51 protein-coding genes, 1 other RNA gene and 1 pseudogene (2 of these 53 only partly in view) are annotated in these 57479 nt (G+C 59.4%); 26 read left to right on the top strand and 27 right to left on the bottom strand.

What is annotated here, in order from left to right; translation table 11 throughout:
* The 6 genes from DESPIGER_RS03285 to DESPIGER_RS03260 all read left to right on the top strand — a co-directional run.
* Window positions 1-3266: the 3' portion of a PEP/pyruvate-binding domain-containing protein gene (locus DESPIGER_RS03285; protein WP_072333026.1), read on the top strand. The gene continues 292 nt to the left of window position 1, outside the view; only the last 3266 of its 3558 coding nucleotides appear in the window; the start codon falls outside the window, past its left edge; the stop codon is at window positions 3264-3266.
* A gap of 433 nt (window positions 3267-3699) precedes the next feature.
* Window positions 3700-4806 (top strand): ABC transporter substrate-binding protein, encoded by a 1107-nt coding sequence (locus DESPIGER_RS03280; RefSeq protein WP_072333023.1) that lies wholly within the window; start codon window positions 3700-3702, stop codon window positions 4804-4806.
* Window positions 4807-4893: 87 nt separating this feature from the next.
* Window positions 4894-5730: an ABC transporter permease gene (locus DESPIGER_RS03275; protein ID WP_072333020.1), complete on the top strand. Its 837-nt coding sequence runs from the start codon at window positions 4894-4896 to the stop codon at window positions 5728-5730.
* 6 nt (window positions 5731-5736) lie between these two features.
* Entirely contained in the window at window positions 5737-6540 is an 804-nt protein-coding gene (locus DESPIGER_RS03270; protein WP_072333017.1) for an ABC transporter ATP-binding protein, read from the top strand.
* A complete protein-coding gene (locus tag DESPIGER_RS03265) occupies window positions 6531-7295 on the top strand; it encodes an acyl-CoA dehydratase activase (RefSeq protein WP_072333014.1) in 765 nt (254 codons plus the stop codon). The genes DESPIGER_RS03270 and DESPIGER_RS03265 overlap by 10 nt, the downstream gene beginning before the upstream one ends.
* 51 nt (window positions 7296-7346) lie before the next feature.
* On the top strand, window positions 7347-8477 hold the full coding sequence (locus DESPIGER_RS03260) for a double-cubane-cluster-containing anaerobic reductase (protein WP_072333011.1): 1131 nt from the start codon (window positions 7347-7349) through the stop codon (window positions 8475-8477).
* Between the two features lie 155 nt (window positions 8478-8632).
* Here DESPIGER_RS03260 and DESPIGER_RS03255 read toward each other — a convergent pair whose 3' ends face one another.
* The gene (locus tag DESPIGER_RS03255) at window positions 8633-8821 is read right to left on the bottom strand and encodes a hypothetical protein (RefSeq protein ID WP_072333009.1); all 189 of its coding nucleotides are present in this window, start codon (window positions 8819-8821) and stop codon (window positions 8633-8635) included.
* Window positions 8822-9188: 367 nt separating this feature from the next.
* On the opposite strand from DESPIGER_RS03255, the gene DESPIGER_RS03250 reads away from it, so the two are divergent.
* Both DESPIGER_RS03250 and tnpA (DESPIGER_RS03245) read left to right on the top strand, forming a co-directional pair.
* Window positions 9189-9881, top strand: a complete 693-nt coding sequence (locus DESPIGER_RS03250; protein WP_072333007.1) for a tellurite resistance TerB family protein — start codon at window positions 9189-9191, stop codon at window positions 9879-9881.
* Between the two features lie 208 nt (window positions 9882-10089).
* On the top strand, window positions 10090-10545 hold the full coding sequence (gene tnpA, locus DESPIGER_RS03245; RefSeq protein WP_072333004.1) for an IS200/IS605 family transposase: 456 nt from the start codon (window positions 10090-10092) through the stop codon (window positions 10543-10545).
* Window positions 10546-10906: 361 nt separating this feature from the next.
* On the opposite strand, the gene DESPIGER_RS03240 is transcribed toward tnpA (DESPIGER_RS03245), so the two are convergent.
* Entirely contained in the window at window positions 10907-11419 is a 513-nt protein-coding gene (locus DESPIGER_RS03240) for a hypothetical protein (protein WP_156831624.1), read from the bottom strand.
* Window positions 11420-11606: 187 nt separating this feature from the next.
* On the opposite strand from DESPIGER_RS03240, the gene aspA reads away from it, so the two are divergent.
* On the top strand, window positions 11607-13010 hold the full coding sequence (gene aspA / locus DESPIGER_RS03235; RefSeq protein WP_072332998.1) for an aspartate ammonia-lyase: 1404 nt from the start codon (window positions 11607-11609) through the stop codon (window positions 13008-13010).
* 229 nt (window positions 13011-13239) lie between these two features.
* On the opposite strand, the gene DESPIGER_RS03230 is transcribed toward aspA, so the two are convergent.
* A complete protein-coding gene (locus tag DESPIGER_RS03230; protein WP_072332995.1) occupies window positions 13240-14577 on the bottom strand; it encodes a sodium-dependent transporter in 1338 nt (445 codons plus the stop codon).
* A 149-nt stretch (window positions 14578-14726) separates the two neighbouring features.
* Here DESPIGER_RS03230 and ssrA point away from each other — a divergent pair.
* Window positions 14727-15107, top strand: a transfer-messenger RNA (tmRNA) gene (gene ssrA / locus DESPIGER_RS03225).
* A gap of 434 nt (window positions 15108-15541) precedes the next feature.
* Here ssrA and tnpA (DESPIGER_RS03220) read toward each other — a convergent pair.
* From tnpA (DESPIGER_RS03220) to DESPIGER_RS13255, 8 genes and pseudogenes are all read right to left on the bottom strand, one after another.
* Window positions 15542-15885 (bottom strand): annotated as a pseudogene (gene tnpA, locus DESPIGER_RS03220) (IS200/IS605 family transposase).
* Window positions 15886-16065: 180 nt separating this feature from the next.
* A complete protein-coding gene (locus DESPIGER_RS13150) occupies window positions 16066-16317 on the bottom strand; it encodes a hypothetical protein (RefSeq protein WP_156831623.1) in 252 nt (83 codons plus the stop codon).
* A complete protein-coding gene (gene hxsC, locus DESPIGER_RS03215) occupies window positions 16314-17450 on the bottom strand; it encodes a His-Xaa-Ser system radical SAM maturase HxsC (protein WP_083575267.1) in 1137 nt (378 codons plus the stop codon). Before hxsC ends, DESPIGER_RS13150 begins: the two co-directional genes overlap by 4 nt.
* Window positions 17437-18891 (bottom strand): His-Xaa-Ser system radical SAM maturase HxsB, encoded by a 1455-nt coding sequence (hxsB, locus tag DESPIGER_RS03210; protein ID WP_162273848.1) that lies wholly within the window; start codon window positions 18889-18891, stop codon window positions 17437-17439. The genes hxsC and hxsB overlap by 14 nt, the downstream gene beginning before the upstream one ends.
* Window positions 18884-19213, bottom strand: a complete 330-nt coding sequence (locus DESPIGER_RS12800) for a hypothetical protein (RefSeq protein ID WP_156831622.1) — start codon at window positions 19211-19213, stop codon at window positions 18884-18886. Before DESPIGER_RS12800 ends, hxsB begins: the two co-directional genes overlap by 8 nt.
* A gap of 243 nt (window positions 19214-19456) precedes the next feature.
* Entirely contained in the window at window positions 19457-19717 is a 261-nt protein-coding gene (locus DESPIGER_RS03205; protein ID WP_072332989.1) for a Txe/YoeB family addiction module toxin, read from the bottom strand.
* Window positions 19718-19719: 2 nt separating this feature from the next.
* Window positions 19720-19974, bottom strand: coding sequence for a type II toxin-antitoxin system Phd/YefM family antitoxin (locus DESPIGER_RS03200; RefSeq protein WP_006005864.1), 255 nt, complete (start codon window positions 19972-19974; stop codon window positions 19720-19722).
* Between the two features lie 47 nt (window positions 19975-20021).
* Window positions 20022-20162, bottom strand: coding sequence for a hypothetical protein (locus DESPIGER_RS13255; RefSeq protein WP_231927624.1), 141 nt, complete (start codon window positions 20160-20162; stop codon window positions 20022-20024).
* A gap of 513 nt (window positions 20163-20675) precedes the next feature.
* On the opposite strand from DESPIGER_RS13255, the gene DESPIGER_RS03195 reads away from it, so the two are divergent.
* From DESPIGER_RS03195 to phnN, 15 genes are all read left to right on the top strand, one after another.
* The gene (locus DESPIGER_RS03195; RefSeq protein ID WP_072332986.1) at window positions 20676-20975 is read left to right on the top strand and encodes a hypothetical protein; all 300 of its coding nucleotides are present in this window, start codon (window positions 20676-20678) and stop codon (window positions 20973-20975) included.
* A gap of 182 nt (window positions 20976-21157) precedes the next feature.
* A complete protein-coding gene (gene pap / locus DESPIGER_RS03190; protein WP_072332983.1) occupies window positions 21158-22651 on the top strand; it encodes a polyphosphate:AMP phosphotransferase in 1494 nt (497 codons plus the stop codon).
* A gap of 588 nt (window positions 22652-23239) precedes the next feature.
* Entirely contained in the window at window positions 23240-23443 is a 204-nt protein-coding gene (locus DESPIGER_RS03185; protein ID WP_231927623.1) for a hypothetical protein, read from the top strand.
* A 456-nt stretch (window positions 23444-23899) separates the two neighbouring features.
* Window positions 23900-24730 carry a phosphonate ABC transporter ATP-binding protein gene (gene phnC, locus DESPIGER_RS03175; protein WP_072332974.1) on the top strand — a complete coding sequence of 277 codons (831 nt, stop codon included), beginning with the start codon at window positions 23900-23902 and terminating at the stop codon, window positions 24728-24730.
* A 68-nt stretch (window positions 24731-24798) separates the two neighbouring features.
* A complete protein-coding gene (phnD, locus tag DESPIGER_RS03170; RefSeq protein ID WP_072332972.1) occupies window positions 24799-25767 on the top strand; it encodes a phosphonate ABC transporter substrate-binding protein in 969 nt (322 codons plus the stop codon).
* A gap of 29 nt (window positions 25768-25796) precedes the next feature.
* Window positions 25797-26594 carry a phosphonate ABC transporter, permease protein PhnE gene (gene phnE / locus DESPIGER_RS03165; protein WP_173783284.1) on the top strand — a complete coding sequence of 266 codons (798 nt, stop codon included), beginning with the start codon at window positions 25797-25799 and terminating at the stop codon, window positions 26592-26594.
* A gap of 1 nt (window position 26595) precedes the next feature.
* Window positions 26596-27342, top strand: coding sequence for a DUF1045 domain-containing protein (locus tag DESPIGER_RS03160; RefSeq protein WP_072332969.1), 747 nt, complete (start codon window positions 26596-26598; stop codon window positions 27340-27342).
* Between the two features lie 22 nt (window positions 27343-27364).
* Window positions 27365-27808 carry a phosphonate C-P lyase system protein PhnG gene (phnG, locus tag DESPIGER_RS03155; RefSeq protein ID WP_173783283.1) on the top strand — a complete coding sequence of 148 codons (444 nt, stop codon included), beginning with the start codon at window positions 27365-27367 and terminating at the stop codon, window positions 27806-27808.
* Complete coding sequence (phnH, locus tag DESPIGER_RS03150) at window positions 27805-28443, top strand: phosphonate C-P lyase system protein PhnH (RefSeq protein WP_083575265.1); 639 nt, start codon at window positions 27805-27807, stop codon at window positions 28441-28443. Before phnG ends, phnH begins: the two co-directional genes overlap by 4 nt.
* Complete coding sequence (locus DESPIGER_RS03145; RefSeq protein ID WP_072332966.1) at window positions 28434-29606, top strand: carbon-phosphorus lyase complex subunit PhnI; 1173 nt, start codon at window positions 28434-28436, stop codon at window positions 29604-29606. Before phnH ends, DESPIGER_RS03145 begins: the two co-directional genes overlap by 10 nt.
* Window positions 29599-30498 carry an alpha-D-ribose 1-methylphosphonate 5-phosphate C-P-lyase PhnJ gene (locus DESPIGER_RS03140; RefSeq protein ID WP_072332963.1) on the top strand — a complete coding sequence of 300 codons (900 nt, stop codon included), beginning with the start codon at window positions 29599-29601 and terminating at the stop codon, window positions 30496-30498. The genes DESPIGER_RS03145 and DESPIGER_RS03140 overlap by 8 nt, the downstream gene beginning before the upstream one ends.
* 2 nt (window positions 30499-30500) lie before the next feature.
* Window positions 30501-31292, top strand: a complete 792-nt coding sequence (gene phnK, locus DESPIGER_RS03135; RefSeq protein WP_072332961.1) for a phosphonate C-P lyase system protein PhnK — start codon at window positions 30501-30503, stop codon at window positions 31290-31292.
* 14 nt (window positions 31293-31306) lie between these two features.
* The gene (gene phnL, locus DESPIGER_RS03130; RefSeq protein WP_072332958.1) at window positions 31307-32020 is read left to right on the top strand and encodes a phosphonate C-P lyase system protein PhnL; all 714 of its coding nucleotides are present in this window, start codon (window positions 31307-31309) and stop codon (window positions 32018-32020) included.
* 55 nt (window positions 32021-32075) lie between these two features.
* Window positions 32076-33224: an alpha-D-ribose 1-methylphosphonate 5-triphosphate diphosphatase gene (locus tag DESPIGER_RS03125; RefSeq protein ID WP_072332955.1), complete on the top strand. Its 1149-nt coding sequence runs from the start codon at window positions 32076-32078 to the stop codon at window positions 33222-33224.
* Window positions 33224-33823, top strand: coding sequence for a phosphonate metabolism protein/1,5-bisphosphokinase (PRPP-forming) PhnN (gene phnN / locus DESPIGER_RS03120; RefSeq protein WP_072332952.1), 600 nt, complete (start codon window positions 33224-33226; stop codon window positions 33821-33823). Before DESPIGER_RS03125 ends, phnN begins: the two co-directional genes overlap by 1 nt.
* Window positions 33824-34032: 209 nt before the next feature.
* Here the strand turns inward: phnN and DESPIGER_RS03115 are convergent, their stop codons facing one another.
* The 5 genes from DESPIGER_RS03115 to rdgC are packed head-to-tail and all read right to left on the bottom strand — an operon-like array spanning window position 34033 to window position 38711.
* Entirely contained in the window at window positions 34033-35652 is a 1620-nt protein-coding gene (locus tag DESPIGER_RS03115) for a DNA repair protein RecN (protein ID WP_072332949.1), read from the bottom strand.
* 9 nt (window positions 35653-35661) lie between these two features.
* On the bottom strand, window positions 35662-36498 hold the full coding sequence (locus DESPIGER_RS03110; protein ID WP_072332946.1) for an ABC transporter permease: 837 nt from the start codon (window positions 36496-36498) through the stop codon (window positions 35662-35664).
* 1 nt (window position 36499) lies between these two features.
* Window positions 36500-37528, bottom strand: a complete 1029-nt coding sequence (locus DESPIGER_RS03105) for an ABC transporter permease (RefSeq protein WP_173783282.1) — start codon at window positions 37526-37528, stop codon at window positions 36500-36502.
* 15 nt (window positions 37529-37543) lie between these two features.
* On the bottom strand, window positions 37544-38071 hold the full coding sequence (locus tag DESPIGER_RS03100; RefSeq protein ID WP_072332943.1) for a hypothetical protein: 528 nt from the start codon (window positions 38069-38071) through the stop codon (window positions 37544-37546).
* Between the two features lie 16 nt (window positions 38072-38087).
* On the bottom strand, window positions 38088-38711 hold the full coding sequence (gene rdgC, locus DESPIGER_RS03095) for a recombination-associated protein RdgC (protein ID WP_072332940.1): 624 nt from the start codon (window positions 38709-38711) through the stop codon (window positions 38088-38090).
* Between the two features lie 854 nt (window positions 38712-39565).
* Between rdgC and DESPIGER_RS03090 the strand changes: the two genes are divergently transcribed.
* A complete protein-coding gene (locus DESPIGER_RS03090) occupies window positions 39566-40297 on the top strand; it encodes a pseudouridine synthase (protein ID WP_072337511.1) in 732 nt (243 codons plus the stop codon).
* Between the two features lie 194 nt (window positions 40298-40491).
* Here DESPIGER_RS03090 and pgm read toward each other — a convergent pair whose 3' ends face one another.
* From pgm to clpA, 11 genes are all read right to left on the bottom strand, one after another.
* The gene (gene pgm, locus DESPIGER_RS03085) at window positions 40492-42132 is read right to left on the bottom strand and encodes a phosphoglucomutase (alpha-D-glucose-1,6-bisphosphate-dependent) (RefSeq protein WP_072332937.1); all 1641 of its coding nucleotides are present in this window, start codon (window positions 42130-42132) and stop codon (window positions 40492-40494) included.
* Between the two features lie 101 nt (window positions 42133-42233).
* Window positions 42234-43676, bottom strand: a complete 1443-nt coding sequence (locus tag DESPIGER_RS03080) for a DegQ family serine endoprotease (RefSeq protein ID WP_072332934.1) — start codon at window positions 43674-43676, stop codon at window positions 42234-42236.
* A gap of 14 nt (window positions 43677-43690) precedes the next feature.
* A complete protein-coding gene (locus DESPIGER_RS03075; RefSeq protein WP_072332930.1) occupies window positions 43691-45154 on the bottom strand; it encodes a 30S ribosomal protein S1 in 1464 nt (487 codons plus the stop codon).
* Window positions 45155-45589: 435 nt separating this feature from the next.
* On the bottom strand, window positions 45590-49282 hold the full coding sequence (locus tag DESPIGER_RS03070; protein ID WP_072332927.1) for an AAA family ATPase: 3693 nt from the start codon (window positions 49280-49282) through the stop codon (window positions 45590-45592).
* Window positions 49283-49290: 8 nt separating this feature from the next.
* The gene (locus DESPIGER_RS03065; RefSeq protein WP_072332924.1) at window positions 49291-50520 is read right to left on the bottom strand and encodes an exonuclease SbcCD subunit D C-terminal domain-containing protein; all 1230 of its coding nucleotides are present in this window, start codon (window positions 50518-50520) and stop codon (window positions 49291-49293) included.
* 160 nt (window positions 50521-50680) lie between these two features.
* Complete coding sequence (locus DESPIGER_RS03060) at window positions 50681-51103, bottom strand: hypothetical protein (RefSeq protein ID WP_072332921.1); 423 nt, start codon at window positions 51101-51103, stop codon at window positions 50681-50683.
* Window positions 51104-51190: 87 nt separating this feature from the next.
* On the bottom strand, window positions 51191-51973 hold the full coding sequence (dapB, locus tag DESPIGER_RS03055) for a 4-hydroxy-tetrahydrodipicolinate reductase (RefSeq protein WP_072332918.1): 783 nt from the start codon (window positions 51971-51973) through the stop codon (window positions 51191-51193).
* Between the two features lie 27 nt (window positions 51974-52000).
* Window positions 52001-54052: an NAD-dependent DNA ligase LigA gene (gene ligA / locus DESPIGER_RS03050; RefSeq protein WP_418741598.1), complete on the bottom strand. Its 2052-nt coding sequence runs from the start codon at window positions 54050-54052 to the stop codon at window positions 52001-52003.
* Window positions 54053-54171: 119 nt separating this feature from the next.
* Window positions 54172-56193, bottom strand: a complete 2022-nt coding sequence (gene uvrB, locus DESPIGER_RS03045) for an excinuclease ABC subunit UvrB (RefSeq protein WP_072332915.1) — start codon at window positions 56191-56193, stop codon at window positions 54172-54174.
* Window positions 56193-56936: a leucyl/phenylalanyl-tRNA--protein transferase gene (aat, locus tag DESPIGER_RS03040; protein ID WP_072332912.1), complete on the bottom strand. Its 744-nt coding sequence runs from the start codon at window positions 56934-56936 to the stop codon at window positions 56193-56195. Before aat ends, uvrB begins: the two co-directional genes overlap by 1 nt.
* Window positions 56929-57479, bottom strand: the 3' portion of a protein-coding gene (clpA, locus tag DESPIGER_RS03035; protein WP_072332910.1) for an ATP-dependent Clp protease ATP-binding subunit ClpA. It continues 1756 nt past the right edge of the window; only the last 551 of its 2307 coding nucleotides appear in the window; its start codon lies off the right edge, out of view; it ends in the stop codon at window positions 56929-56931. The genes aat and clpA overlap by 8 nt, the downstream gene beginning before the upstream one ends.

The raw sequence follows: 57479 nt of genomic DNA, 5'->3' as shown, positions 1-57479 counted from the left end.
AAATCAACCAGGACCCCGACTTCCTGCAGAAGTTCGTCCGCCAGCTCGGCAAGCAGATCCACGACGCTGCCGCTGCGGAAGGGGACCAGTCCCACACCAAGCTGCGGACCTTCATCAACACCATCGTGGAAGGTTTCGCCACTTCTCCTGAAGGTATCGACCAGCTGCGCAAACGCTCCGTCATGGTGCAGGCCGCCATCCTTTCCGTGGATCTTCCCCAGGATGTGGATGAGGCCGTGCGCGGCGCGTACCTTTCCATCTGCAACGAGAACGGCGACGACATGACCCCCGTGGCCGTGCGTTCTTCGGCTGCCGGTGAGGACTCCCGCAAAAAAGCTTTTGCCGGCCTGCAGGATACCTACCTCAACATGGTGGGCCCGGCCAGGGTCGTGGAAGCCTATCATTGGGACTGTGCTTCCGCGTACAACCTGCGCTCCATGACATACCGCCGCGAGGCCATCCTGGATGCCATCGCCCGCGCCGAAGAGACCGGTGATGAAGCCATTGCCGTCAATGCCAAGCAGGAATGGGCCATCGAGAACACCTCGCTTTCCGTCTGCATGATGCAGATGATCAACCCCGTGATCTCCGGTACGGCCTTCTCGGCCGATACGTCCACCGGCTGCCGCGGGACCTCCCGCAAGGATCTGGTCAGCATCGACACCAGCTATGGCCTGGGTGAGGCTGTGGTGGGCGGCAAGGTGACCCCCGACAAACTGTATGTCTTCCAGCGCGATGACGGCAGTGAAGTGGTCATCCGCCAGATGGGCTGCAAGGACATGAAGATCGTCTATGACGAGCGTGGCGGTACCCGGGAAGTGCCCGTGCCCGAGCTGGAAGCCCTGCGCTGGGCCCTGTCCCTGAGCCAGGCCGAGCGCGTGGCCAAGGGCGTGCGCGCCGTGAGCAAGGCGTATGGCGGCATGATCATGGATACGGAATTCTGCATCGACGCCAACGACAAGCTGTGGTTCGTGCAGGCCCGTCCCGAGACCCGCTGGAACGAAGAGCTGGAACTGCATCCCACCACCATCTTCATGCGCCGTCGCGAAGTGGATGCCAAGGCTGCTGCCACCGCCGAAGTGCTGGTGGAAGGCAATGGCGCCTCCCGCGGTGCCGGTCACGGTACCGTGCGTTTCCTGCGCTCGGCCCTGGAACTGAACAAGGTCGCCAAGGGCGACGTGCTGGCTGCCGAACGTACCGACCCCGACATGGTGCCCGGCATGCGCGTGGCTTCCGCCATCATGGCCGACGTGGGGGGCGATACCAGCCACGCCGCCATCACTTCGCGTGAACTGGGCATCGCCGCCGTCATCGGTATCCAGCGTCTGGACGTGCTGCGCGCCCTGGATGGCGTGGAAGTGACCGTCGACGGTACCCGTGGCCGGGTGTATCGCGGTTTGCTGCCCCTGCGCGAAGTGGGCGGCGAGATGGACGTGGCCCAGCTGCCCGTCACCAAGACCAAGGTCGGTCTGGTGCTGGCGGACGTGGGCCAGGCCCTGTTCCTCTCCCGCCTGCGCGAGTTCCCGCAGTTCGAAGTGGGCCTGCTGCGCGCCGAGTTCATGCTGGGCAACATCAGCATCCATCCCCAGGCGCTGGAAGCCTTCGACAACGGGGAGCTGGAAGATGTGGTGCAGGGCAAGCTCAGGGAACTGGAAGACAACCTTTCCAAGGTCCTGCGCGAGCAGATGGCTGCTGGTCTCATCGTGTTCAACTTCAACCTGCGTGAATATGTGGCGGAAGTGACCGGCCTGAGCGCGGAAGTGGCCGCCCTGGTGGATACCGACCGCAGCCTCAGCGCCGAAGAAGTGCTGCTGCAGCACCGCAAGATGCGTGAGCTCGACCACAAGATCGACCAGCACCTGGAAATGGCTTCCCGCCGTCTGGAGATCCTCAAGACTTCCGTGGATCTGGCCGACCATGTGCGCATCATCATGGGCTACGACGACGAGCTGGCCCTGCTTTCGCCTTCCGATCCCGAATCGGCCAAGCGTATCGCCGAGATCGAAGCTTCGGTGGAAGAGCACGTGAAGCGCATCAAGGACCTGCCTGTAGTGACGTCGCTGCTGGGCAATATCGCCCGTCTGCGTGAGGAAGTGAGCCTGCGCGGCGGGTTGAAGAAGGAAATGGACGATGTGCGTGATCTGCCCAACAAGATCCGGTCCATCATCAAGTCCCGCGGCTTCCGCACCGGCAAGGAACACTATGTGCAGACGCTGGCGCAGAACCTGGCCCTGTTTGCCATGGCCTTCTACGGCAAGACCATCGTGTACCGTACCACGGACTTCAAGAGCAACGAATACCGCAACCTGCTGGGCGGCAACCTTTTTGAGCACCACGAAGACAACCCCATGCTGGGATACCGCGGTGTGTCCCGCAATATCCACGACTGGGAGATCGAGGCCTTCAAGCTGGCCCGCGGCGTGTACGGCGGCTCCAACCTGCAGATGATGCTGCCCTTCGTGCGTACCCTGGAAGAGGCCCGCTCCATGCGGACTTACCTGAGCCAGGTGCACAAGCTGACCAGCGGTCAGGACGGCCTGCGCATCATCCAGATGTCGGAGATCCCCTCCAACGCCATCCTGGCCAAGGAGTTCATCCAGGAATTCGACGGATTCTCCATCGGTTCAAACGACATGACCCAGATGGTCCTGGCTACGGACCGCGACAATGCCCGTCTGGGACACATCTATGATGAAGAAGACCCCGCCGTGGTCTGGGCCATTCTGGTCAGCATCTTCACCGGGCAGAAATACGGCAAGAAGGTGGGCTTCTGCGGCCAGGGCATCTCCAACAGTGTGATCCTGCGCGGCCTGGTGGCCATCGCCGGTATCGTTTCCGCTTCTGTGGTGCCGGATACCTACTTCCAGACCGTGTTCGACATCGCCGCTGTGGAAGCCGAGAACATCCCCACGTCCAAGCTGGGCGAATGGCTGGGCAAGCAGCATCACCAGCGCCTGGCCAAGCTGATGGAGGAGGCCGGTTACGGCCACATCCTGAAGAAGTACACGCTGCCCCAGGATATCCAGGAATGGTACGAAGGCGAGCTGCAGCGTCGTCATGAACAGCTGCGCGAACATCTGGATACGCCCAAGGAATCCTTCTACCGCACCGAGCTGGAAAGCTTCCGCTCCATGTTCCACAAGCCCGTCATCTACGCGACCTGGGACTGGAGCAGCACGGTGGAGGATGCGCTGCATCAGGCCGGTTTCGCTTCCTTCGAGGAGCAGGCCGCAGCTCTGGAAGAATACCGCAAGATCAAGTTCTGATCTGTACCGGCTTGCGGATACACCGACACAAGGGGGGCGCTTTGGGGCGCCTCCCTTTTTTTCTGCAGGCCCTCCGGCCTTGCAGGCTCGATAAAGCCCTTTGGCAGTCTGTGACGTGCAAAAATTCAAAGGGCAGGGAAGGGTACTTTACTTTCTGTTCTTTCCTCCGTATGCTCATCATATATCTGGAGAGAATATGGATAGTTGGCGTACGCTTTCGTCTGGTCTGACCTGACGCTGTCTGTGGTGGGGCTGTATGTCCTTGTCACCGCAGATGGTTTGCTGACGCCTGTTTTCGTCGCCTTTCTCCGGGCAAGCTCGCAACACCCCATCACTTCCGCGCAGTCTCGCGCGGTTTTTTTGTGCCCGACGGCAGCATGGCCTGCCGTTTCGTGACCGTGGTGGTCACATCATCACAAAAAGGGGGTTGCCCATGTTCGTTTCGTCCATCCTGAGCAGGCTGGCCGTGGCCGGCATCGCTGTGCTGGGACTGTGTTCCGTGTCCGTTGCCGGTGAACTGCCGGCTTTCAAGACCGGTTTCATCTTCACCACCCACCATTCCCCATTTCAGGTAGCGGCATCACGGGGCGAGGCCTTCCGTGACCTGGGCGTCTATTTGAAACCCCTTGTGGAACGTGAGAGCTATGAGCTCGTCAAGGACGGCAAACCCATTGCCATCCTCGATCTGGTCGTGGCCAAGAGCGGTTCCGAGACCGCCACGCTTTTTGCCCAGAAGCATCTGGACATGGGCATCGCCTCCATCACGGCCATCATGGCCGGTATCGACAAGGGAACGCCCATGAAGATCGTCTGCCCTCTGCAGACGGAAGGTATGGCGCTGGTGGTGCCCAGGGATTCTTCCCTGACCAGCTGGGAAAGCCTGCTGCAGCGCGTGAAAGAAAGCAAGGAACCTGTCAAAATCGGCTTCCATTCGCCTACCAGCGCCCCCAAGATCGTGCTGGAAGGCGCGCTGGTCAAAGCCGGGCTCAAGGTGACGCTTGATCCTTCGGACAGCAAGGCCGACGTCCTGCTGGTGGACCTGAAGGAGACCAGCAACCTGCTGGCTTCTCTGACCGCCGGGCAGGTGGAAGCTGTTGTCGGTCCTTCTCCTTTTCCTGAAGTGGCCCAGACCCGCGGCATCGGCAAGGTGCTGGTCAATCTGGGCGAACTGCCCCCCGCCGGGCAGTGGGCCAACTTCCCCTGCTGTGTGGGGGTGGCTTCTGAAGAGATGATCGCCAAGCATCCCGAAGTCGTCCGGGCCTTCGTGGCCCTGATCTCCCGCGTGGGGGCCTGGTGCAATGCCCATCCCCAGCAGGCCGGTGAGATCGCCGCCCAGTGGATCGGTCTGCCGCCCGAAGCCGGGCGCAAGTCCAGCCTTGTGTTCCTGGGCAGCTTCAGTGACAGCTGGCTGCGCGGCGCGGATACCTATCTGCGTATCCTGGACAGCATGAACAAGTTCAGCGGCAGCCTGCGTCACAAGACCATGGAACAGGCCCGGCCCCTGCTGCTCGACGAATCCTTCCTTGATAGCGGAAAATAGCTGGGACTGTCCGTAATTGCCGTTTCTTTTCCTGCGGCAGGGGGGAGGATCCTCTGCCGCAGGTCATCCATCGCTTGCAGGTCGACTATGCCGGGACGCATCATCTTCTGGGCGGCGCCTCTTCTGGTGCCTGTGCTCTTCTTTCTCATATGGGAATTCATGGCGACACTGGTGGGCAACAGCCTTATCCTTCCCCCGCTGGAGGAGATCGGGGCCCTGCTGGCGCACCCTTTGGACAATGTCATCGCCATGGGCACGCTGGCAGGCAACATCGGCATCAGCCTGGTGCGTGTCCTCTGCGGCTATGCGGCAGCCGTGCTGCTGGGGGTGCCCCTGGGCGTGGCCATGGGCTATTATGCCGGTCTGCATCGCCTACTCAATCTTTTTCTGGGCATGTTCCGCCCCATCCCGCCCCTGGCCTGGGTACCGCTGGTGCTGGCCTGGTTCGGCGTCAGCAGCCTGGCGACGGTCATGGGCCTGCCGCGGAGCGAATTATACTATTATCTGAATAATCTGAAGATTTCCATGCTGTTCATCATATTCATCGGTGCGCTGTTCCCCATCCTGACCAGCGCCGTACATGGTGTGCAGACGGTCAACCGTACGCTGGTTGATTCGGCCCGGGTGCTGGGGGCGTCCGAGCGGGACATCTTCACCAAGATCCTGCTGCCCGCCGCGGCGCCATCCATCGTCAACGGCCTGCGTATAGGCCTTGGGGTGGCGTGGATGTGCCTGGTTTCTGCGGAGATGCTGCCCGGCAGTCTTTCCGGGGTGGGGTACCTGATCACCCATGCCTATACCGTGGGGCGTACGGACGTGGTCATTGCCGGCATGATCAGCATCAGCGTGGTGGGGGCCCTGCTGGATATGGCCTTCCAGTGGATTGAACGGCGCAAGTACGCCTGGAAACAGTTTTCCCGGTAGGCACGTATGACGGAGACTGTGCTTTCTGCCCGAGGGGTGCGCAAACGCTTTCGTTTGCGTGAAGGTGAGATACTGGCCCTGAAGGAATTGGATCTGGATGTGCAGGAGAATGAGTTCATCTGCATCGTGGGGCCCAGCGGTTGCGGCAAATCGACGTTTTTGCGCATGGCTGCCGGACTTGAGCCTGTCAGTGAGGGCGAGATCCTGTACCGGGGCCAGCCGGTGAAGGTACCGCGCCGTGAAGTGGGCATGGTGTTCCAGGAATATTCCCTGCTGCCCTGGCGTACGGTGGAAGACAATGTGGCGCTGGGACTTGAATTTGCAGGGACAGGCCGTGAGGAGCGCCGCAAGGTGGCGCGTGAATACCTGGAGCTGGTGGATCTTGCCGCATTTGCCCGTGCCATGCCCCATGAGCTTTCCGGCGGCATGCGGCAACGTGTGGCCATCGCGCGGGCCCTGGCCAACAGGCCCGATGTGCTGCTGATGGACGAACCCTTCGGCGCGCTGGATGCGCATACCCGCATCCTGCTGCAACGGGAACTGCTGCGCATCTGGCAACATCACAAGACCACCATCCTTTTCGTGACCCACGGGGTGGACGAGGCCGTGTATCTGGCCGACAGGGTCGTCGTCATGTCGGCGCGTCCGGGGACGATCCGTACTGTCATACCGGTGGACATCCCCCGGCCCCGCCACCGTGGTGATCCGGCCTATGCGCGTTTGACGGCGTCCATCCTGGAAATGCTGGATTCGGGTGCTGGCATGCGCAGTGAACAGAAAAGCGAGGCAGGAGGCTGTCCATGCCGGTAGCTGGTATAGACGTGGGCTCTGTGGCCGCCAAGGCCGTAGTGCTGGACGAGGAAAAAAAGATCGTTCTTGGACGGGCCGTCCTGCCCACCGGCTGGAACAGCCGTGAAGCCGGGGAACAGGTGATGCAGGCCGCCTGCCGCGCTGCGGGAGTGGAAACGGCGGCCCTGCGGCGTGTGGTCGGCACAGGTTACGGCCGTGTGGCCTTGCCCTTTGCCGACAAGGTCGTGACCGAGATCTCCTGCCATGCGCGCGGTGCCTCCTGGCTTTTTCCCGCCACAGGGGTGGTACTGGACATCGGCGGACAGGACAGCAAGGTCATCGCCGTGGAAGACGGCGCCGTGCAGGATTTTGTCATGAACGACAAATGCGCGGCCGGGACAGGACGTTTCTTGCAGGTCGTGTCCGGTATCCTGGGCATGGAGCTGCCGGAACTGGGACTGGCCGCCGCCGCGGGCAAGCCCGTATCCATCTCCAGCATGTGCGCTGTGTTTGCCGAGACCGAGATCATCGGGCTGCTGGCGCAGGGAACAGCACCGGCCGATATCGCTGCGGGGGTGTTCCTGTCCATAGCACGCCGTATGCGGGGGCTGGCCGCGCGTGTCCCGCTGAGGCGGGAATGCACCTTTACCGGAGGCCTGGCCACAAGTCCGGCATTCAGCCGGCTGCTTGCGGCAGAACTGGGCGTTCCGGTCAATGTACCTGACGATCCCCAGACCGTGGGGGCTTTGGGAGCGGCCCTTGTGGCGGCCCGCTGACAACGTAACGGCGTACACCGGCAAGGCGCCGGGGCGCATGGGAGAATCACGATGACATATGCCAGTCTTGAACATTTTCGGGATGTGACCAGCCGTAATGTGCTGGCCCTGCAGGAAGCCAGGGAAAAAGGCCGCAAGGTCGTGGGGCAGTTCTGCATCTATTCACCGCTGGAGATCGCCCTTGCGGCGGATGCCGTGCCGGTCTCTTTGTGCGGCACGAAGCAGGACTCCATCCCTGTGGCGGAAGAGGTCCTGCCGCGTTGTCTGTGCCCCCTGATCAAGAGCAGCTTCGGCTTTGCCCTGCAGGACAGCTGCCCCTATCTGGCAGCTTCGGACATCGTGGTGGCGGATGCCACCTGTGATGGCAAAAAAAAGATGTATGAGTTGCTGGCTGCCTACAAGCCCGTGATGGTCCTGCAGCTGCCGCAGATCCAGGACGAGCGCGCCCATGCCTACTGGCGTGAGCAGTACGCCCTGCTGGTGGCGCGCCTGGAAGAGGACTTTGGCGTCCGTATAACGGAAGAAAAGCTGCGGGCTGCCATGGATCTGACCTCCCGCCTGCGGCAGGCCCTGAAAAAGGTGCTGGATCTGGCCCGCCGCCGTCCGTCGCCCTTGCGGGGGCTTGATCTGCTGGATATTTGCTTCCGGGCCTCATTCATGCCGGACTATGAGCAGGCCATCCGGCTGCTGGAGGCTATCCATGCGGAATTGCAGGATGCCCCGGCGGCCGTGGCTGCTGATGCGCCCCGCATCCTGCTGACAGGCGTCCCCACAGGCATGGGATCGCACAAGGTGGTGCAATTGCTGGAAGAATGCGGCGCCAGCGTGGTCTGTATCGACAACTGCACCTGTTACAAGAAAGTCCTGCTGGACATGGCAGAGGAGGGGGATGCCCTGGATGTCCTGGCCCGCCGCTATCTGGACATGCATTGTGCCGTCATGTCGCCCAACCCCCACCGCTACAGTGTCCTGCGGGACCTGGCCCGGGACTTTGCCGTGGATGCCGTGGTCGATCTGACATGGCAGGGGTGTCAGCCGTACGATGTCGAATCCTGGAGCGTCAAAAAATTCGTGCGCGAAGAGCTGGGCTTGCCCTTCCTGCAGGTGGTGACGGATTATTCCGGTGCGGATACGGAACAGCTCAAGGTCCGGCTGGAAGCCTTTCTGGAGATGCTGTCCTGAGGCGGCCTGTCAGGGGTATATATATGGCAACATGTCGTAATTATCGAATTTAGTATGGATTTGTGCGACATGGATGAAAGACGCCGTGACAGTATTTGTCATGGCGTCTTTCCTGCTGGGGGAAGGAAGGGATTGGGGAGTTCCAACAGTGTCGGCTACCAGTTTTCAGGGTCGGCGTATTTTTCCTTGCCGAAGCTGCACGCCCCGCACATGGCCGTGCTGTTTACGAAATGGCCATCTCGCGTATAGACATCAACCACCGGGCCGTGTCCGCAGGCGATGCATTTTTTCGTATAGTTGGGGCGCAAGCGGCATTCGATGGGAGGCTGTTTTCTCTTGGTCATGATCTTTCTCCTTGGAGTGAAAGAAAGCCTTGCCTTTACAGAAGCCACACTAGACAAAAAAAGGAACGTGAGCGTGTCTGTTGTGTGACGATTGTATGTAACTCCAATAGTATGAAAGCAGGAGAAAAAATACGGATACGGCGTGGCTCGGTCGCTGGCCCACGGCTTTCATGCCTGTCACGGTATTGTGCCTGGCAAGGAAGGTTTGGCTGCATGGAGAAAGGAAAAGACCACCGGCAAGCAGGGCAGGGGCCATCCCTCTTGACTTCTTGCTGCCTGACCTTATCTGTACTCCGACACACGCTGTTCACGCACAGGGAATATCGGGAAAATACCCCTGTGCCGGATACCAACATGAGAGGTATATATGTCCCTTTTCGACATCTTCAATAAAAAGAATATTGGTGAGACGCTTGGTTCTCTTATGGATACGGCCAAAGAACAGGCTTCCGGTCTGAGCAAGGCCGCGCCCGGTGGTGTTGGTGGCCTGATGGGTGCTGGTGCCCTGGGGGCGCTGCTGGGATCCTTCATGTCCAAGGGAGCATTGCAGAACGCCGCCCTGGTCGGTGCGGGTGCGGTAGCCTGGAATTTTTACCAGAAGTGGTCGCAGGCCCAGAAAGAAAACCAGCCTGCGGCATCGGCTCCTGTCCAGCAGCCGGTGGCGGCTGTGGCTTCTGCGGAGCTTGATCCTACGGCCCGGCTCCTGCTGCGCGCCATGGTGTTCGCCGCACGGGCGGACGGGCACATCGATGCGACGGAACAGGACCGTATCAGCAAGGTCGTCGCGCAGATGGCCCCCGGCCAGGATACCAATGCCCTGCTGGGGCAGCTGCTGAATGCCCCCATCGATCCTGCTGCTCTGGCTGCGGAGATCCGGTCCGCAGAGCAGGGGGAAGACCTGTACCGCCTGTCATGCATGATCGTGGACATCGACCATTTCATGGAGCGCAGTTACCTTGATGCCCTTGCCGCGGCCCTGAAGATCTCCGAGGCCCGCAAGGGACAGCTGGAGGAAGAGGCCCGTCAGGCCAAGGCCCAGCTGGCCGCGCATGCCGGCTAGCTTCTTCAGTGGGGGATGACCCAAGGCCACCTTTGCGGGTGGCCTTTTTTGCTTTATGGGCTTTAGCCTGTTGAGCGCCTGACAGGCGCGAAACAAAAAACCACCCGCTATGCGGGTGGAGACAATACGTTATACACACAAAAACACCTTTCCGATACGATGAAGTTGTTCAAGCCCATCGCAACTTTAACGGAAAGGTGTTTTTGTTATGAAAACTCAGGCTCATAGTTTAGCACATACGAAGTTGTTGTGCAAGTATCATATCGTCTTTACTCCAAAATATAGAAGGAAAATAATCTTCGCACAGCTTCGTGAAAGTATAAAAGAAATTTTGCAATGTCTCTGCAAATATAAAGGGGTTGAGATTCTGGAAGGGCATCTGATGCCGGATCATGTCCACATGCTGGTGTCCATACCTCCTAAAATCAGTGTGGCAAATTTCATGGGCTACCTGAAAGGGAAAAGTTCGTTGATGATATTCGATAAACACGCAAACCTTAAGTATAAGTTCGGCAACAGAAAATTTTGGGCCGAAGGATATTATGTCAGTACGGTGGGGCTTAATGAGGCAACGATTAAAAAGTATATCCAGGATCAGGAACGCCACGATATTATAAGAGACAAGCTGACATCACGCGAATATCAAGACCCCTTTAAGGGGTAGTCAAGGCGGCAAGGGCACTGGGCTTGAACAACGTGAAAGCCAGCGTCTTTAGGCGCAGCCGGTAATAGGCCCTTATAGGGCCAGAGCAAACCACCCGCTTTGCGGGTGGTTCTGATTCATGGGCCCTGGTGCGTCCCTGTGGTCTGTCAGCGCAGGAGCGGGCGGGTCTGGAAAAGGGTCAGGAGCGCCCACAACAGAAAAAGGCGCGTATTTCCTCTGAGAGCAAAAGAACGCTTTTTGTGAGTCAAGGGTCGGAAAAAATTTTTTAGCGTCTTAAATCGAAATTTGACGCGGTGTATTTTTTGTCGATGAATAAAAAAAGGGCACACCATCGGTGTGCCCTTTTGCATAGAGGAAAGGATCAGTTCAGACGTTGCGGCGTTGCAGGCATGACCGGCTGCACCCGGGCAGAGATCTCCGTCTTGAGGCTGTGGAGGACACGGCTTTGCTGATGCAGGGTCTGGGCCAGTTTCTCCAGCCCGGGGATGGCCCCCAATTCCTGGAAGCTTTCATTCCAGATGGCCGTGAAGGCTTCGCTGTGATAGCTGGCCGTATCGTGCAGCAGCGCACGAATGCGCTGATTGTATGCTTCCAGGACCTTCTGGATATCCTGCCAGTGGTTTTCCAGCAGACCCCGCTCCTGCTGGAGTTTTTCGCTCCAGATGAAGTCCAGGCGGAACTGGAATTCACGCCAGGCATCAAGGCTGGCCAGATGGCGGTCTTCTTCATTGCTTTCCAGATGACGGATGAAATTGTCCGCCAGGGATTCCGAGTAGAACCAGGCGATGGTGGTGAATCCCATCAGGGTCGGTACGCACACGGACCAGCGTGTCCTGCCGTCGGCTGTGGAGGTCTTTCTGCAAAAGAATATCATGCTGCTTTCTCCTGTATCTTCCGAGATTTTCTTCTCTGGCGAACCTACAGCGCGTTGCTGCCGCTGGCAAGAGCTGCGCGGAGGGGAGCAGTGGACTTTGCTCCGGCATCCCGGTAGGCTTTGAATCAGGATCCCGGTATCCGCGCTGCGTGGCGTGGTCTTTTTCGGTATAGCCACAGGAGGTCCCATGAGCCGGCTGGAGCATGATTTTCTGGGAGAATTGACCATAGACGATTCGGTGTACTATGGCGTGCAGACCCTGCGGGCCATGAACAATTTCCATATCTCCGGGACGCCGCTTTCCCAGTTTCCGGAAATGATCTGGGCCCTGGCCTGTGTCAAGAAAGCCTGTGCCCTGGCCAATATGGAATTGCAGGTATTGCCCCGGGATATCGGCATCGCCATCTGTGCCGCCTGTGATCACATCCTGGCCGGGAACATGCTCGACCAGTTCCCTGTGGACTGCATCCAGGGCGGGGCCGGCACGTCCACGAACATGAATGCCAACGAAGTCATCGCCAATCTGGCACTGGAGATCATGGGGCATCCCAAGGGGGCCTACGAGTATTGCCATCCCAACAATCACGTCAACTGCTCGCAGTCGACCAACGATGTCTATCCTACAGCCTTGCGGCTGGCCCTGTTCCGGCTGCTGGATTACCTTGTGGAGCATATGCTTCCCCTGCAAAAGGGCTTTGCGGCCAAGAGCGTGGAGTTTTCCCACATCGTCAAGATGGGACGCACACAGCTCCAGGATGCTGTGCCCATGACCCTGGGACAGGAATTCGGCAGTTATGCCACGACCATAGGAGAAGATATCCAGCGCATCCATGACGCGCAGAAGCTGCTGCTGGAGGTCAATCTGGGTGCCACAGCCATCGGGACAGGCATCAATTCGCCCCAGGGCTATGCGCAGCTTGCGGTCGTCCGCCTGGCCGAGACCAGTGATATCCCTGTCAGGCTCTCCACCAACCTGGTGGAGGCAACGTGGGATACCGGCGCCTATGTGCAGACATCCGGTGTCCTGAAAAGGGTAGCCATAAAAATCTCAAAAATTTGCAATGATTTGCGCTTGCTGTCTTCTGGTCCTCGCACAGGCTTCCACGAGATCAACCTGCCGCGGATGCAGCCTGGTTCTTCCATCATGCCGGGCAAGGTCAACCCTGTGATCCCCGAGGTCGTCAATCAGGTGGCTTTCGACATCATCGGCAAGGACGTGACCATCACCCTGGCCGCCGAGGCCGGGCAGCTGGAACTGAATGTGATGGAGCCCATCATCGCCTTCACGCTTTTTACAGGGATCCGCAGGCTGGCCAGGGCATTCAGCACCCTGCAGGAACGCTGTGTCGCGGGGATCACGGCCAATGCTGACCGCTGTCGTCAGCTGGTGGAGAACAGTATCGGGATCGTTACGGCCCTGAATACCCGCCTCGGGTATGAGACGTCGGCCGGCATCGCCAGAGAAGCCTTGGAAAGCGGGCGTTCCATCATGGATCTTGTTCTGGAAAAGCAGTTGCTTACACGGAAAGAACTGGATGAGCTGCTGCTGCCGGAAAATATGATCCATCCTTTTTTTGAAGTGATGCTTTAATAATAAGAATAAACAGTCTGCCGGGCCGTCCTGTCTGACAGCTGACGCGACAGTGGAAGCCGGAAACCAGAAAGCAGGAAAGCCCGGCCCATGCCGGGCTTTTTGCGTGGCGCTGTGGTGAGGGAGCGGCTGGAGCCGGGCATGCAGGGAAACACTCCCTGGGGGCGATGACCAGAGCGATCCTCAGCGATCAGTGCTGAAACAAACGGCAGAGGATTGATCCGTCACCTCAGATGATGTTCAGACCGTGCAGCAGCACCAGCGTGATGAGCACCGGCGTCACCGTACGGCACAGGGTCCGCACCAGTCTGGCCGGCATCCCGCCCCCCAGGGCGGCGAGCATCTGCTCTTTTTCCCAGAAATAGCCCACGAACAGGCTCGTCACGATGCCGCTCAACGGCATCAGGATGGTGGACGACAGGGCATCGTACAGGTCGAAGAACGTCAGGCCGAACAGTTTCACATCCTGAAGCGCAGGACCGGTGGAGAGGGTCGCCGGCAGGCCCAGCAGGACGAGCCCGGCCAGCAGAATGGGCACTGCCTTGCTCCGCGGCAGGGAAAAGCGCTCGGAGAGCCAGGCCACAGGGACTTCCAGCAGGGAAAGTATGGCGCCCGTGGCGGCGATGGCGGACAGGATAAAGAAAAGCGTTGCAAAGAAGGTTCCGCCCGGCATGGACGAGAAAACGGCCGGTATGGTCAGAAAGAGCAGGGCAGGTCCTTCGGCAGGCTGGAAGCCGAAACTGAAGACGGCGGGAAAGATGGCGATGCCGGCCAGCAGGGAGACCAGCAGGTCGCAGATCATGACGCGGGTGGCCATGAGCGGGATATTGACGTCTTCCTTGAAGTAGCTGCCGTAGGTCAGCATGCAGCCCATGCCGAGGGACATCTTGAAAAACGCCAGTCCCATGGCCATCATGATGACGGAAGCGTCCACCCGTTCCCACTGGGGCATGAACAGGAAGCGCAAGCCTTCCGAGGCTCCCGGCAGGGTCAGGCTGCGGATGCAGACGCCTACCAGCAGGAGGAAGAGGACGGGCATCAGGACACGTGTCACTTTTTCGATGCCAGCCGAGGCGCCGCGCATGATGATGGCCCCCGTCAGCAGCAGGACGAGCCATTGCCAGAACAGCGACACAGGCCCGTCGTTCAGCAAAGAGGAAAAGCTGGCCTGGGCCGCGGCCGGATCCGTCGATGAGACGGTGCCTGTGGCGGATTTGAGGATATAGGCAAAGACCCAGCCGGCCACATCGGAATAAAAGCCCAGGATCAGCAGGCAGCTGATGATGGCTGAAAGGCCTATCAGCCACCAGCCGGTGCGGGGGGCCAGCTTCTGGAAGATGCTGATGACGTTGCTGCGCCCGGCGCGGCCGAGGCTGAGGTCCGATATCATCAGCGGCAGCCCGATGCAGAGTGATGCCAGCAGATAGACCACAAGAAATGAGGCCCCGCCGTTCTGGCCGACCAGTGAGGGGAATTTCCAGATATTGCCGAGCCCGACGGCGGAGCCCAGCGTCGCCGCCAGGACGCCCAGTCGTGAAGAAAAGAGATCTCGAGTGGCAGGAGCCATGCATCCTCCGTGCGGGTTGAAGAACCTTCTAGGAGGGCTGGTTGTAGCGTCTGGAGTTTTTTTGTGCAACCTTTTCACCTGTCGTGCACAGACCATAAAAAACAGCTTGTCAAAGCGGGGGCTGTAACCTATAGTAGTACTTCCCAATTGGGGGCGCATTGGTTTCGACGGGGATGTGGAAACCAAAGTTGCAGGTCGAGGCGCCGCTGGCCTCGTAAAAAGCGGCACAAAAGTAATTGCCAACAACGATTACGACTACGCTTACGCTGCCTAAAAACAGCGAGGCACCTGACCACATTGATGGTCACGTCAGACGGGCCGACGCCTGATACGTCCGGCTGGCGACATCGCATCAGGCTGGTGGAGCTTGGCGCCTGCCGGGAGTTTCCACGAGATCTGTACCGGCGGGATTGCTGCCCTGTGCCCGGTCAGGGGCGAGCAGGGTGGTGAAATCTGTTCCTGACCTAAACCTGTAGACGCTTTGCGTGGAATGTTCTCGGACGGGGGTTCGACTCCCCCCGCCTCCACCATCAGCGCATGTCCCAGAGGCCCACGGTGTACCAAAATGCACCGTGGGCCTTTTCTTTTCGCGGGGTTACAGTCCCTTGCTGTCCCGGTTTGTCCCTGTTTGTGTCATAGCAGCACACTTTATCTGGGGGTACATTTGGGGGTATATTTATCAATCCCCAAACAGGTACCCCCAGATGTACCCCAAAGATATCCCCGGGAGGCAAGCATGACGCAGGCTGGCCGCTTCGGCGGGCAGGCCATCGCCGCTCGCCAATCTCTGGTATACACGCTCTGTCCTGGACGACATGTTTTTCACCACATGCGGGAGCGGTGGCTTCATGTAGGCCAAAGCACGCCGCACGTAAAAAGAGACCCACCGGCAAAGAGCGATCTGACATCTGCATACCTGTTACTTGCTGCCCGTAAACGGGCTACCCGCATACGGAAGACTGAGCTATGTTCCCAGCTTGTCTTCGTCTAACTGCTTACGGATGTATTCACGAATTTTTGTTGCATTTTTGCCTACTGTATCCACATAAGACTACTTTTACCCTTCAAATATCCCATAAATCCAGAGACACTCATTTTGGGCGGAATTTCAAGCAGCATGTGGATATGGTCAGGACAACACTCGGCCTCGATGACGTTTACTCCTTTCCATTCACACAGTTTACGCAAAATTTCGCCTATGGATCTCTTTTTCTCACCATAGAAAACTTGGCGACGATATTTAGGTGCAAATACAACATGATATTTGCAGTTCCATTTTGTATGAGCTAAACTTCTTGTGTCACTCATAGTGACCTCCTTTTGATTTGCTTCATTGTTGCAGTTGCCAGACCGCAACGAGATGTTAGCAAATCAAAAGGAGTTTTTATAACATATGCAAAGCTTTAAGCTTTTTTGAACCTCCCGCCTAGCGGGAGGTTTTCTTTCATACAAAAAAGCCCCCGTTCCGTGATGGAACGGGGGGGATAGTTAGTAGCGGCTAGAGTAGTGGCTACGATGGCTGCTATGACTGCGATGGCTGCTATGGCTGTAATGTCCAGCAATCAAGGTTTCTTCTTGATTATTTAACACATCAGAAAAAACTAAACCATCAGCACAAGCATGATTAATTACAGGTTCGACGGTTTGAGTTGGAGACGCTTGGACTTCCTGCTTCCCCAGCCCGAGGCCGGAGGCGATGAAGCCTACCAGTAGAAAAAGACCATAAATGATTTTCCTCATAACGCTCCCTTTATTGGTTTTATATGGTTAATGGGTAGTGATACTGAAGTTGAAAAAAATCCTGCGCAGTCTTTTTTTAAATCGCAGTTATCACATTCTTTGGCATATAAATTTTTCCAACTTGATATTGACTGTCGAGCGAATTCGCGCACTTCCTTCTTACATAAGCAAAGTGGTATATTATATATAGAAATAGGAAGGCCTCGTCGTTTTAGATATAAAATGGCGTCACTTAATTCATCACTATAATCTAAAGGTGATATATCAACTTCTTCTTTATTAGATGCAGCATTTCCGTATAGTTCCATTCCCATGAAAGCATAATGGATACAAAATGGGAAATAATTATATATATGTTCTGCAAAGTTTATGAGTCGGTGGTAATTATATTTGTTAATAACATGACGTATTTCTATTTTACAACCATATTCAGCTAAATTATATAAGCCGATGGATGTTTTTGAAAAACTACCATTAGCTCCGACTATGTTATCATGTAGTGTATCGATATCAGAATGGAGAGAAACACAAAAACAAACATTGTTAGTCGCAACTTGAGCTACATTTCGGGTAAATTCTCTGTCGCTAAAGTTTTTTCCATTTGTTAGGATATCAATATTGGCTGTAGGATGCTCATTGATACAGCGATGAAGAAACTCTATGAAATTATTACCTAATAAAGTTGGCTCACCTCCTGTTATGCATATTTGTTTTATATATTTATTTTTTAATAAACTAAGCGTGTATTGTGCTTCTTGCAAAAGTTGAGGCGAGTGTTGGCGTGGAGGCTGTGGGCACATTATGCATTTACAGTTGCATGCCTCTGTAATCATAAATGCATTTTGATGTGATTTTACTTCCCAGAGAACTGATACACATCCAGTTGCGTCTATACGTACAATATCGCCGTCGTGAAGAATTTCTATATCTTTGCAATTATATATATGGTCTGGATGGAAAAAATATCCTTTTCTTCCAGAGGATATGCAAGCCTTATAGCCAATGCTTGATTTATCTAATTTATCTGTTACGAATATTGTATTTTTTCGAGCAAAAAGAGGGTGATGACTTTTAGCTACTACACCTATAATGGGATGAAAAGAACGAGAGGCTTTCCCGCTAATACATATCATGACGTTGCACCAATCCAGGATTATGGGTTATCCAACTCCAAAGAATATCTTTTGTTTCGTTATTTGCATAATAAAGTCTCTTGAAAATTCCATCAAAAATATATCTATGTTTAATACAAAAAGGTGTATTTTCCATAATTCTTAATTCTTTTCCACTTTCAAGATAATTTCGTATAGGGTCTGATCCACAATATGCTTGGTATACACACCAAGAACAAGGTGGGGTTACCTCAACACATGACCGCTTAGTTAGTTCTTGAAGCTTGTTTCCTGCAAAAATATCATAATATGTATCTGTTAAGACATTTCCAAGGCAAAAATGCCTATCTCCCATTCTAGCAAGCATCCGAGCTTCATCTGCTGGGAATACAGAACCATCATAGTCATAGATTACGCCACTGATACCTGCACCTGATGGCGATTGTAAGTCTACGAAACCTGTTGAGAATGGCGTCAATATTCGTGAAAGTAAAAGCGTCGCAAAGTGCTCTGGGAAAAATATCTTTTTATTAATATTTATAATAAAATCTAATGTTTTTAAGTATTGTTTGGCAAATTCTTTTGCTGTATAGCCAAGTTTTTCAGATTGTTCAGCTGCAAAGCCATAGGGATTGAGTGACCGAATAAATATTCCACTCATGCCTTGTCTAATATATTCTTTGACTATGTCCTCTAGGTGTTGAAGAGAGACAGAGGATGTTGTCATGAGTGCATCTACACCATCATGGCCAACTATACTGCGTGCTAGAGCTAGCTTTTCTAAAAATAAATTGTAAGTACCTCCACCAGCTTTTGTTTTACGGCACGCATCATGAAGATATTCAGGACCATCGAGAGATGTTGATATCGCTATATTATGGTCTCTACAAAAATAGAGTTGCTCTTTTGTAATCAGTGTGAGATTCGTACAAATAACAAATTCAACTTTTTTCCTTTTTTCTTCAGCAAGCTTTTCAGCATAGAAAACAACATCTTTGATAACAGGCCAATTTAATAAAGGTTCTCCACCTTGAAATTCAATTTTAGGATTCTTTGTTGGCGCAGAAAAAATAGTATCTACGATGCGGCGTGCTACATCTATCTTCATGTCATAATTTTGTGCGTCTTCTTCAGCACATGACACTTGGCAATATTCACATCGCTGATTGCAGCGTAGAGTAATGACCATCATATGAAGCGTTGTAAAGTCACGTAAAAAAGATTTTTTTGTTCTATATCTGACGGAAATTTTTTGTAGCGACGATTCGATTTCGTCTTGAGCAACAAACAAATGAGATTTTAATCTTAAAAAATTTTCGTCTTTATTGGAGAGAATATGTCGTATAAACTTATCAAATATATCGCTTTTGAGAAATATAAAATCTCCACATTCGTTTACTAGTAGTACAACATCATCAAAAATATGTTTAAATTGAAATGGTAAAATCTTATAGCTAGACACGGGTTTTCTCCACAGATAAAAAAGCATAGTCTACAATTCGTTGTCTGAGTTTACCAAATTCCTTTTCCAGGTCTATACGAATTTGCATATCAATGCAGTTATTGAAAAACTCCTTTAATAAAACTTCATCTATATCACCATTATCTTTAGCTATTATACTGATTTCTATTAAATATTCTGAGTTTGGATAAAAAGAAATGAAATATTTGTGAGTATATTCACTAACTACACGCAGGATACAGTCACGTTCAAAATATTCTTTTTCAGCTATAATAATACCACGTTTACCACCATCAGTAATTCTAAATGGCAATACTTCCATTTTTCCCCCTTTTTACCAAAGCCCCGCCTGCTGGCAGGCGCTTCATTTGCCGACAGTCAATGAGTAGTCTGTATATAATAGATTATTCTATATACTATCATACAACCGTTGGCGAGGCAACGGGGATGCTAAACAAGGGAGGGGGAAAGATGATGGAGGAGGAAAGAAGAAGGCGGCCCCGAAGAGCCGCCTCTCGTAGACAAAAGAGCTTGTCAACGCAGGTAGACAGCGAAGGCGAAACCTTCAGTAGTGGTAGCGGCACTGGAGGACGATCAGGGCCGCCCCCTGCTCGTCAAGGCGATACACGAGGCGGTCCTCCTGATTGATGCGGCGGGACCAGCATCCCGCAAGGTCAAAGCGGAGCGGCTCCGGCTTGCCAAGGCCTTCAAACGGATTGCGGAGCGCATCACGCAGCAGCTCATTGATGCGCTTCACCGTCCGTTTGTCGGTAGCCTGCCAGTACAGATAATCTTCCCACGCTTGGGGCGTCCAGGTCAGCAGCATGGTCAGTCCTCAAGGTCATGCTGTACCGTCTTGCCCGCGTCAGCGGCGTGCAATGCTTCCCGCAACCGGGCGGCATTGGCCGGGGAACGCAGCAGGTAGGCTGTTTCCATGATGGCGTTGTAGTCCTCCAGGGACATCAATACCACGGAGGGAGACTTCTGGCGCGTGATGATGACGGGTTCGTGGTGGTCACAGACCCGGTTCATGGTTTCCGCAAGGTTCTGCCGTGCCTCGGTGTAGGTGATGGCCTGCGACATATGCGCCTCCTTTTGTACAGATATAAGTACATATTTTGCCTATTCTGTCAACATGCCATGGGGAGTCTGTGCTTAAGGCGCTTTTGACCCGCAGAAGTCTCTTTTGGGAAATTTCCAGAACTAAAAAAAGCCCATTTCGCCACAGCGTTCCATATTTTCGTTCTAGGGAGTTTTTCGTTTTTTTCCATACCACGTGCAGAAAAATTTTTTTATGGGCTTAAAATCAAAATTTGAGCGTTGAAAAAATTTTTTCGCTCATTTCAAATCACGGTTTCTTCCTTCGAGGGGGGCAGGGGAGTTGAACCCGTATAGCGGGTAAAGAGACGGGGTACATTCGGGGGTATCGAATCCGAGCTATTTCTTATATACTCTTGTATTATGCATAGTTAAACATGATGTTCTATGTCCCCCGCCTCCACCATCAGCGCATGTCCCAGAGGCCCACGGTGTACCAAAATGCACCGTGGGCCTTTTTGTTTCCAGCAGTATTTGTGGTGCCCATACGGCTGACAGGCCTGGCGACAGGAAGACACGTCTGATGCGGGATGCCTCCGGGATCTTTGCTTTTCCTCTGCCATGCTGACAGCAGGCGCGGTTTCCCCTTGTGTGCTTTTGGCCCGTTTGGGGTATGAGCAGGCGATTCCGTCCTATGGAACGATCCTTGGGCAGATTGTTTGCGAAGAACGCATGGAGGTGATCTCATGACTATGACTGCAACGGAGGAAAACGTGAAGCACGATCAGTCGCTCGTGGACATCCTGGCAAGGTGCGTCATGCTCCTTGGCATCCTGGTGGCTCAGGGACAAAAGGGAGGCCCGTTGACGATGCGCGAATATGTTCAGGCTCAGCTGGATATGTTGCAGGTGGCGGAAAGGTCGCATGCAATGCATCAGGGCGGCAGGCCTCGCATGGAGCGGCCGCGCCGTTTGCAGCGTGCCACAGGTGGACGGAGCAAGCGGCACCTGCTGCGTAACGTGCCGGGCTCCCTGATATCCGGTTAGGAAAAGAGGGCAGGTTTCGCAGGATATCCCCCTTTGCCCAGGCTGACGAAGCGCAAGAAAAAAGCTATGCTCTTGCAAAACTCCAGGCACAGACAGTGCGTTGATTATCGGGAGTGCCGGGAACGTTTCGAAACTGCGTGTCCGCTTCCCGTGCAAACATCTTGAGCAAGGTTGGAGATACCATGTTTGAATCGGCAGCCCTCGGCAGATCATGCAGTAACAAGGAATTTGAAGAAAAAGCCCCCCAGCTGCGCATGCGCCTTTTCAATGCGCAGCTGCAGTGCATCGAGCGCAAGATCCCCGTCCTGATCACGGTGGCCGGTCTGGTCGGTTCCGGGCGGGGGGCCATCATCAACCTCCTGTCGGAATGGATGGACAGCAAGCATGTGCAGAACCATGTTTTCTGGCTGGTGACCGACGAAGAGAAGGCCCGTCCCTGGCCCTGGCGTTTCTGGCGGCAGCTTCCGGCTGCCGGACAGACGGCGGTCTTTTATGACGGCTGGTACGGTGAAGCCATGCGCCGGCGCTGCTGCAGGGATGTGGGGGAAAACGAGTTCACTGCCAGCATGCACCGCTGGCAGGCCCTGGAATCCGGGCTGGCAGAATCCGGGATGGCCATCATCAAGCTCTGGCTCCATCTCAACAAGAAGGACCATGCCCGTGCGCTCAAAGAACGGCAGGAAAATCGCTCCCTGGTGCATTTTTCGCCATCCGACAAAAAAATCGCCGCGGATTATGACGGCATGGTCAGTGCCGCGTCCCGGGCCATCATGCTGACAGACCGGGACAATGCGCCGTGGAGCATCATTGATGCCGCGGATCCCAATTTCCGCAACCTGTCTGTGGTGAAAGCCATCATCGCCGGCATCGAGCGGACCATCGCCGCGCAGGATGCCCGTGCCGCCCGCCTCAAGGTGCTGGAATCCGTGCCCGACGTGGAAGAAGATGCCCGCGAGTCCCTGGTCTCCACCCTGGATGCCATCGACCTTTCCAGCGTGCAGGCTCCCGAGCATTACCAGAAGGAACTGAAGCGCCTGCAGAAGGAGATCTATCAGCTCTCGTTCCGGGCGTACAAAAAAGGCATTTCGTCCACACTCATCTTTGAAGGCTGGGATGCTGCCGGCAAGGGGGGGGCCATCCGGCGGCTCACGGCCGGGACGGATGCCCGTATCACGCGCGTCATCCCCATCAGTGCGCCTTCGGACGAAGAGCTCGCCCACCATTATCTGTGGCGTTTCTGGCGGCATATCCCCCGCGCCGGTTTCATCACCATCTATGACCGCTCCTGGTACGGCCGTGTCCTGGTGGAACGCGTGGAAAAACTGACCCCCAAGGAAGACTGGGCCCGCGCCTATGCCGAGATCAATCATTTTGAGCATCAGCTGACCAGCAAGGGCAACATATTGCTCAAGTTCTGGCTGCACATCTCGCCGGAGGAACAGCTGCGGCGATTCCGGGAGCGTGAGGCCATCCCGTGGAAGCGCTACAAGATCACCGATGAGGATTGGCGGAATCGTGACAAATGGCCTGAATACGCCCGCGCAGCGGACGAGATGTTCCTGCGGACCAGTACGGAAGAGGCTCCCTGGCATGTGATCCCGGCGGAGAACAAGAAGCATGCCCGCCTGATGGTCCTGCGCATTTACAGGGATGCCCTGAAGCGCGCCCTGCGCTGATGGGCCCCCTGCAACAGAGCATGGATATGAAGAGCCGGAGAACATCCGGCTCTTTTTTTATGCCCGGTCGAGGCCCTGCGGCTGCTGCACGGCACGATGCTGCGGGAGGATAAGAGATATGCGGGATCGTGCGGGAGGGCAGCCATGCGGCCTTCAGGAGAGAGCACGGGACGGGACGTGTGGGAAGGGCCGAAGACTTTCGTGTACCGTTATGCACCGCCGCAAGTGGAGCGGAATTGTCACTTGGCGCTCATGGTGTTGACAAAAGGGCAGGGCAGCCTGAAAGCACATCCGGTCAGGAAGCAGGCCGGTGGCAAGATGCTGTCTTTTGCCCCTCCTTGCTCGATCCTGTCCGGCACCCAGCCCCTTTCAGGGAGGTGGCGCATGATTCCCTCATTTTGTCCTGTCAGTTGCAGTCGTTGTGGCCGTTCCTTCATTGCACCCGGGCCACGCGGCCATATCTGCCCCCAATGCCAGAAGGAACGCCGGATGAACCGGGAAAAAACGTCTGCCCGCGGAGTCCAGAAGGCCCCCCGGGCAGCGGATGCCCGGGATCGGCCGAACGTGGAGGCGCGTTCCTCCAGACCCGTGGAACCGGTGCGTGTGCCGGTGCAGCTTGTGGAATCACGCTGGCAGGATATGCTGGACCAGGGGATCCTGGCCACCTGCCCGCGCATGCATCTGACTGCCTCACGTCTCCCCTGCGGTGAGCGTTCCGAATGCTTTGGCCTTTCCCGCTGTCAGTTCGTCCCCCGGAACATGAACCGTCCCTTGCGGCGCACCTTCTTCTGATATGTTTGAAAGCATCATGTCCCAGCAGGGATTCACGCGTGTCACGACGGAAAAGATGATGACTGGCGGCCAGGATGTCCCGTCCCTGTGCCGGGCTCGCCCGGATTATGAACGTCAGTGCATCATTTGCGGGCATGGGCCCGTGGTCGATTTCTATACCATGGACGGGAATTTCGTGGACAGCTCAGATATGTGCGGCGTTTGCACCTTTGGGCGGCAGGAATGCCGTGACCCCGGTCACTGGTAGATGCAGCTGTTCCCATCCTCATGAAAACAAAAGGCATCCTTCCTCATCGGCAGGATGCCTTTTGCTTTTGGAAAAGGGGATGGAAGGCTGTCGAGCCCTCCCATTTTGCAAACGGTGACATAAACGCCGGCCTTTCATCACGGGCACGTCATCGTTTTGCCATGCGCGTTGCCCATTGTGAGCCAGTCAATTTCAACGGGAGCATTCGCATGATCCACATCAGCAATCTCAATAAAACATTTGGCAGCAGCAAGGGGCTTTCCCATATCAACCTGCATGTGGCGCCGGGAGAGATGGTGGCCCTCATCGGCTCTTCCGGTTCCGGCAAATCCACGCTCATGCGCCATATCTGCGGCCTGACCGCCGGAGACAGGGGTGAGAGCCTGGTGCAGGTCGATAACGAGATCGTGCAGAAAAACGGCTGCATCAGCCGGGACATCCGCCGCATCCGCGCCGGTATCGGCATGATCTTCCAGCAGTTCAACCTGGTGGAGCGCATGAGCGTGGCCCGCAACGTCATGCTGGGGGCGCTGGCCCGCACCAGCCTGTGGCGCAGCCTGACCGGCGCTTTCCACGCTGATGACAGGGAGCTGGCCCTCAGGGCCCTGTCCCGTGTGGGGATCGGGGAAAAGGCCTGGCAGCGAACCGGTACCCTTTCCGGCGGGCAGCAGCAGCGGGCCGCCATCGCCCGCGCACTGGTGCAGCGGGCCCGTGTCCTGCTGGCCGACGAACCCATCGCCTCGCTGGATCCTGAATCGGCCCGCAATGTCATGCAGACCCTGCGCGACCTCAACCAGAAGGATGGTCTCACCGTCGTGGTGACCCTGCACCAGGTGGACTATGCCATGCGTTTCTGTCCCCGTACCGTGGCTCTGAAAAAAGGCGAGATCGTCTATGACGGTCCCACGGAACGTCTGACTCCCCGGTTCCTGGCGGAACTTTACGGTGCTGAAAGTGACGAGCTTTTTGCCGCCAGGACCGGCGTCCGGGAGGCGGCCCTGCCCGTCAGCCCTGTGTGCGAGACGTCCCGCGCTGCCTGATGTCTCTGGGATGTCCTCCATTGACCGCACAGATTGTTGCCCCGTCCCTTTATCCAAGGAGAAAATACATGTTTTTCCGTCTTCTTTCCGGCCTGCTGATCTTTGCCATGCTGCTGGGCAGCGCGCTGACTGCCCAGGCACAGCAGACCCTCAACTTCGGCATCATCTCCACCGAGGCCAGCCAGAACCTCAAGGTGCTCTGGGAGCCTTTCCTCAGGGACATGAGCAAGGCCCTGGGCATGGAAGTCAAGGCTTTCTTTGCCAGTGACTATGCGGGGATCATCGAAGGCATGCGCTTCAAGAAAGTCGACCTGAGCTGGATCGGCAACAAGGGCGCCATGGTGATGGTGGACCGCGCCAATGGAGAGGTCTTTGCCCAGACCACGGCCCCCGACGGCAGCAAGGGCTACTACTCCTGCCTGATTGTCAACAGGAAGAGCCCGCTCCAGAACCTTGACGACATGTTCGCCCAGGCCTCCAGGCTGAGATTCAGCAATGGCGACCCCAATTCCACATCTGGATTCCTGGTGCCCGGCTACTACGTTTTTGCCAAAAACGGCAAGGATCCCCAGAAGATCTTCGCCCGCACCGTGTCTGCCAATCACGAGGCCAATGCGCTCTCCGTGGCCAATAACACCGTGGATGTGGCGACCTGCAACAATGAAGGACTGGCCCGTCTGGCCATCACCGCTCCCGAAAAGGCCAAGGAACTGCGCGTGATCTGGAAGTCCCCCCTGATTCCCAGCGATCCCCTGGTCTGGCGCAAGGATCTGTCCGACGAGACCAAGAAAAAGATCACGGACTTCATCTTCAGCTACGGCGTGAAGGGCGAGAATGTGGAGCAGGCCCGCAAGATCCTGACCGACCTGCAGTGGGGCCCCTTCATCAAATCCGACAACAGCCAGCTGATCCCTCTGCGCCAGCTGGAGCTGTTCCGCGCCAAGATGGTGCTGGAAAGCAACCAGGATATGGATGCCAAGGAAAAGGCCGACAAGATCGCCGGGATCGAACGTAAGCTGGCCGAGCTCGGCAAGTAGCGGGGACAGGGCACAAGGAACGCATCGTTATGGAAGCTGAAATGAAAATGGCCCTGCAGCCGCCGCGCGATCTGCGTGCCAGGACCTTTCGCCTGGTCATCTGGGGCCTTGTCCTGGCCATGCTGGCCTGGGCCTGGAGCGGCGCCGAGATGAAGCCCGTAGCGCTGGTGGAGCAGGGCGGCAACATCCTTACCCTGATATCCGACTTCTTCCCGCCGGACTTCACGGACTGGCGCATGTACATGAAGGAGATGATCGTCACCCTGCATGTGGCGGTCTGGGGAACCCTGCTGGCGGTCATCTGCGCGGTGCCGCTGGGCATCATGTCTTCCGAGAATATCGCCCCCTGGTGGATCTGCCAGCCGGTGCGCCGCCTCATGGACGCGGCCCGCGCCATCAACGAGATGGTCTTCGCCATGATGTTCGTGGTCGCTGTGGGCCTGGGCCCCTTTGCCGGTGTGCTGGCCCTCTGGGTGCACACCACGGGCACGCTGGCCAAGCTCTTTTCCGAGGCGGTGGAGGCCATCGAGGTCTCGCCGGTGGAAGGTGTCCGCTCCACCGGGGCCAGCTTTCTGGAAGAGATCATCTTCGGGGTCATCCCCCAGGTGTTCCCCCTCTGGATATCGTACTCCCTGTACCGTTTCGAAGCCAATGTGCGCTCCGCCACCGTGGTGGGCATGGTCGGTGCCGGTGGTATAGGCATGGTGCTGTGGGAACTGTTCCGCAGCTTCAACTTCCGGCAGACCTGTGCGGTCATGGCCATCATCGTGCTGGTGGTGACTCTGTTCGACCTGCTTTCCCAGCGTCTGCGCAAGATGGTGCTGTAAGATGGCTGCCCGCTACGCTCTTTATTACGCCCCCCGCAGGGACGAGCCCCTGTACCGTCTGATGGCTCCCCTGTTCGGCCGGGACTGCCGGGACGGCCGCCGCCTGCCGGGAGGCCCCGTGGCCCCTGCGGGGGTGGAACACGATCTGTGGACATCCCTGGCCAGAACACCGGCCCATTACGGCCTGCATGCCACGCTCAAGGCGCCTTTTGAGCTGCGGTCCACTTCGGAGGGCATGGTTGCCGCCCTGAGGGAGGCCTGCCGGAAGGTGGCGGAGCGCCATGCACGCTGGCTGACGGCGCCGCTGGGACTGCAGCGGCTGCCCGCCCACTCGGGAGAGCGCCAGGCCTTTTTTCTGGCCCTGGTCCCCCGGCAGGGGGATGCCGCGTCGGAATCGGCCATGGCCGCTCTGGAGCGGGATTGCGTGACGGAACTGGATAGGTTCCGGGCTCCCCTTGACCAGGGGGACGTGGAGCGGCGGGAGCCCCTGAGCCGGGACGAACGGCGCAACCTCCTGCGCTGGGGCTACCACCATGTGCTGGACCTGTTCCGTTTCCACATCACCCTGACAGGCCCCTTGCCCCATGAAGGAGCGGATCGGGTGGAAGCGGCCCTGAACCAGTATCTGGAACCGGTGATCGACAAGTCCCTGGTCATGGATTCTGTATGTCTTGTTTGCCAGACGGACCGGGCGCTGCCCTTTCGTCTGACGACCCGCTTCGCGCTGGCGCGGACCGGGAATGTCTAACACAATGACGATTGGAAGTATCATGAATATGAATTTGCGGCAGGAACGCATGCGCCTGCTGGCGCTTGCCCCGGAGACCTGTCTTGATGCGGCCCTGTCCGGGATCATTCTGCCTGGCTACCGTATCGTGCGTGGGCCCGAGACCGGGCTCGTGATGGCCCGGGGACGTGTCGGCAATACCGGTGATGTCTTCAACATAGGGGAAGTTCTGGTCACCCGCTGCGCCGTCCAGCTGGAAGACGAGACGCTTGGCCATGCCTGGATCATGGGGGAATCCCCCCGCCATGCGGAACTGGCGGCCCTGTGCGATGCCCTGTGGCAGCGGGAAAGCTGCGCGACATTGCTGGATAAAAAGCTGCGCCCCCGCCTGGAGCAGGCCATCGAGGCCAAAAGAAAGGCTGCCGCCCGCGATGCGGCAGGTACGAAAGTCAACTTTTTCACCTTTGTCCGCGGAGAAGACCAGTGAACGATCAGCAATGTTCCCGCCTGTCCTGGACGGATCCTGTGGGGCAGGCACAGCAGGTGTTCCGTCTGGCTCTCACCGCGCTGTCCCGGCCTGCCCGGACGTATCGGTTCGTCCCCTGTCCGGCGGATGCCGCCGCTGAGGAACTGCCTGCCGGACTGAGCCCGGAACTGGCGGCCCTGGCCCTTTCGCTGTGCGATAACGAGACCGCGGTCTGGCTGGCGCCCGGACTGGATACGGAAAACGTCAGGGCCTGGTTCCGTTTTCATTGCGGCGCGGTCCTGGTGTCTGAGCCCTCTCAGGCCGCATTCGCCTTCGTCCCCGGTACGGAAGCGCTGCCTGACCTGCGCTGTTTCCATCAGGGAGAGGCTGAATACCCGGATCGTTCCACGACCATCTGCCTTGGTGGGGTGGAAGAAGGGGAAAACGCCGGTATCACCGCTTCCGGCCCCGGTATCGTGGGCAGCTGTGATTTTTCCTGCCGTATGCCGGCGGGTTTCCTGCCCCAGTGGCAGAGCAACCATGAGCAATTCCCGCTGGGTGTGGACATGCTGCTTTGCGGGCCGGGCCGCCTGATCGGTCTGCCCCGTACGACCTGCCTGACCCTTGCAGCAGACGAGGTGCCTCCATGTATGTAGCTGTAAAAGGTGGCGAAAAGGCCATTGCCGCGGCGCACGCCCTGCTTGCCCGTGAACGGCGGGGCGATGTGCAAATTCCTGAAGTGACACTTGAACAATTGGCAGGGCAGCTCAAGCTGGCCGTGGACCGCATCATGGCCGAAGGCTCCCTGTACAGCCCCGAGCTGGCCGCGCTGGCCTTCAAGCAGGCCCGGGGGGATGCCGTGGAAGCCATCTTCCTGCTGCGGGCCTATCGCACGACCCTGCCCCGCTTCGGTGTCTCCGAGCCCGTGGATACTTCCCGCATGCGGGTGGAGCGGCGAATCTCCGCCACCTGGAAGGACCTTCCCGGCGGCCAGATCCTGGGGTCCACCTTTGACTATACGCACCGCCTGCTGGATCGAGGCCTGGCCGTGCCCGGGACGGCTCCCCGGGACACGGAGCCCGAAAGGACGGCGGAAGATCTGGCGATGATGGCGACCGATACGCAGGCCCTGCTGCAGGAGCCGCTTCCCAGAGCCATGGACGCCCTCGGCCGCGAAGGCCTGATGGAATCCGTGTCTCCTTCGCATGAGGGCAATGATTGCCCGGACATCACCCGCCAGCCGCTGGAGCTGCCGGCCGACGGTTCCGGGGACCGCGCCGTGCGCCTGCAATCCATGGCCCGTGCCGATGAAGGCTTTTTGCTGGGCATGGCCTATTCCACCCAGCGCGGCTACGGCGCCGTCCATCCCTTCACGGGGGAACTGCGCCGCGGTTTCGTGGAGCTGAGCATCACCCCGGAAGAATTGGGCTTTGCCATCACCCTGGGCGAGGTGGAGCTTACCGAATGCGACATGGTCAGCCGGTACACCGGCCGTGCCCTCGATCCCTGCTTCACCCGCGGTTACGGGCTTGTCTTCGGCAACAACGAACGCAAGGCCCTGTCCATGTCCATCGTGGACCGTGCCCTGCGCGCCCGGGAATTGCAGGAAGACCAGATCGGCCCTGCCCAGAATCCCGAATTCGTGCTCATGCACGGGGATAACGTGGATGCGTCCGGTTTCGTGCAGCACATCAAGCTGCCGCATTATGTGGACTTTCAGGCGGAACTTTCCCTGATCCGCCAGCTGCGGGAACGCAAGCACGCGGAAGAGCAGGCTGCTGCCGCGTCCGAAAAACATGCGGAGGCCATCCATGCCTGAGAACCTGACGACAACGCCTGCGGCCTCCGGCCTGGAAGGCTACAATTTTGCCTATCTCGATGAGGGCACCAAGCGCATGGTGCGCCGGGCCCTGCTCAAGGCGGTGGCCATCCCCGGCTACCAGGTGCCTTTTGCCAGCCGGGAGATGCCCATGCCCTACGGCTGGGGGACGGGCGGCATCCAGGTCACGGCCAGCATCATCGGCCGGGACGACGTGCTCAAGGTCATCGACCAGGGCTCGGACGATACGACCAATGCCGTTTCCATCCGCCGCTTCTTCGAACGAACCGCGGCCGTGACCACGACCACCCGCACCGGAGAAGCCAGCATCATCCAGACCCGTCACCGTATCCCCGAGCAGCCCCTGCGCGAGGATCAGATCATGGTCTACCAGGTGCCCATGCCGGAGCCCCTGCGCTGGCTCGAACCCAGCGAGAAGGAGACCCGGACCCTGCATGCGCTGGAAGAATACGGCATCATGAGCATCAAGCTGTATGAGGACATCATGCGGCATGGCGATATCGCCACCGGTTTCGACTATCCCGTGAAGGTCAATGGCCGCTACATCATGAGCCCGTCGCCCATCCCGCGTTTCGACAACCCCAAGATGCACCAGTGTCCGGCACTGCAGCTTTTCGGCGCCGGCCGGGAAAAGCGCATCTACGCCATCCCGCCATATACGGATGTGGTCAGTCTCGACTTTGAGGATTACCCCTTCACCCCCCAGAGCTGGGACCAGTGCTGCGCCATTTGCGGCGCCACAGACACCTATCTGGACGAGATCGTCATGGATGACGCCGGGACGCGCATGTTCGTCTGTTCCGATACCGACAACTGCGCCCGGCGCGTGGCCGGGCAGGGCGGCCCTGCCGCTTCCAGGGAGGAGAAATAGCCGTGAGCCTTCTGGATACCAATCTCGATCCCGTCCTCTCCGCCCGCCAGCTGACGCGGCGTTACGGCAGCCGCATCGGCTGCAGGGACGTTTCGCTGGATCTGTGGCCTGGGGAAGTCCTCGGCATCGTGGGAGAATCCGGATCCGGCAAGAGCACGCTGCTGAACATGCTTTCCGGCCGTCTGGAACCCTCTGCCGGCCATGTCCATTACACGGCAGCTGACGGCAGTGTGCTGGATATCCACAGCCTGGATGAAGCCCATCGTCGCCGTCTGCTGCGGACCGAACTGGGCTTTGTCCATCAGCATCCCCGCGACGGCCTGCGCATGTCGGTCAGTGCCGGTGCCAATATCGGTGAGCGCCTCATGGCCAACGGGGCCCGGCATTACGGAAACCTGCGGGCCACCGCTCTGGACTGGCTGGAGCGGGTGGAGATCCCCGTGCAGCGCGTGGACGATACGCCGTCCCAGTATTCCGGCGGCATGCAGCAGCGTCTGCAGATCGCCCGCAACCTGGTGACCACGCCGCGCCTCGTCTTCATGGACGAGCCCACCGGCGGTCTGGATGTGTCTGTCCAGGCCCGCCTGCTGGACCTGCTGCGGCATCTGGTGCGCGACATGGGGCTGGCCGTGGTGCTCGTGACCCACGACCTGGCGGTAGCCCGCCTGCTCTCGCACCGCCTGATCGTCATGTACCACGGGGAAGTGGCGGAGACCGGTCTGACGGATCAGGTCCTGGACGATCCGCAGCATCCCTATTCCCAGTTGCTGGTCTCTTCCATCCTGCAGTGCTGACAAGGAGCGTTCACATGCATCCGTTCAACCATCCTGCCGGCGGCGCTCCCGTGGTGGAGGTGCGCCATTTGTGCAAAACCTTTGTCCTGCACCAGCAGGGCGGCATCCGCATCCAGGCGCTGCAGGACGTCAATTTTGACGTGCGCGCCGGGGAATGCGTGGCCCTGCACGGGCCTTCCGGGGCCGGTAAATCGACCCTGCTCAAGACGCTGTACGGCAATTATCTGCCCAGTTCCGGGCAGGTGATCGTCCGCTGTGACGGCTGCGAGACGGATATGGCCACGGCCTCCACACGCGCCATCAGCCGTGTGCGCCGGGAATGCATCGGCTATGTCAGCCAGTTCCTCCGCGTCATCCCGCGTGTGCGTGCCCTGGATCTGGTGGCCGAACCCCTGCTGGACGCCGGTGAAGGTCGTGAAACGGCTCTTGATGCCGCGCAGGAGATGCTGGCCCGCCTCAACCTGCCTGAACGCCTCTGGCACGTGGCCCCGGCCACGTTTTCCGGCGGGGAGCAGCAGCGTGTGAACATCGCGCGCGGGCTCATCCGTCCCATGCCCCTGCTGCTGCTGGACGAACCCACGGCCTCCCTGGACGGCATCAACCGGCAGGTGGTCATCGACCTCATCCATGAGGCCCGGCAGCGGGGCAGCGCCATCGTGGGCATCTTCCATGATGACGTGGCCCGCAATGCCGTGGCGGACAGGATCGTCCCCATGGACAGGCCGTAAGCTGCGACGCCCCCGCAAGAACCAACGATCACAGAAGCATAATCGGAGATCACCCATGAAAGAATATGTGCTGCGTAACGCCCGGGTGGTGACGCCCGCCACCGTGATGCACGGGCATGTGCTGGTGCGTGACGGCCTGGTGGCCGATGTGGACGAAGGCGACATACAGCCCACGGCCGGTCTGGAATGCATCGACTGCGAAGGGGACTATCTGCTGCCCGGTTTCGTGGAACTGCACACCGACAATCTGGAAAAGCATCTGGTGCCCCGTCCCAAAGTGGTCTGGCCGCAGGCGGAACCCGCCTTTTTCGCCCATGATGCCCAGATCGTGGCGGCCGGCATCACCACCGTGTTCGATGCCCTGTCCGTGGGCGAATACCATGACAAGGGACGTATCGCCATGCTGGGCCGCGGTGTGGATGCCCTGAACCATTGCCGCCGGTCAGGCATGCTGCGTGCCGACCATCTGCTGCATCTGCGCTGTGAGGTGGCCGATCCCCGCATGCGTGACCTGTTCTTTCCTCTGTCGGATACTCCCTGCCTGAAGCTGGTCTCCCTGATGGACCACACGCCCGGGCAGCGCCAGTGGCGCGATACCACGGCCTACCGGACCTATTACAGCAATATCAGGTCCTGGACCGATGAGGAGTTCACGGCCATGATGCACGAGCTGGAAGAGGTCCGGGACAGCTGCGCCAACGACAACGCCGCCTCGGTCATGGAATTCTGCCGGCAGCATCATTTGCCCATGGCCAGCCATGACGATACGCTGGTGGAGCATGTGGAGGAGGCCCTGAGCAACGGCATTTCCATCAGCGAGTTCCCCACCACCACGGAGGCGGCCTGCTGCGCCTCGGAAAACGGGATGCTGGTCATGATGGGAGCCCCCAATGTGGTGCGCGGAGGATCCCATTCCGGCAATGCCTCGGCCCTGGACGTGGCCAAAGAAGGGCATCTGGGGGCCCTGTCCTCCGACTATGTGCCCGCCAGCCTGCTGGCTGCGGTCTTTGAGCTGGCCGCCAGGGAGATCATGCCGTTGCCCGCAGCCGTCAATCTGGTCAGCGCCAATCCGGCTGAAAGCGTGGGCCTGGATGACCGCGGCCGTATTGATGTCGGGCGCCGTGCGGACATGGTCCGCGTCCATCATATGGACGACATGCCGCTGGTCCGCAATGTCTGGCGTCAGGGCGTGCAGGTGTACTGATGCGCGGCACCCTCATCTATGTCATGGGACCGTCGGGATCCGGCAAGGACAGTCTGCTGTCGGCCCTGCGGCCCCGGTTGCGCGGCCTGCCGGTAGCCTTTGCCCGGCGCTACATCAGCCGTCCGGCCTGCGCCGGAGGGGAGCAGCATATGGCGCTTTCCGCCGGGAGCATCCTCTCCATGGAGGCCCAGGGGCGTCTGGCCATGCGCTGGAGCAGTCACGGCTGCCAGTACGGCATCGGCCGCTCCATCGACGGCAGCCTGGAGCACGGCATCTGCGTGATCGTCAACGGTTCACGGGGATACCTGCCGGAAGCCCTGCGGCGCTATCCTGACCTTCTTCCCGTGCTGGTGGAGGCGGATCCGGCCATACTGCGGCAACGCCTGGTGGCCCGGGGAAGAGAGCAGGGCCAGGATCTGGAGGAACGTTTGCAGCGTGCGCCGGCGCCGCTGCCTGCCACTGCTCTTGAGCGGCTCGTACGCATCGACAACTCCGGGAAGCTGGCGGCGGCGGTCCATATCCTGGAAAACGTCGTGCGGGCTGTCCTGCCGCACAGCGTGGCGGATGCGTCCCGGGGGACGCAGGGCAGCGCGGCTTGAAGAAAACTTGCTGTGCAGATCTGAAAGAAGGGCTCCTTCCCTGCGGGGAAGGGCCCTTTCTTGTATGGCTTCGTGTATGCCGACAGCCAGCGCGCTTCCATGCGCGCAGCGCAGGAGCGCCATGAGCGGATCAAAAAACTGCCGGCATCCCCAGTGGACTGTGGTGATACCTTGTTAAAAATTAAAGCTATACTTTAATAAATAAGCGCTTAAAACATCGTCAGCTGATAACTGCGCCCTTCGAGACTGGCTGCCAGAGCCTCGCCTTGCTGGCCGCCCCCTGCCATGCGCACCAGTTCCGCGTGACGCTGGCGGGCATCAAGCGGGATACAGGTCGTGAAGGTGGCATTGTCCCGGATGGTCTTGCTGATCTGGAAGTGCTTCTGTGCCCGGGCTGCCAGCTGCGGCCAGTGCGTGATGACCAGCATTTGCCGCTGCTTCGCAAGATTTTCCAGTTTTTCCGCAAGCTTGTTTAGTGTGAGCCCCCCCACGCCGGCGTCCACTTCGTCAAAGATATAGGTCGCGCTTTCCGCCTTGGGGCGGACACTCATAAGGGCGAGCAGGAAGCGGGAAAGCTCGCCGCCCGAAGCGATCCTGTCCAGGGGCTGGGGAGCCTGGCCTGGATTGGGGGCCCAGAGGATGCGCACCTTTTCATCCATCAGGCCGGGCCAGACCTCCTGCGGCATGAAATCGGGAATGACCCGGACCTGTTCGGAGAATCCCAGCTGGCGCAGTTCCTCCTCCAGCTGCCGGGCAAAGTCCCCGGCGGCTTCGCGGCGCTGGGGGAGCAGGGCGGAAAGCACCTCCTGCAGCTGGGCCGCCAGCTGTTTCTCTTCCTTGTCCAGCAGGGTGATATCCAGCGCGCAGGCATCAAGGAAAGAGATATTTTCGCGGATCTCCTCGCGTAGCTCAAGGATCTCGTCCAGCGAACGGTGCAATTTGCGCTTGAGCTGGGCCAAGGCATAGAGTCGCTCTTCCATCTGTTCCACATCGGGCATGTCGTCCGGCAGGGGAGGACGACGCAGGCGGCCGCTCAGATGGGAAAGCTGCTGCCGCAGGGCCGTGACGGCATCGGCGTCTTCGCTGACAGAGTCGTCTGTCCGTGCCATCTGGTGCAGGCAGCGCTCCAGACGGCCCAGCATGTCAAGCAGGCCGGGCTCTTCCTCACCATGCAGCAGGCCCAGCGCCAGTTCATACTGTTCACGGGTCTGCTCGGCGGCACGGACGATGGCCCGCTGCTCTTCAAGGCGTTCTTCTTCTCCGGCCTCGGGGGCCACCCGGTCGATCTCCTGCTGCTGCATCTCCAGGATGTCCCGGCGTTCCAGGAGGTGGGCTTCCCGGGCCCGCAGTTCCTTGCGGCGGGCCTCCACAGCGCGCAGCTGCTCCAGCAATTCGTCACGCCGGTGCAGCAGGCCGGGATCTTTCAATGTGCTTTCCATGAGCCGTGCCTGAAAGGCTGGCTGCAGCAACTGCTGCTGTCCGTGCTGGCTGGCGTGGACCAGCAGTTGTTCCCGCAGGGAGCGCACGCATTCCTGGGAGCGCAGGGCATCATCTACATACAGACGGCTGCGGCCGCTTTCGGCCAGCAGGCTGCGCCGGATGACCATCTCCCGTCCGTCCATCTGGAACTGTGCTTCGACCTGGGCCTTTTCCGCTCCCTGCCGTACCATATCGGCGCCCAGCCTGTCGCCCAGCAGAAAGCCCAGGGCTTTGAGGATAAAGCTTTTGCCTGCCCCTGTTTCGCCGGTGAGCACGTTCATGCCCGGGGCAAAGTCGAGTTCGGCATCTTCGATGAGAGCGAGATTGCGGATACGCAAATATTCCAGCATGGACAGGACCTATTTTTTGAGACGGGGATCAAGGAGGTCACGCAGGCTTTCACCCAGAAGGTTGTAGCCCAGTACGGTCACCAGGATGGCGACACCCGGATAAAAGGAAAGCCAGGGGGCATCTTCCAGAACGGTCTTGCCCTCCATGAGCATGTTCCCCCAGCTGGCCGTAGGCGGCTGGACGCCAAGTCCGAGAAAACTGAGCCCGGATTCCACCAGGATGGCGCCGGCCACGCCCAGCGTGGCGGAAATGAGCACAGGGGCCAGTGTGTTGGGCAGGATATGGCGCAGCAATATCCGGCAGGTGGAACAGCCGGACAGACGCGCCGCCGAAACAAAATCCCTCTGACGCAGGCTCAGGGTCTCGGCCCGGACCAGACGGGCGACCCCCATCCAGGATGTCAGGCCGATGACGATCATGATGTTGGTCAGGCTCGGCTCCAGAAAGGCGATGACTGAAAGGATCAGGAAAAACGAGGGGAAGCAGAGCATGATGTCCACACCGCGCATGATCCCTTCGTCAACCAGACCGCCGAAGTACCCGCTGATCAGGCCCAGCCCCGTGCCTATGCTGACGGAGATGCCCACAGCGACAAAGCCGACCCACAGGGAGATCCGGCCGCCGTAGAGGAGGCGGGAAAAAACGTCCCTCCCCAGGCGGTCCGTGCCCAGCCAGAACATGGAGGACGGCGGCTCCAGGATGTGATCCAGATGCAGGGCATTGGGATCATAGGGGGCGAGCAGGGGGGCGCCCAGCGCTGCCAGCGACATGACCAGCACGATGCCCAGCCCCAGGCAGAGCATGAGATGGCGCCCGAGAAAACGACGCAGCAAGGGACCACACATGTCAGCGAACCTCCCGGCTGCTGCGGATGCGCGGATCGGCCAGACCGTAGCAGACATCCGCCAGCAGGTTTCCCAGCAGGGTCAGCACGGCCCCCAGGACCAGATTGCCCATGATCATGGTATAGTCACGGGCCATGACCGCCGCATAGAACAGTTGGCCCAGTCCGGGCAGGGCGAAGATGGATTCGATGATGACGCTGCCGCCGATGAGCCCGGGGACCGAGAGGCCCAGCAGGGTGATGACCGGGAGCAGGGCATTGCGCAGGGCATGGCGCCAGATGATCGTGCGGGGGGACAGGCCCTTGGCCTGGGCGGTCAGGATATAATCCTGGCGCAGGACTTCGAGCATGCAGGCGCGCATGTAGCGGGACATGCCTGCCAGACTGCCGATGGTGTAGACCAGGATCGGCAGTGCCAGATGCCGGGCCAGGTCGAGCACCTTGTCCACAGGGCCAAGACTGTCGAAATTCATGGATGTCAGACCGGAAATAGGCAGCCATTGCAAGTGGATACCGAAAAAGAGCATCAGCAGCAATGCCAGCCAGAACGAGGGCATGGCAAAGCCGAGATAGACGAAGACCGTCACGCCCCGGTCCAGAAGGGAATTCTGGCGGCAGGCCGAAAGGATACCGATGGGGATGGCGATGATGAGGGTCAGGATCAGGGAGATGACGTTCATGCCCACGGTCAGGGGCAGACGTTCCATGATCTTGTCCAGCACGGGGCGTCCGTCCGCTGACATGGACAGGCCGAAATCCAGCCGTACCAGGCGCGCGAGCCAGTCCAGATATTGGACATGCAGGGGTTTGTCCAGACCGTACAGGGCCTCCAGCCGCTGGCGGGCCGCCTCACCGGCCAGGGGATTGAGGGTCGTTTCCATGTCGGTGGGAGAACCGGGCGCCAGGTGGATGACCCAGAAGCTTATGAGGGTGATCCCCCATAACACCAGCAGCATCCACAGCACTTTGCGCACGATGCGCAACGTCAGCTGCAGCAGGGCCGCATTGCGGGATGAACAGATCGCCTGCACGCATATCCTCCGTTGCTATTCCGTCCTGGTCATCCACTGCCGCATGTCGGCCACTTCCTGCTGCCATTGCGGCGAAAGGCGCAGCTGGAGGAACCGGGCATACAGACTGTCCAGCAGGCCGAGGCAGACTTCCATCAGGTAGATCTTTTCCAGCAGCATGGCGTCCGGGTCGTCGTCCTCTTCAGGCTTTTCCACCTTGGGGGTCTTCAGACTGCCCAGGGTAAAGTCCTCGGCCTTGAGGGTGAACTGGAAGGCCAGCTCTTCCTTCTCCAGCCGGATGAGGGCACGGGTGACTTTTTTCCCCGTGCCAAGGCCGAAACGGGCCTCGCGAAGAGGGGAGAGCGTGCCGGCAACGGTGGCTGTTTCCTTGGCGTCGCCTTCACCGCCCTGGACGACGATACGCTGTTCCATGGAGACGGAGAAGGGCTGGCCCTCCTTGTCCACAAAGGCCCCGGGCGCCACATCGCTCTGATACCACAGCCAGGTGAGGAACTCCTGGCCAAGAATGTTGTCCGTAGAATCCAGACAGGGTGTATCACTCATGGGATGACCTCACGAATCAGGAAAGGGCGGCGAACTGCGTGGCTTCGATGCGATCCAGGCGGCTCATGGCCGCTTCATCGAGCATGGTCTCGGCCAGGCTGTACGGGGTGAGCTGCTCAAGATGCAGCTCGAAGGAGTTGAGGAATGCCTCCATGAACAGATCGATCATCTTTCCCTGGGTGGAGGCAAACCAGACCTCGTTACGGTCCGTTGCCCAGATGACGTTGAACTCGGCCGGGATGGGCAGAAAGCGCTGACGCAGGCGGAGCAGGACCTGCTCCTTGAGTTCTTTCTTGCGTTCACGGGAAATGAATTTCTTGCCCTGTTCCTGCATCTTTTCCTTTTCGGCCTTCAGGGCCAGGGTCAGATGCTTTTTGATGACAGCGGCCGGGATGCGCCGGGTATCCAGGCGCAGGGAAAAGAGCAGATAGGCTCCTTTATGTGGTGGGGCCGTCCGCCATTCGGAGTCCAGCATGTCCTCGAAGCATACCCAGCCATGAGCCTGCATCTCGGGCAGGTCGTCGATGTCCCGGAAGGAGAACTGGCGCAGCTTGTCGGGGATCTGCGTCCAGAGTTCCGAAGGGATGGGGTCGATGATCCTGAAACGGGTAAAGCTGCACGAAGCATTACAAAAACCCATACTGGCTCCTTGAAGTGATATCCGCCAGGAGGCGTGTCATTCTTGTACGCAGTGCGGCAGATTCTTGCAAGTCCGAACCCCGTGGATTTCCGTGGGCAGGCAGGAGCAACATTATATAATGTACGCATGGCAAAAGCGTCCGGGGAAACAGCACCTTGCCGGGAGGGGCTTCCGCCGTGGAAAAGGGGGGTCAGCCCATACGGGCTGATGGCTGTGGATGGCAGAGGTCCCGGGCGTCAGATGCGCCCCATGTTTTTGCCAAAGGTATGACGCCGTACAACCCAGATTTGCCGTGCCGGCGCACAGCCGGCTGCCTGCCGGCGTATGGCAATCAGCCATGGGAAAGGCAGTTTATTCAGGTACTGGTTGAGGATTGGAAAGCAGCGGCACAAGATATGGGTTTTAGCAGGCCGTCTATCTGAAAAATATCTTAACTATGGTTATTTATTGGATTTTTAAATTGTCCCATAATGATAATTATGTAAACTTTTATTCATGTGAGCACAAAAATCGCACTCCTCTCCCTGGATGGGGCTGGTATTTTTTCGGCGCGCATTTTCCTCAAGTCACACTTGAAATAAATTTGCCTTTCACCGCTCACCGCATGCACGAAAAAATTTTTGTGCTGATCTTCTGCCATCCGAGGCATTCCGTGCAGCGCGCTTGACATGGCTGCTTTTTTGCCACACCTCTAAAGCATGCACGCCAAATCCTCTTCTTTCCATAGCCATGGTGGACGCTCCCGGCGCCATCCAGGTATGCCTGCATCCAGATCGCCTGAAAACGGTCATTCCTCCCCTGCTCCACGGGAAAGTTCTGCTCCATCTGGGCTGGAGGAAGATCCGCAGGACGGGATCCGGCTCAACAAATTCATCGCGGCGTCCGGCTATTGCTCCCGTCGCAAGGCCGATGAGCTCATTTTTGCCGGTGCTGTCCAGGTCAACGGGATGGTGGAGCACGCTCCCGCCAGGCGCATCCTTCCTGACGATGTCGTCCTGGTCGAGGGCCGACGGCTTGCGGCCTTGCCCACCTCTTTTTCCTATATCATGCTGCACAAGCCGATACAGGTCATGTGTACAGCGCACGATCCGCAGGGGCGTCCCACGGTTTTGGATTGCCTGACGGCAGAAATGCGGCGGAACAGGGTTTATCCCATTGGAAGGCTTGATTATTTTTCAGAGGGATTGCTGCTGCTGACCAATGATGGCGAGCTGGCGCAGCGTCTGATGCACCCCCGCCATCATCAGCCCAAGACCTATGATGTCCTTGTTCGCGGTACGGTTCCGGCAGCAGCCCTGGCGACCATGCGCCGTGGCATGACCTTGGCAGAGGGAGAGGCATTGCGTCCGGTCGAAGTGGAAAGCCGGATGCAGGCCAATGGCCACACCCGGTTGCGGATGGTACTGCACCAGGGGGTCAACCGTCAGATCCGCCGGATGTGCCGGGATCTCGGCCTGACCATCCTGCGACTGAAGCGTATCCGGCTTGGCCCCCTTGGCCTTGGTGATCTTCCTCCAGGGAGCTGTCGCTTTCTGTCCGGGACAGAAGTCGCTGCCCTGCTCCAGGCTGCGGAGATCCGGCGGTAAAGGATTTGGGTAGCGCTGGCGCCGCTAGCCATGCGTGAGGAAGCCTCAAAACGGGGGAGAGCTGAACCGGGCAAATTGTCTGCCGGAAGGGCCGGACGGCAGATGCCATACGAGTCGTCACAGCATGAGATCACATAAAAAGGACGCCTGCTGGCGTCCTTTTTATACGTTACGAGGGCTGGCTGATTGCCGGCTCACGCCAGCAGACGCTGCAACAAGGCCTGGGCCTCCTCTTGCAGGGCATGCAAGTGCTGCTCACCAAGAAAACTTTCTGCATAGACCTTGCAGATAGCTTCGGTCCCGGAAGGCCGGATGGCAAACCAGCCATCCTGGCTACAGACCTTGACACCGCCGATGGCGGCCCCATTCCCCGGTGCCGTCGTCAGGATTCCGGTAACCGGGGATCCCGCCACTGTCTGCATCTGGATATCCTCCGCCTTCAGGGCTTTAAGGCAGGCACGCACGTGGTCATCAGCCGGGGCATCCTGGCGCTGATACAGAGGCGCGCCAAACTGTTCCGTCAGACTGTGATAGATCTCGTCCGGCCCCCGCTCTTCCCGGGCGGCCATTTCCGCTGCCAGCAGGCAGAGCAAGGGTCCGTCCTTGTCCGTACTCCAGGGGCTGCCGTCGAAGCAGAGGAAGGAAGCCCCCGCACTTTCCTCACAGCCCATACCGCAACTGCCGTCCGTCAGATAGGGCACGAACCATTTGAAGCCGACCGGGACTTCGATGACCTTGCGTCCCAGCTCCCGGCCTACCCTGTCCAGCATGGCGCTGGTCACCAGGGTCTTGCCGATACCGGCATCGGCCCGCCACTGGAAGCGGCTGCGGAAAAGATGCCAGGCCACGGAGGCCAGATAGTGATTGGGATTCATCAGACCGCTTTTGGCCACGATGCCGTGGCGGTCCGAGTCCGGGTCACAGGCAAAAGCCAGATCGAAGCGGTCGCGCATCCCAAGCAGGCCGCTCATGACATAGGGAGAGGAACAGTCCATCCTGATCTTGCCGTCCTTGTCACAGGGGACAAAACGGAACGTGGGATCAATGACCTTGTTGACCACGGTCAGGCGCAGCTTGTAGCGCTCGGCTATGGGTTCCCACAGCGAGAGGCTGGCACCCCCCAGAGGATCGACCCCCAGGGCGATGCCGGAAGCAGCGATGCTGTCCATATCCAGGATGCGCGGCAGATCTTCCACATAGCGGGCCGTAAAATCATAACCGTGCACCAGAGAAGAACGTCGGGCACTGCTGTATGGCAGGCGGTGGACGTCACAATTGAGATGGTCGAGATAGCCGTTGGCCCGGTTTTCGATCCAGGCGGTCACCGCCGTTTCGGCGGGTCCGCCATGCGGCGGATTATATTTGAAACCACCGTCAGCCGGGGGATTATGGGAGGGCGTGATGATGATACCATCAGCCAGGGCCTGGCTGCCGTATTCGCTGTTCCAGCACAGGATGGCATGGGAGACCGCGGGGGTCGCCGTGGCGGAGCCGTCGTGGGAGATGCGCACCTGGACATCATTGGCTGTCAGGACTTCAAGAGCGCTGCGAAAGGCCGGTTCCGACAGGGCGTGCGTATCCCCGCCCATGAACAGAGGGCCGGTGATGCCGTGCTGTTTGCGGTAATCGCAGACGGCCTGGGTGATGGCATGGATGTGGCGTTCGTTGAAGGTCTGTTTCAGCGAGGAGCCACGGTGCCCGGATGTACCAAAGGACACACGTTGCGCAGCCTGGTGTGGATCGGGGGATTCCGTGTAGTAGGCACTGACGAGCGCGGGAATATTTTCCAGTGTCTCGGGCGCCGGCAGCTTGCCGGCATGGGGATGTACTGCCATGATGTATCCTCCTGCCCCTTTTCTACCGTTTCCCCTGCCGACCCGCAAGCCAGTAAAAAAGAAAGGGGGCCTTGCAGGCCCCCCGTGATCATATGTTTGGACTATTTGCCACCGGTTACAGGAACCGCGCGGAAGATATTCTCGCCCCGGCGGTTGATCTGCAGCATGACGGCACCCCGCTTGCTGCCCTCGCCCGTCACTATCTTTGACAGGTCTTCGGGAGAAGATACCGTCTGACGGTTGGCCTTGATGATGACGTCACCGGGCCGGACACCGGCTTCGGCAGCAGGCTTGCTGGAATCCACATCCAGAACCAGCAGGCCGCCCTTGCCGTCCAGCTTCAGCTCGCGGCGCTCCTCATCCTTGAGGGGACGCACGGTCAGGCCAAGCTGGCCCTGGTTCTGCTGCTTCTGGCCGGCCTCGGAAGGCTTGCCGCCGTTGACGCCTGCCTGACGATCCCCCAGGGTCACGTTCAGCTCAACAGCTTTGCCGTTGCGCCACACGGCCAGGGTCACTGCCGTACCAGGTTTGTGGGCCGCGATGGCCCGCAACAGGGCGGAGGCATCTTCCACGCCCTTGCCGTTGACCTTGGTGATGACGTCACCGGCTTCGATGCCGGCCTTGGCCGCCGGCTCACCGTCCAGGACGCTGGCCACCAGGGCACCGGCGGGATGTTCCATGCCGAGAGCCTTGGCCGTGTTTTCATCCACATCCTGGATGGTCACGCCGATCCAGCCGCGGCTGACCTTTTTGCCGCTCTTGATCTGTTCCACGATACCGGCCGCCATGTTGCTGGGGATGGCAAAGCCGATCCCCTGCCCGCTGGCGATGATGGCCGTATTGATGCCGATGACCTCGCCCTTCATGTTCAGCAGCGGACCACCGCTGTTGCCGGGATTGATGGAGGCGTCCGTCTGCAGGAAGTTGTCAAACGGACCGGCATGGATGTTGCGGTTCTTGGCCGAAAGGATACCGGCCGTGACCGTATGGTCCAGAGCGAAAGGATTGCCGATGGCCAGCAGCCATTCCCCCACCAGCAGGGCATCGGAATCGCCGAACTTGAGGAAGGGCAGGTCCTTTTTGGCATCGACCTTGAGCAGGGCAAGGTCCGTATCTTCGTCCGTCCCCACGACCGTGGCCGTCAGCGGGGCAGTTTTGCCGTTGCTTTCGTCCAGGGTCACCTGGATGCTGTCACCATCGGCCACCACATGGTAGTTGGTCACGATATAACCGTCAGGCGAGATGATGAAACCGGAACCACGCGACATCTGTTTTTGCGGAGGACGCTTTCCGCGCGCATTGGGGCCGCCGAAAAATTCAAAGAAGCGGTCCGCTCCCGGCGGCATGCCGCGGAACATCTCGCCGAAGAATTCCTCAGGGCCGGCCGCAGCCGGAGAGGTACGCTCCGCACTGATGTTGACGACAGCCGGGCCGCATTTGGCAGCCAGCTCACTGAACTCGGGAAGACTGGCCGCCTGGGCGAATTGCGCTGCCGTGAACAGGACCAGAGCCAGCACGGCAGGGAGAAAGTGTTTAATCCTCATACAGGGCACACTCCTTAGCGTTTGTTTTGCAGAGCCTTCTGCAAAGCCTGTGCCATGATGCTCATGCCGGCATCCTTGGGAGCGGAACTGGTGTGCTGTTTCCAGGACTTGTCTTCAGCGGCGGAAGCCTCTTCCATACCTTCGGGAGCCAGGCTGATGCGACGGGCAGCCGTATCCACGGACTGCACGACCAGGGTCACGCTGTCACCCTTGTCCAGCTTGGAGAATTCACCGCTGTTCTTGGCATTTTTGATCACGCCGGCGGGCAGCAGGCCGGTGATGCCGGGGGCCAGGCTCACAAACAGGCCGAACTGGCTGCGGCTTTCCACCGTACCCGTCACCACGGTACCGGCAGCGAAGCGCTGGTCGGCATCCTGCCAGGGGTCGCCTTCGGCGTCACGCAGGCTCAGGGAGATGCGGCGGCTTTCCACGTTGATATCCTTGATCTTGACGGAGATCACGTCGCCCACGCTCACCACGTCCTCGGCCTTGTTCACGCGCTTGGTCCAGGACATTTCGGAAAGGTGCACCAGCCCTTCCACGCCAGGCAGCAGTTCCACGAAAGCACCGAAGGGAGCGATACGCACGACCTTTCCTTCCACCACGCTGCCGGCGGTCAGACGGTCGGCGACCTGAAGCCAGGGATCACCTTCAGCCTTCTTGCGGGACAGGGAAATACGGGTACGGCCCTTGTCGTCCTTGCTGACGGACAGAAGCTTGGCGCGCACCACATCGCCCACGGCCACCGCTTCGTCAGCGCTGTTCACGCGGGACCAGGACAGTTCGGAGAGGTGGATCATGCCTTCCACGCCGGGGGCCAGTTCCATGAAGGCACCAAAGGAGGCCAGACGGGTGATGCGGCCTTCCACGGTATCGCCCACATTGAGGGAGGCCAGGACCTTTTCCAGATTTTCCTGACGCTCACGATCCAGCAGGGCACGTCGGGAGACCACGATGTTGCGGCCGCGGTTTTCCACACGGATGATGAGGAACTGCATGGTACGGCCCACCAGGGCTTCGGCGTCGGTCACGCTCACGCTGTCCATCTGGCTGCCGGGACAGAAGGCGTTCTTGCCCATCACACTGACAGTGTAGCCGCCCTTGCAGGTACCGGTCACGCGGCCGTCCACGGGCACACCGGCGTCGCGGGCGTCTTCCAGGGCAGCCATGCCGGCGCCACTCATGGAGCGGGACAGACGGATCTCACCAGCGGAGGTACCCACGACATAGACTTCGATGCTGTCACCAGGGGCAACGCTTTCGTTGCCGTCGGCATCGAGGATGTCCTTGCGGTCCATGATGCCATCCAGCTTGATGCCCACATCCACAAAGACAGAGTCGCCGGTGATGGTGATGATGGTGCCCGTCACTTTCTGGCCAGGCTGCAGGCGCACAGTGCCGGCTTCCTGGGCCGCGAACATGGCGGCGAAGTCTTCGCTGCCTTCTTCGAAGGTGGACAGATTCTTTTCGTCAGTCATGGTATATTTGCTCCTTAAACAAATAATTTCCTGTGAAGTCCCCTTGTATAGCGCATTCACCGCCAGAAAACAACAAAGATGCTGGCAGCAATCCCGACGCGGGCCTGACTAATTTTTGAACAGGTGGCCAATTTTTGGACGCTGATCCCGGATGGGCAAGGGAGGGGGAGGCTCCTTAAAAATTAATGTATTACTTTAAAAAATTGCTCTCCAGGAAGGATTTTTACCGATAGCCGCCGTTTTTCATCTTGCAGGCGCAGATGTCAGCCGTTTTTTAGGAATAATGCGTGAAAAAGTATGGCCCATATTTTGATTTTAAGCCCTCAAAAAAATTTTTCCGTCCCAATAATCATAAATTCCCCAGAAAGGCTCAGAATTGATTTTGAGCCTTTCTGGGGAATTTTGCTTTTTTAGTGATCTAAATAAAAGCAATTATCAATTGTCGCATTCGCTTTTATGGCGGCACCCGGGACCAAGGATGCGGCTCCTGCCGCCACCGATGGGAAGCACCTCTATCTGAGTTGGCACTCGTTCCTTCAAACTCTGTACGTGGGAGATGATACCGATCAGTTTCCCCCGCTGCTGCAGGCTGGCCAAGGTACTCAGCGCTGTGTCCAGCGCATCTTCATCCAGCGTACCGAAACCTTCATCAAGGAAGAGGGAATCGATCCTGGTAGTACGGCTGGCCATCTGGGAGAGCCCCAGGGCCAGGGCCAGGCTGACAAGAAAGCTTTCGCCTCCAGAGAGGTTTTTTGTGCTGCGCAGCTCTCCGGCCTGGTAGTTATCACGGATATTGAGCTCCAACGGCCCGCTGCCCACCTCCAGCATATAGCGGTCAGTCATTTTGACCAGCTGCCCATTGGCATGGGCGACCATCAACTCAAGGTTCATCTGCTGGACGATGTTACGGAATTTTTTCCCGTCAGCGGACCCTATCAGTTCCTGCAACGCGGACCATTGCTCGAACACGCGTTCCTGCTGTTCCATGCGCTCTACCAGTACGCGCTGTTCCTGATGCAAACGCTCATTGTCCGCCAGCCGTTGCAGGCATGCTCCCTGTTCCTGTTGCTGTGCTGCCTGCTGCTGATCCAGCGCAGCCAGTGCCTGTTCCAGTTCTTCCTGGTTCTTTGTCGTCAGGGCCCTGGCAGTCTCGGTGGCCAGATGCTCCCTGGCCGCTCTGCTCCGCCCCGACAGCTCCATGCGGGCTTCGTGCAGTTCCTGTGAAAGCCGCTCCAGTTCTCCCCTTTCGTCCGCAGGCAGGCAGGCTTGCAAAAAACTCCGTTCGTCGGCAAAGGCTTCCTGCTGCAGGCCTTGCGCGAAGGCCTGCCCGGCGTGCTCTGTCTGGCCGGCGATACCGGCCAGCAAGGCATCTTTTTCTCTGATGGCGGATTCTGTCATGGTGACCACATCCGACATCCTGCCGGCCACGGCGGTCTGGTCGGCAAGTCGCTGCTCACCTTGTGTCACTGCCCGGGCCAGCCCGGCCTCGACTTCCTGGACATCTTTTTTGGCAAACAGGGCCAGACGCTGTTCGTGCAGCTTTTTCCATTGCTCTTCCCGTTCCCGGGCTTCCCGCTGCTGCGCCTCCAGGTGTGCCTGCTGCGATCTCACTTCCTGATCATGCTGCCCTGCCGCCAGCTCAAGTTCCTGCCGGGAAGCGGCCAGGTGTGAAAGGGCCGCCGTCTGACGTTCCCATTCCGCACGGCGGGTCTTCAAGGCAGACACTATGGACAAAAGTTCAGCATCGGCGGTGCCGAGATCATAGGCAGCCAGCATCGTGTCGAGGGCCTGTCTCCCCTGCTGTCCTTCCTGTCGCAGTTGCTCCACTTCCTGACGTACCCGCTGCTGCTCGGCAGTGGCCATGTCCAGCTCATGCCTGAGCTGCTCGACGGCCTGATCCAGCATCGCCTTTTGTTCCTGCAGGCGGGGGAGATTGTCATCCAGCATCTGGCAGGTCTTTTCAAGCTTGTCTGCCGTGGATATCCGCTGATAGAGCTCCCGCAGAAGTTCGGCCAACCTTTTCTGCTGTTCCCGCACGAAGTTCGTGGCACTTTCCAGGGATTCCCGCAGCAGGGAAGGCAGCCCGGCCTTCTCTGCCAGTTGTGCCAGATATTCCTGGGATTTCTGCAGCTTGTCTTGAAGCGACCGGGCATTCTCCATGCCGACGAGCAGGCTTTGTTCCAGACCTGTCAATCGCTCCCTCAAGGCGGCACACTGCTGATCCGTCACCGTGAAGCGCTGACGGACATCTTCTATCTGCTGCCAGCTGTCGGAAGTCGGCAGCCCCTGCAGCAGGTAAGGATGCTCCAGTGAGCCGCACAGGGGACAGGCATGTCCTTCCTCGAGCGCAGCCCGATGCTGCTCCAGGCTGGCGATGCGCAGGGCCAGCATGCGTTCCCGCTCCAGACTTGCCAGCGAGACTTCCAGCGCATCCCGCAAAGCCTGCTGCTGTTCCAGAAGTGTTTTGTTTTGCTGATGCTGTTCCTGCCACTGCTGCAATTGCTGCCGCCAGCGCTGTAACTCGGTATGGTAAAGAAAAACATCATTCAGAGATTTTTCAATGGCCTGTAACAGCAGGATCTTTTTCTGGATGTCGCTATATTCTTCCTGCCACTGGAGCAGGGAACGTCCCTCCAGAAGTTTTTCTTTTTCCGCCAGCAAGTTCCGGCGTCTGCTTTCCAGCTGAGAGAGTTCGGTGGCGGCGACTTCCTGACGCCGGAGACGTTCAGCCAGCCGTGCGTTGTCCTTCTCCAGCTGCTGGCTGGCCTGTCGCAGGGCCATGTCCCGTTGCCGCTGCTTCTGCTCAAGATCGTGCACCCGCTGGATACCGGCCTTGATGCCGCTCAACTGCTCCATCAGCCCGGCGTCTGCCGCATGGCTGTCCAGCCAGCTTTTCACGGCGGCCTGCTGCCGGAGGATATCATCGAGCGCCTGCCGCCGACTGTCGCGGCGGGCCTGTAACGAGGCAAGGGCCTGTTCCTGCTGGCGAACATCCAGCAGGACACGACGCACCTCCTTTTCCGAGCTTTCCAGCTGGATGTCGAGGGCCCGTACCTGATGCAGCAACGGCGTCTGGCGTGCCTGCTCCGCTTTGGCCTCTTCGAGCTGACGGGCACACGCTTCCTGTTTATGCCGGGCTTCCTGCAATTTCTCCTGCAAGCGGGGCAGCTCCGTGGCATGGTTCTGCCGCTGTTCCGTCAGCAGGCTTTGCTGATGACGCAATTGCAGCAAAGCAGCATAACTGCCTTCCAGGCGGGCAGCCCGCTGTGCCTGTTCCAGCCGCAGAGCCTGCGGGCGGAACGCCTGCTCCCTGAGGGAAAGTTTTTCCTCCTCCGCTTCTATCCGGGCCAGCTGGCTCCGGGCCGTATCAAGCCCCCGCAGCCACTGCACGGCCTGCTGCATCTGCTGCGCCTGTGTCTTGAGCAGCCGGCCCTGCTCTTCCAGCCGGGACAGCTGCTGCCGCAAGGCCTGCTCCTCGTCCGCGGCCAGCAGGGGCTTGCCGGCCAGCTCCTTGCGCATGTCCTCCAGCAGGAGTTTTTCCTGCCGGTGCCGTTCATGTACCAGCATGGAGATGCGGCTGTACTTCTCCGTGCCGGTGATGCTCTCAAGTATGGGGGCCCGGCTATCGGCCGAAGCATCCAGAAAGGCCGAGAAACCTCCCTGGGCCAGCATCATGGAGCGGGTGAAGCGGTCAAAATCCAGCCCGGTTATCTCGGTGACCACCCTGGCCATATCCCTTTTCTGGGCACAGATGATCTGGCCGCTGTCCGCGTCCGCTATCTCGTGCCGGGCCGCCTGGAGCCTGCCTTCCGGGGATTTCCGGGCCCGGCGCTGGCTCCAGTGGCAGCGGTAACGGCGCCCGGAGGCGATCTGGAAGACCACCTCCGCCATACACTCGCCGGTCTGACGGGACATGATCTCGTTCTCGCTGTCGCTCAGGGTCTTGAGCCGCGGCGTCCGGCCGTACAGGGCCAGGCAGATGGCGTCCAGGATGGTCGTCTTGCCGGCCCCCGTGGGGCCTGTGATGGCAAAGATCCCGGCGGAGACGAAGTCTGGCCGGGTCAGGTCGATCTCCCAGATGCCGGTCAGGGAATTGAGATTCTGGAAACGTATGTTCTGGATGCGCATGGCGGCCCCTATTCGGCATTGCTGTCTGTTTCGTGCATGGCGGTGAGGATCTCTCCGTACAGGCGCATGAGCAGGTCGGCCTGGGCCCCTTCGATCTTCCGGGCTGCAAGGCAGCGCGAAAAAACTTCTGTCTCGCCCAGCTCTTCAAGGTTCCTGCCCGTATCGTCCAGCCTCGGCTGGCTGTCCGGCAGGCGCGCATTACGGATCTTCAGGACGCGCAGCCCGCTCCCGGCCACAGCCGTCTCCACCTGCCGGCGCAGGCTGCCCTCAAGGTCATCACCGGTATAGACCACTTCCAGCCAGGCGGAACTGTCGCTGTCCCGGAGCGCTGCCAGACGGCTGAGTATCTCACTCATGGAACCGCTCACCCGCTCCAGCTTCTGGAATTCCGGCACAGGCAGCAGTTCCACACGGGCCGAGCGCCCGCTGAAATCGACCAGGCAGACGCTTTTGGGCTGCGAGGCTTCGCCAAAGCCCATAGGCAGGGGCGAGCCGCTGTAGCGCATATGCTCCATGCCTCCCACCCGCTGGGGCACATGCAGGTGCCCCAGGGCCAGATAATCGATGCACGGCGGGAAGATGGACGCCGGGACATGCGCCAGCGAGCCCACATAAAGATCACGCACGCCATCGCCGTCAACGGTCTGCCCGCCGGCAGTGAACAGATGCCCCATACAAAGCAGGGGGACATCAGGCGCCAGACGGTCCCGCAGCGCCGCCGCCTCTTCCAGGACCTGCGCGTAATGCCGGCGGATGGCTTCCTGCATCTTGCTTTCCTTGTCGCCGCTGCTCTCCCCTTCCTCCACCAGGCGCATGTCGGCATCACGCAGGAAGGGAACGGCACAGACGATGAGCGCGACCTTGCCCTGGGCATCCCGCAGGACCTTGACCTCATCCGCGGGATCTTCGGGCAGGTTGCCCACCACATGGATATCCAGGACCTGCAATATCTCGCGTGAAGCCCCCAGCATGGACGGCGAATCGTGATTGCCGGCAGTGATGACCACATGACGGCAGGGTGAGAGATAGACCTGCCGCAAAAAGTCATAGTACAGGCGCTGGGCCCTGTTGCTGGGCGTGCCGCTATCGAAGATATCCCCCGGGACGACCAGGACATCCACCTCTTTTTCCTGCAATGTGCGGGCAAGCCAGTCCAGGAAAGCCGAAAATTCCTCGTAGCGTTTCTGGCCGAAAAGCGGGCGGCCCAGATGCCAGTCCGATGTATGAAGTACGCGCATAATAAAAGGCCGGTTTGATGCCGGGTACGGCAGTGCAGAAAAGAATGGCCGCCATGTGCGGCCTGACTTTCCCAGTTATAAGACCGAAAAAAAGGCCTGTGAAGGCCGGAAAGTGCAGAAAAAAATGCAGAAACGCCCTGCTTGCGCAGGGCGTCCTTCTTTAATAGGCGTTGATGTATTCATCCAGACTGCCGGCAGAGCAGTTCCGGCTCACCCAGAAAGCCGATGCCCAGACCATCAGGGCCGTTGCCTGGGTATCGTCCAGACTTTTGAGCTTGCTTTCCAGGCTGGAGCGGCTGGCGCCATGCCGGGCATGCAGATTGTTGAGCTCGCACGCATCGCTGACCCGCAGCAGAAGGTAGGACAGGCGCGTGTGGTCAGGCAGCAGGCGCGTATCCTTGTGCGCTTCCACGATGGTCTTCAGCTCGGCAGCGGTGAACATCTGTTTGATGTTGGCCATGGCACGGAAAAAGGTATCCACAGCCCAGGGCAGGATGAATTCCGCGCCGGCGCTCTTGGTGCGAAAATAATCCTTGAGCCAGCGTTCCTGTTCGTCATTGATGCGTGCTGCTACCTGTGGCATGGGGCCCCCGTAAGCGTCTGCGACGCCCTGTTCCTGCGAGATTTTTCAGAAGCCTACCGCAGGGCCCGCCAAAATTCAAGATATTTTCTAGAAAATGTCTTGCATTCCGTACAGGCGTCCCGGCTGCTGCCCGCACAGCCAGGCAGCGGCCCGCAGGGCCCCCTGGGCAAAGGTCTCGCGCGAGTGGGCCTGATGGGTCACTTCGATGCGCTCGCCGGGGCCCATGAAATAGATCGTGTGCACACCGACCACATCTCCGCCGCGAATGGCCTGGATGCCGATCTGTGCCTTGGGACGCTCGCCGATGATGCCGTCTCGGGCGGAACAGCGGACGTCGTCCAGATCCCAGCCGCGGGCTTCGGCCAGGCATTCGCCCAGGCGCAGGGCAGTCCCACTGGGAGAGTCCTTTTTGCGGTTATGGTGCAGCTCAACCATCTCGATATCGTACTTGTCGCCAAGGGCTCGGGTCAGTTCGGGCAGGACCTTGAGCAGCACGTTGACGCCGATGCTCATATTGGGCGCCCAGAACATGCGGCAGCTTTCGGCCAGCCTGGCCAGCTCCTGCTTTTGCTCATTGGTGAAGCCGGTGGTGCCGATCACATGGGCCGCACCGAACCTAGCCACACTGCGGGCCGTGGCCAGGCTGACCTCGGGAGCGGTGAAATCCACGACGACAGCTTTGCCGTCCAGGCCTTGCAGCAGTTCTTCCACATTCTGGCTCACCGGGCACGGCAGCGCGTCCAGACCGGCGGCGAACTCGCTGCGTTCCACCACGCCCGCAAGCGTGAAGGCGGGGTCTTCCTGCACCAGCGTGCAGATGGTCCGGCCCATGCGGCCATTGGCACCCATGACGATGATCGGCGTGCTCATTGCTTCTCCATCCTGTTCTGTTGAAAGTTATGCGTCCGTCCTGTCAGCGAGCAGGCCCAGAAAGGCCGCTTCGTCCAGGACGGCGATCCCCAGGCTTTGGGCTTTTTCCAGTTTGCTGCCCGGATCTTCGCCCACCACAAGGATATCCAGTTTTTTGCTCACGCTGCCCAGCACCACGGCACCGGCCGCTTCGGCCAGCTGTTTGGCCTTGCCCCGGGGCATGGAAAGCGTACCGGTGAAGAGGATTTTCTTCCCCTGCAGGGGGCCCTCCCCACCGGCCGCGGCAGGTTCTGGCGCAGCCACGGGCCACAGGCCTGCCTCGCGTAATCCGGCCAGCATATGCTGGTTGGCCGGGCTTTCGAAAAAGCTGCGGATGGAGCTGGCCACTTCGGGCCCCACATCCGGCAGCTCCAGCAGGCGCTGGGTATCGGCGGCCGCCAGGGCATCCATGTCGTGAAAATGCGCCGCCAGCATGCGGGCGGTCTGCTCGCCCACATGACGGATGCCCAGGGCGCTGATGAGCCGGGCCAGCGTGGCGTTATGGCGGGCGTCATCGAAAGCGTCCACTATCTTTTGGGCCAGCACGTCCCCCATGCGGTCAAAGGGCAGCAGATCCTGCACTGTGAGCCGGAACAGCTGTTCCGGGCTGGTGACATGGCCGCTGCTGACCAGCTGCTCCATCCATTTCTGTCCCACGCCCTGCACGTCCAGGCCGGCCTTGGACACGAAATGGCAGATGGAGCGCAAGCGTACCGCCGGGCAGGAGATATTGCCGCAGCGCCAGGCCGCTTCACCGGGCTCACGGTGGGCGGGCTCGCCGCAGACAGGGCAGATATGCGGGAATTCGAACGGCCTTGCCCCCGCGGGACGTTCCTCCAGCACCGGGCCCACTACTTCGGGGATGACATCGCCTGCCCGCTGCACGATGACCGTATCTCCTACCCGCACGTCCTTGGCCAGGATCTCGTCCTCGTTGTGCAGGGTGGCACGGGTGACCATGACCCCACCTACCGCCACCGGCTCCAGCCGGGCCACAGGGGTCAGGACGCCGGTACGCCCCACCTGGATCTCGATACCGGTCAGACGGGTATGCACCTGCATGGCCGGGAACTTGAAAGCGATGGCGAAGCGTGGCGCGCGGGCCGTGAAGCCCAGGGCCTCCTGCGCTTCCAGATCATCCTGCTTGGCCACGGCGCCGTCGATCTCCATGGGGAAATCCGCCCTGCCCTGGCGCACGCTTTCCACATAGGCTTCCACAGCTGCCGGATCGGCGCAGAGCCTGCCGTCGGGCGGCGTCAAAAAACCGTAGTCGCGCAGACGGGTCGCCAGCTCATGCTGGAAATGGCAGGGGAGCGCCCGCCCCCAGCGGGCCTCGCCCAGGCTGTAGGCCAAAAAACGCAGGGGCATCTGCTGGGTATTGGCAACATCCAGCTGGCGCAGGGCCCCGGCAGCGGCATTGCGCGGATTGGCCAGCAGCTTCTGGCCCAGGGATTCCCGATGCTCGTTGATGGCGGCAAAATCCTTTTTGTAGATGACCACCTCGCCGCGCACTTCCAGCCGTTCCGGGAAGGGACCGGCCCCGCGCAGGCGCAGGGGGACCGTACGGATGGTGCGCACGGCTTCGGTGACCACTTCGCCCTCCTCCCCGTCCCCGCGGGTCAGCGCCTGTTGCAGGATGCCGTTTTCATAGATGATTTCCAGGGCAAGGCCATCCAGCTTGGGGTCACACCAAAAGGCCAGCGGCACCTCAGGCAGGGCGCGCTGCATTCGGGCCACGAATTCCTGCCATTCCTCGGCGGAAAAAACATTGTCCAGACCGTACATGCGCTGGCGATGGCGCTGCTTGGGCAGCCCGCCCAGCAGTCCGCCCCCTACGCGCAGCGTGGGCGAATGGGGGCTGCGCCATTGCGGATGCTCTTCCTCCAGGGCCTTCAACTCCCGGAACAGGGCATCGTACTGATCGTCGCTGATGATCGGCTTGTCCAGCGTATGATACAGATAGTTATGGTGCTCCAGGATGGTCACAAGCCATGCCATCCGCTCCCGGGGCATATCCCTGGACGGTTCGGGCAGGCTCAGGGGATCCACAGGCGCCGCGGATGCGGCGGGCGGCACAGGGGCCTGCCCTGTTGCCTTGCTCCCGGCCCGGTCTTTGGCGGCAGGTGCACCGAAAAGGGAAAGCTGTTCTGGACTCATGATCACTCCGGCAGGGCAATAAGGCGTTCACGCAGGGCCCGGATACGGTCCCGCAGGGCGGCGGCACGTTCGAACTCCAGTTCACGGGCCGCCTCGCGCATCTCTTTTTCCAGACGCTGGACCAGCGCCGCGGTATCTTCGGCAGTCAGGGGCACGGCATCGTCCTGTCGGGACGCACGTCCCCTGCCCTTGCCCCGCGATGAAGGACCGGTATCCACATACAGGGCATCCAGCGGAGATTCAAGGCTTTTCCGGGTGCTCCGCGGCGTGATGCCGTGCTCCGTGTTATAGGCGGTCTGCTTGGCCCGGCGCCGTTCGGTCTCGTCCATGGCCGCGCGCATGGAGGCCGTGACCGTATCGGCATACAGGATGACGTGTCCGTGGACATTGCGCGCCGCACGGCCAAAGGTCTGGATGAGCGAGCCCGTGGAGCGCAGGAAACCTTCCTTGTCGGCATCAAGGATGCAGACCAGCGAGACCTCGGGGATGTCCAGGCCTTCGCGCAGCAGGTTGATGCCCACCAGCACGTCGAACTCCCCTTGCCGCAGGGCCCTGATGATCTGCAAACGCTCCAGGGTGTCGATATCCGAATGCAGGTAGCGGGCATTGACGCCCATAGTGCAGCAATACTCGGTCAGGTCTTCAGCCATGCGCTTGGTAAGGGTGGTCACCAGCACCCGTTCCCCGCGCCGGATGCGCTCCCGGCATTCGCCCAGCAGGTCTTCCATCTGTCCCTTGGTGGGACGCACCTCCACTTCCGGGTCCACCAGGCCCGTGGGCCGGATGATCTGCTCGGAAATGATGCCCTGGGACTGATCCATCTCGTATTTGCCCGGTGTGGCCGAAACGTAGACCACCTGATGCAGCAGGGAACGGAACTCGTCGAACTGCAGGGGCCGGTTGTCCAGGGCCGAGGGCAGGCGGAAGCCGTAGTCCACAAGGGTCTGCTTGCGCGAGCGGTCGCCCTTGAACATGCCGCCCACCTGCGGCACGGTGATGTGGGACTCGTCCACGAACAGGATGAAGTCCTCGGGGAAATAGTTGAGCAGGCAGGAAGGCGGCTCCCCGGCCTTGCGGCCGTCCAGATGACGGGAATAGTTCTCGATGCCGTTGCAGTAGCCCAGCTCCTCGATCATCTCCAGATCCAGCTGGGTCCGCTGCTCCAGACGCTGCGCCTCCACCAAGCGCCCGCTCGCCTTGAAGGCCGTCAGGCGTTCCAGCAATTCCTGCCGGATGTCGGCCGTGGTCCGCTTGAGGTTGTCCTGGGCGGAGACGAAGTGGCTGGCCGGATAGATGACGGTCTTGCCCACTTCCGCCAGTACGTCCCCGGTCAGCGGATCCACCTCGCGCATGGAGTCGATGTCATCACCGAAAAACTCGATACGCAGGGCCCGCTCGTGATGGTAGGCGGGGATGATCTCCAGCACGTCCCCGCGCACACGAAACGTGCCGCGATGGAAGTCATAGTCGTTGCGTTCGTACTGGACTTCCACCAGACGGGTGATGAGGGCATCCATGGACATATGCTGCCCCACTTCCACCGGGATGATCATGCGGGCATAGAATTCGGGCGAGCCCAGGCCGTAGATGCAGGAGACCGAAGCCACGATGATCACATCGCGCCGGGTGAGCAGGGCATGGGTCGCGGCATGGCGCAATTTGTCGATATTGTCGTTGATGGACGAATCTTTCTCGATGTAGGTGTCCGAGGCGGGCACATAGGCTTCCGGCTGGTAGTAGTCGTAATAACTGACGAAATACTCCACAGCGTTCTGCGGGAAAAATTCGCGGAACTCGTTGTAGAGCTGGGCGGCCAGCGTCTTGTTGGGGGCCAGCACCAGCGCCGGACGGCCGCAACGGGCAATGACATTGGCCATGGTGAAGGTCTTGCCGGAGCCGGTCACGCCCAGCAGTATCTGTTCCGGCACACCGGCTTCCAGATTGGCCACCAGGGAATCGATGGCCTCCGGCTGGTCACCTGTGGGGGCATAGGCGCTATGGAGCTTGAAAGGGGACTGGTTCATCATCGTTCATCGGGAATCCAGCCAAGGGCAGCATCATAGCGGAAAGACATCCGCCACGGCAGCCACGGCAGCTGGGAGACAGGTTCAGGATCAGGGACAGGCACCGCCTGCCGCAGGAGCGCCAGGAATTCCCTGCGGGGGATGTCCCGCGCGCCCATGGCCAGCATGTGGGGCGTGGCCTGCTGGCAGTCCAGCAGGAGGAAATCCCGCCCGCGCAGGAAGGCCACCAGGCCCGCAAGGGCCGCCCGCGAGGCCTCGGGACAGCGATGGAACATGGATTCCCCGAAAAAGGCCCGCCCCAAGGCCACACCGTACAGGCCGCCCAGCAGCTCTCCATCCCGCCAGGCCTCCACGGAATGGGCATAGCCCAGGGCATGCAGGCGCTCATAGGCCGCTATCATCTCGGGCAGTATCCATGTCCCCTCACTGTCGCGACGGGGCGCCGCGCAGGCCCGGATGACGCGGGAAAAGGCCGTATCCATCCGCAGTTCGAACGGGCGATTGCGCAAGGCCCGGGCACTGCGGCGCGGAAGATGAAAGTCCTCCAGCGGCAGCACGCAGCGGGGATCGGGGCACCACCACAGCAGGGGCGTATCCTCACCGTACCAGGGAAAGATGCCCCGGCTGTAGGCCGCCAGCAGACGTGCCGGCAGCAGGTCGCCACCGGCACACAATATCCCTTCTGCGGTGCAGCATCCCGGCGTGGGAAACTGCGCCGCATACAGAGCTATCTGCTTACGCATCGTTGCGGCCGTCATCTCCCTCCTTCGCTTCCGCGCCCTGGGCAGGGGCCGCGTCAGGGAACTGGAGCACGAGTTCATTGTCCTTGACACCTAGGCGGACGAGACCGCCGTGGCGCAGCCGGCCAAAGAGCAGCTCGCCGGCCAGGGCGTCCTCCACCCGGCTGCGCAGCAGACGCCGCAGCGGACGCGCGCCCATGGCGGGATCATAGCCCTTTTCCGCCAGCCAGGCACGGGCACGGGGCGTGGAGGCCAGCGTGACCTGCTGCTCCGCGAGGCTGTTCCCGATCTCGCGCAGGAACTTGTCCACGATGCGCTGCATCATGGCGGGCGTGAGGGCCCGGAACGGGATCATGGCATCGAGACGGTTGCGGAATTCAGGAGTGAACAACCGTTCCACGGCTCCCAGGGCCTTGCGGGCCGCATCTTCGGGCGCGGCCTTGCCAAAGCCTATGCTGGCCCTGGACATCTCGAACGTCCCGGCATTGGACGTCATGATGAGCACCGTATGGGAAAAGTCCGTCTTGCGGCCGGAATTGTCCGTCA

Origin of the sequence: Desulfovibrio piger (assembly GCF_900116045.1) — a bacterium.
Taxonomy (GTDB): domain Bacteria; phylum Desulfobacterota; class Desulfovibrionia; order Desulfovibrionales; family Desulfovibrionaceae; genus Desulfovibrio; species Desulfovibrio piger_A.
The sequence above is the reverse complement of the archived record's forward strand: the minus strand, read 5'-3'. Positions and strand labels throughout refer to the sequence as shown.

Coding starts and splice junctions, on each gene's coding strand:
- DESPIGER_RS03275 (WP_072333020.1), top strand. CDS start 4,894: ATGCCGGGACGCATCATCTTCTGGGCGGCGCCTCTTCTGGTGCCTGTG.
- pap (WP_072332983.1), top strand. CDS start 21,158: ATGTTTGAATCGGCAGCCCTCGGCAGATCATGCAGTAACAAGGAATTT.
- dapB (WP_072332918.1), bottom strand. CDS start 51,973: ATGAGCACGCCGATCATCGTCATGGGTGCCAATGGCCGCATGGGCCGG.
- DESPIGER_RS03205 (WP_072332989.1), bottom strand. CDS start 19,717: ATGCTGCTGACCTGGACGCCCCAAGCGTGGGAAGATTATCTGTACTGG.
- rdgC (WP_072332940.1), bottom strand. CDS start 38,711: ATGGGTTTTTGTAATGCTTCGTGCAGCTTTACCCGTTTCAGGATCATC.
- DESPIGER_RS03145 (WP_072332966.1), top strand. CDS start 28,434: ATGTATGTAGCTGTAAAAGGTGGCGAAAAGGCCATTGCCGCGGCGCAC.
- phnG (WP_173783283.1), top strand. CDS start 27,365: ATGAATATGAATTTGCGGCAGGAACGCATGCGCCTGCTGGCGCTTGCC.
- DESPIGER_RS03230 (WP_072332995.1), bottom strand. CDS start 14,577: ATGGCTCCTGCCACTCGAGATCTCTTTTCTTCACGACTGGGCGTCCTG.
- DESPIGER_RS03075 (WP_072332930.1), bottom strand. CDS start 45,154: ATGACTGACGAAAAGAATCTGTCCACCTTCGAAGAAGGCAGCGAAGAC.
- DESPIGER_RS03270 (WP_072333017.1), top strand. CDS start 5,737: ATGACGGAGACTGTGCTTTCTGCCCGAGGGGTGCGCAAACGCTTTCGT.
- DESPIGER_RS13255 (WP_231927624.1), bottom strand. CDS start 20,162: ATGGAAAAAAACGAAAAACTCCCTAGAACGAAAATATGGAACGCTGTG.
- DESPIGER_RS03250 (WP_072333007.1), top strand. CDS start 9,189: ATGTCCCTTTTCGACATCTTCAATAAAAAGAATATTGGTGAGACGCTT.
- phnN (WP_072332952.1), top strand. CDS start 33,224: ATGCGCGGCACCCTCATCTATGTCATGGGACCGTCGGGATCCGGCAAG.
- hxsC (WP_083575267.1), bottom strand. CDS start 17,450: ATGATATGTATTAGCGGGAAAGCCTCTCGTTCTTTTCATCCCATTATA.
- phnE (WP_173783284.1), top strand. CDS start 25,797: ATGGAAGCTGAAATGAAAATGGCCCTGCAGCCGCCGCGCGATCTGCGT.
- phnC (WP_072332974.1), top strand. CDS start 23,900: ATGATCCACATCAGCAATCTCAATAAAACATTTGGCAGCAGCAAGGGG.
- DESPIGER_RS03060 (WP_072332921.1), bottom strand. CDS start 51,103: ATGCCACAGGTAGCAGCACGCATCAATGACGAACAGGAACGCTGGCTC.
- pgm (WP_072332937.1), bottom strand. CDS start 42,132: ATGGCAGTACATCCCCATGCCGGCAAGCTGCCGGCGCCCGAGACACTG.
- DESPIGER_RS03160 (WP_072332969.1), top strand. CDS start 26,596: ATGGCTGCCCGCTACGCTCTTTATTACGCCCCCCGCAGGGACGAGCCC.
- tnpA (WP_072333004.1), top strand. CDS start 10,090: ATGAAAACTCAGGCTCATAGTTTAGCACATACGAAGTTGTTGTGCAAG.
- DESPIGER_RS03070 (WP_072332927.1), bottom strand. CDS start 49,282: ATGCGCATCCAGAACATACGTTTCCAGAATCTCAATTCCCTGACCGGC.
- DESPIGER_RS03240 (WP_156831624.1), bottom strand. CDS start 11,419: ATGATATTCTTTTGCAGAAAGACCTCCACAGCCGACGGCAGGACACGC.
- phnL (WP_072332958.1), top strand. CDS start 31,307: ATGCATCCGTTCAACCATCCTGCCGGCGGCGCTCCCGTGGTGGAGGTG.
- DESPIGER_RS03265 (WP_072333014.1), top strand. CDS start 6,531: ATGCCGGTAGCTGGTATAGACGTGGGCTCTGTGGCCGCCAAGGCCGTA.
- DESPIGER_RS03065 (WP_072332924.1), bottom strand. CDS start 50,520: ATGCGCGTACTTCATACATCGGACTGGCATCTGGGCCGCCCGCTTTTC.
- DESPIGER_RS03125 (WP_072332955.1), top strand. CDS start 32,076: ATGAAAGAATATGTGCTGCGTAACGCCCGGGTGGTGACGCCCGCCACC.
- DESPIGER_RS03280 (WP_072333023.1), top strand. CDS start 3,700: ATGTTCGTTTCGTCCATCCTGAGCAGGCTGGCCGTGGCCGGCATCGCT.
- DESPIGER_RS03080 (WP_072332934.1), bottom strand. CDS start 43,676: ATGAGGATTAAACACTTTCTCCCTGCCGTGCTGGCTCTGGTCCTGTTC.
- uvrB (WP_072332915.1), bottom strand. CDS start 56,193: ATGAACCAGTCCCCTTTCAAGCTCCATAGCGCCTATGCCCCCACAGGT.
- phnD (WP_072332972.1), top strand. CDS start 24,799: ATGTTTTTCCGTCTTCTTTCCGGCCTGCTGATCTTTGCCATGCTGCTG.
- DESPIGER_RS03100 (WP_072332943.1), bottom strand. CDS start 38,071: ATGAGTGATACACCCTGTCTGGATTCTACGGACAACATTCTTGGCCAG.
- DESPIGER_RS03260 (WP_072333011.1), top strand. CDS start 7,347: ATGACATATGCCAGTCTTGAACATTTTCGGGATGTGACCAGCCGTAAT.
- DESPIGER_RS03140 (WP_072332963.1), top strand. CDS start 29,599: ATGCCTGAGAACCTGACGACAACGCCTGCGGCCTCCGGCCTGGAAGGC.
- DESPIGER_RS03195 (WP_072332986.1), top strand. CDS start 20,676: ATGACTATGACTGCAACGGAGGAAAACGTGAAGCACGATCAGTCGCTC.
- aat (WP_072332912.1), bottom strand. CDS start 56,936: ATGCGTAAGCAGATAGCTCTGTATGCGGCGCAGTTTCCCACGCCGGGA.
- DESPIGER_RS03255 (WP_072333009.1), bottom strand. CDS start 8,821: ATGACCAAGAGAAAACAGCCTCCCATCGAATGCCGCTTGCGCCCCAAC.
- DESPIGER_RS12800 (WP_156831622.1), bottom strand. CDS start 19,213: ATGGAAGTATTGCCATTTAGAATTACTGATGGTGGTAAACGTGGTATT.
- DESPIGER_RS03200 (WP_006005864.1), bottom strand. CDS start 19,974: ATGTCGCAGGCCATCACCTACACCGAGGCACGGCAGAACCTTGCGGAA.
- aspA (WP_072332998.1), top strand. CDS start 11,607: ATGAGCCGGCTGGAGCATGATTTTCTGGGAGAATTGACCATAGACGAT.
- DESPIGER_RS03110 (WP_072332946.1), bottom strand. CDS start 36,498: ATGTGTGGTCCCTTGCTGCGTCGTTTTCTCGGGCGCCATCTCATGCTC.
- DESPIGER_RS03115 (WP_072332949.1), bottom strand. CDS start 35,652: ATGCTGGAATATTTGCGTATCCGCAATCTCGCTCTCATCGAAGATGCC.
- DESPIGER_RS13150 (WP_156831623.1), bottom strand. CDS start 16,317: ATGAGGAAAATCATTTATGGTCTTTTTCTACTGGTAGGCTTCATCGCC.